Annotated in this window: 71 protein-coding genes (2 of these 71 only partly in view); 17 read left to right on the forward strand and 54 right to left on the reverse strand. The window is 44.1% G+C overall.

The window, feature by feature from the left end; translation table 11 throughout:
- Window positions 1–39: the 5' end (the start) of a DMT family transporter gene (locus MKY93_RS13915; protein ID WP_340759581.1), read on the reverse strand. Its footprint begins 864 nt before the window's first position; the window shows 39 of its 903 coding nt (coding positions 1–39); it begins with the start codon at window positions 37–39; its stop codon lies off the left edge, out of view.
- 125 nt (window positions 40–164) lie between these two features.
- Here MKY93_RS13915 and MKY93_RS13920 point away from each other — a divergent pair, with 125 nt between their 5' ends.
- Window positions 165–887 (forward strand): MgtC/SapB family protein, encoded by a 723-nt coding sequence (locus MKY93_RS13920; RefSeq protein WP_425441349.1) that lies wholly within the window; start codon window positions 165–167, stop codon window positions 885–887.
- 34 nt (window positions 888–921) lie between these two features.
- On the opposite strand, the gene MKY93_RS13925 is transcribed toward MKY93_RS13920, so the two are convergent.
- Window positions 922–2085, reverse strand: a complete 1164-nt coding sequence (locus MKY93_RS13925; RefSeq protein ID WP_340759583.1) for an iron-containing alcohol dehydrogenase — start codon at window positions 2083–2085, stop codon at window positions 922–924.
- Window positions 2086–2188: 103 nt separating this feature from the next.
- Between MKY93_RS13925 and MKY93_RS13930 the strand changes: the two genes are divergently transcribed.
- Window positions 2189–2431, forward strand: a complete 243-nt coding sequence (locus tag MKY93_RS13930; protein WP_009497996.1) for a DUF378 domain-containing protein — start codon at window positions 2189–2191, stop codon at window positions 2429–2431.
- Between the two features lie 45 nt (window positions 2432–2476).
- Here MKY93_RS13930 and MKY93_RS13935 read toward each other — a convergent pair whose 3' ends face one another.
- The 7 genes from MKY93_RS13935 to MKY93_RS13965 form a co-directional block, all read right to left on the reverse strand.
- Window positions 2477–3721, reverse strand: a complete 1245-nt coding sequence (locus tag MKY93_RS13935) for a Glu/Leu/Phe/Val family dehydrogenase (protein WP_009497997.1) — start codon at window positions 3719–3721, stop codon at window positions 2477–2479.
- 141 nt (window positions 3722–3862) lie between these two features.
- Window positions 3863–5056: an ornithine--oxo-acid transaminase gene (locus MKY93_RS13940; protein WP_040759394.1), complete on the reverse strand. Its 1194-nt coding sequence runs from the start codon at window positions 5054–5056 to the stop codon at window positions 3863–3865.
- 24 nt (window positions 5057–5080) lie between these two features.
- A complete protein-coding gene (pruA, locus tag MKY93_RS13945; RefSeq protein WP_340760935.1) occupies window positions 5081–6628 on the reverse strand; it encodes an L-glutamate gamma-semialdehyde dehydrogenase in 1548 nt (515 codons plus the stop codon).
- A 154-nt stretch (window positions 6629–6782) separates the two neighbouring features.
- Entirely contained in the window at window positions 6783–7157 is a 375-nt protein-coding gene (yugI, locus tag MKY93_RS13950; RefSeq protein ID WP_040759395.1) for a S1 domain-containing post-transcriptional regulator GSP13, read from the reverse strand.
- Window positions 7158–7283: 126 nt separating this feature from the next.
- A complete protein-coding gene (locus MKY93_RS13955) occupies window positions 7284–7529 on the reverse strand; it encodes a DUF1871 family protein (protein WP_445683492.1) in 246 nt (81 codons plus the stop codon).
- A 551-nt stretch (window positions 7530–8080) separates the two neighbouring features.
- Entirely contained in the window at window positions 8081–8302 is a 222-nt protein-coding gene (locus tag MKY93_RS13960; protein WP_009498002.1) for a hypothetical protein, read from the reverse strand.
- Window positions 8303–8331: 29 nt separating this feature from the next.
- Window positions 8332–8922 (reverse strand): peptidylprolyl isomerase, encoded by a 591-nt coding sequence (locus MKY93_RS13965; RefSeq protein ID WP_009498003.1) that lies wholly within the window; start codon window positions 8920–8922, stop codon window positions 8332–8334.
- Between the two features lie 225 nt (window positions 8923–9147).
- On the opposite strand from MKY93_RS13965, the gene MKY93_RS13970 reads away from it, so the two are divergent.
- On the forward strand, window positions 9148–10389 hold the full coding sequence (locus MKY93_RS13970; protein WP_078818065.1) for an MFS transporter: 1242 nt from the start codon (window positions 9148–9150) through the stop codon (window positions 10387–10389).
- Between the two features lie 153 nt (window positions 10390–10542).
- Window positions 10543–12396: a transglycosylase domain-containing protein gene (locus tag MKY93_RS13975; protein ID WP_340759592.1), complete on the forward strand. Its 1854-nt coding sequence runs from the start codon at window positions 10543–10545 to the stop codon at window positions 12394–12396.
- Window positions 12397–12499: 103 nt separating this feature from the next.
- On the opposite strand, the gene MKY93_RS13980 is transcribed toward MKY93_RS13975, so the two are convergent.
- Window positions 12500–13072, reverse strand: coding sequence for a YufK family protein (locus MKY93_RS13980; protein ID WP_340759594.1), 573 nt, complete (start codon window positions 13070–13072; stop codon window positions 12500–12502).
- A gap of 181 nt (window positions 13073–13253) precedes the next feature.
- Here MKY93_RS13980 and MKY93_RS13985 point away from each other — a divergent pair, with 181 nt between their 5' ends.
- From MKY93_RS13985 to mnhG, 7 genes are read left to right on the forward strand one after another with little or no spacing between them, the layout of a single operon-like run.
- Window positions 13254–15662, forward strand: coding sequence for a Na+/H+ antiporter subunit A (locus MKY93_RS13985; RefSeq protein WP_078818062.1), 2409 nt, complete (start codon window positions 13254–13256; stop codon window positions 15660–15662).
- The gene (locus MKY93_RS13990) at window positions 15649–16071 is read left to right on the forward strand and encodes a Na(+)/H(+) antiporter subunit B (RefSeq protein ID WP_078818061.1); all 423 of its coding nucleotides are present in this window, start codon (window positions 15649–15651) and stop codon (window positions 16069–16071) included. The genes MKY93_RS13985 and MKY93_RS13990 overlap by 14 nt, the downstream gene beginning before the upstream one ends.
- Window positions 16071–16412: a Na(+)/H(+) antiporter subunit C gene (locus MKY93_RS13995; RefSeq protein WP_009498009.1), complete on the forward strand. Its 342-nt coding sequence runs from the start codon at window positions 16071–16073 to the stop codon at window positions 16410–16412. The genes MKY93_RS13990 and MKY93_RS13995 overlap by 1 nt, the downstream gene beginning before the upstream one ends.
- Window positions 16405–17895, forward strand: a complete 1491-nt coding sequence (locus MKY93_RS14000; RefSeq protein WP_340760936.1) for a Na+/H+ antiporter subunit D — start codon at window positions 16405–16407, stop codon at window positions 17893–17895. The genes MKY93_RS13995 and MKY93_RS14000 overlap by 8 nt, the downstream gene beginning before the upstream one ends.
- 6 nt (window positions 17896–17901) lie before the next feature.
- Window positions 17902–18384 carry a Na+/H+ antiporter subunit E gene (locus MKY93_RS14005; protein ID WP_078818059.1) on the forward strand — a complete coding sequence of 161 codons (483 nt, stop codon included), beginning with the start codon at window positions 17902–17904 and terminating at the stop codon, window positions 18382–18384.
- The gene (locus MKY93_RS14010) at window positions 18381–18662 is read left to right on the forward strand and encodes a Na(+)/H(+) antiporter subunit F1 (protein WP_009498012.1); all 282 of its coding nucleotides are present in this window, start codon (window positions 18381–18383) and stop codon (window positions 18660–18662) included. Before MKY93_RS14005 ends, MKY93_RS14010 begins: the two co-directional genes overlap by 4 nt.
- The gene (gene mnhG, locus MKY93_RS14015; protein WP_078818058.1) at window positions 18646–19026 is read left to right on the forward strand and encodes a monovalent cation/H(+) antiporter subunit G; all 381 of its coding nucleotides are present in this window, start codon (window positions 18646–18648) and stop codon (window positions 19024–19026) included. Before MKY93_RS14010 ends, mnhG begins: the two co-directional genes overlap by 17 nt.
- Before the next feature lie 21 nt (window positions 19027–19047).
- Here mnhG and MKY93_RS14020 read toward each other — a convergent pair whose 3' ends face one another.
- A complete protein-coding gene (locus MKY93_RS14020; RefSeq protein WP_078818057.1) occupies window positions 19048–19287 on the reverse strand; it encodes a hypothetical protein in 240 nt (79 codons plus the stop codon).
- Window positions 19288–19358: 71 nt separating this feature from the next.
- Complete coding sequence (locus tag MKY93_RS14025; RefSeq protein WP_340759605.1) at window positions 19359–20867, reverse strand: leucyl aminopeptidase; 1509 nt, start codon at window positions 20865–20867, stop codon at window positions 19359–19361.
- Between the two features lie 156 nt (window positions 20868–21023).
- Here MKY93_RS14025 and MKY93_RS14030 point away from each other — a divergent pair, with 156 nt between their 5' ends.
- Window positions 21024–21500: a divergent PAP2 family protein gene (locus tag MKY93_RS14030; RefSeq protein ID WP_078818055.1), complete on the forward strand. Its 477-nt coding sequence runs from the start codon at window positions 21024–21026 to the stop codon at window positions 21498–21500.
- A gap of 70 nt (window positions 21501–21570) precedes the next feature.
- Here MKY93_RS14030 and MKY93_RS14035 read toward each other — a convergent pair whose 3' ends face one another.
- From MKY93_RS14035 to MKY93_RS14050, 4 genes are all read right to left on the reverse strand, one after another.
- Window positions 21571–21897, reverse strand: a complete 327-nt coding sequence (locus tag MKY93_RS14035) for a YuiB family protein (protein ID WP_078818054.1) — start codon at window positions 21895–21897, stop codon at window positions 21571–21573.
- A 434-nt stretch (window positions 21898–22331) separates the two neighbouring features.
- Window positions 22332–23549 carry an NAD(P)/FAD-dependent oxidoreductase gene (locus MKY93_RS14040; RefSeq protein WP_078818053.1) on the reverse strand — a complete coding sequence of 406 codons (1218 nt, stop codon included), beginning with the start codon at window positions 23547–23549 and terminating at the stop codon, window positions 22332–22334.
- A gap of 447 nt (window positions 23550–23996) precedes the next feature.
- On the reverse strand, window positions 23997–24932 hold the full coding sequence (locus tag MKY93_RS14045) for a hypothetical protein (RefSeq protein WP_340759610.1): 936 nt from the start codon (window positions 24930–24932) through the stop codon (window positions 23997–23999).
- 583 nt (window positions 24933–25515) lie between these two features.
- A complete protein-coding gene (locus MKY93_RS14050; protein WP_221835097.1) occupies window positions 25516–25881 on the reverse strand; it encodes a HesB/IscA family protein in 366 nt (121 codons plus the stop codon).
- Between the two features lie 119 nt (window positions 25882–26000).
- Here MKY93_RS14050 and MKY93_RS14055 point away from each other — a divergent pair, with 119 nt between their 5' ends.
- Window positions 26001–26702 (forward strand): DUF2225 domain-containing protein, encoded by a 702-nt coding sequence (locus MKY93_RS14055; protein ID WP_340759613.1) that lies wholly within the window; start codon window positions 26001–26003, stop codon window positions 26700–26702.
- Between the two features lie 60 nt (window positions 26703–26762).
- Here the strand turns inward: MKY93_RS14055 and MKY93_RS14060 are convergent, their stop codons facing one another.
- Window positions 26763–27002 carry a NifU family protein gene (locus tag MKY93_RS14060; RefSeq protein ID WP_009498020.1) on the reverse strand — a complete coding sequence of 80 codons (240 nt, stop codon included), beginning with the start codon at window positions 27000–27002 and terminating at the stop codon, window positions 26763–26765.
- Window positions 27003–27088: 86 nt separating this feature from the next.
- On the opposite strand from MKY93_RS14060, the gene MKY93_RS14065 reads away from it, so the two are divergent.
- Window positions 27089–27415, forward strand: coding sequence for a YuzD family protein (locus MKY93_RS14065; protein WP_040759404.1), 327 nt, complete (start codon window positions 27089–27091; stop codon window positions 27413–27415).
- Between the two features lie 587 nt (window positions 27416–28002).
- Here the strand turns inward: MKY93_RS14065 and MKY93_RS14070 are convergent.
- Together MKY93_RS14070 and MKY93_RS14075 are read right to left on the reverse strand one after the other, a co-directional pair.
- Entirely contained in the window at window positions 28003–28290 is a 288-nt protein-coding gene (locus tag MKY93_RS14070; RefSeq protein ID WP_340759619.1) for a hypothetical protein, read from the reverse strand.
- Window positions 28287–29147, reverse strand: a complete 861-nt coding sequence (locus tag MKY93_RS14075) for a ParM/StbA family protein (protein WP_340759621.1) — start codon at window positions 29145–29147, stop codon at window positions 28287–28289. Before MKY93_RS14075 ends, MKY93_RS14070 begins: the two co-directional genes overlap by 4 nt.
- A 345-nt stretch (window positions 29148–29492) precedes the next feature.
- Here MKY93_RS14075 and MKY93_RS14080 point away from each other — a divergent pair, with 345 nt between their 5' ends.
- The 3 genes from MKY93_RS14080 to MKY93_RS14090 all read left to right on the forward strand — a co-directional run bounded on the left by MKY93_RS14080 (window position 29493) and on the right by MKY93_RS14090 (window position 30745).
- Window positions 29493–30107, forward strand: coding sequence for a hypothetical protein (locus MKY93_RS14080; protein WP_340759623.1), 615 nt, complete (start codon window positions 29493–29495; stop codon window positions 30105–30107).
- A gap of 81 nt (window positions 30108–30188) precedes the next feature.
- The gene (locus MKY93_RS14085) at window positions 30189–30410 is read left to right on the forward strand and encodes a transcriptional regulator (RefSeq protein ID WP_340759624.1); all 222 of its coding nucleotides are present in this window, start codon (window positions 30189–30191) and stop codon (window positions 30408–30410) included.
- Entirely contained in the window at window positions 30410–30745 is a 336-nt protein-coding gene (locus tag MKY93_RS14090) for a YolD-like family protein (protein WP_340759626.1), read from the forward strand. The genes MKY93_RS14085 and MKY93_RS14090 overlap by 1 nt, the downstream gene beginning before the upstream one ends.
- 100 nt (window positions 30746–30845) lie before the next feature.
- Here the strand turns inward: MKY93_RS14090 and MKY93_RS14095 are convergent, their stop codons facing one another.
- The 35 genes from MKY93_RS14095 to MKY93_RS14265 form a co-directional block, all read right to left on the reverse strand.
- Complete coding sequence (locus MKY93_RS14095; RefSeq protein WP_340759628.1) at window positions 30846–31664, reverse strand: peptidoglycan DD-metalloendopeptidase family protein; 819 nt, start codon at window positions 31662–31664, stop codon at window positions 30846–30848.
- The gene (locus MKY93_RS14100) at window positions 31664–32020 is read right to left on the reverse strand and encodes a hypothetical protein (RefSeq protein WP_340759630.1); all 357 of its coding nucleotides are present in this window, start codon (window positions 32018–32020) and stop codon (window positions 31664–31666) included. Before MKY93_RS14100 ends, MKY93_RS14095 begins: the two co-directional genes overlap by 1 nt.
- Window positions 32013–32345 carry a hypothetical protein gene (locus MKY93_RS14105; RefSeq protein WP_340759632.1) on the reverse strand — a complete coding sequence of 111 codons (333 nt, stop codon included), beginning with the start codon at window positions 32343–32345 and terminating at the stop codon, window positions 32013–32015. Before MKY93_RS14105 ends, MKY93_RS14100 begins: the two co-directional genes overlap by 8 nt.
- A gap of 13 nt (window positions 32346–32358) precedes the next feature.
- On the reverse strand, window positions 32359–32721 hold the full coding sequence (locus tag MKY93_RS14110) for a hypothetical protein (protein ID WP_340759634.1): 363 nt from the start codon (window positions 32719–32721) through the stop codon (window positions 32359–32361).
- On the reverse strand, window positions 32705–33100 hold the full coding sequence (locus MKY93_RS14115) for a hypothetical protein (protein WP_340759637.1): 396 nt from the start codon (window positions 33098–33100) through the stop codon (window positions 32705–32707). The genes MKY93_RS14110 and MKY93_RS14115 overlap by 17 nt, the downstream gene beginning before the upstream one ends.
- 53 nt (window positions 33101–33153) lie before the next feature.
- Window positions 33154–33345, reverse strand: a complete 192-nt coding sequence (locus MKY93_RS14120; RefSeq protein WP_340759639.1) for a hypothetical protein — start codon at window positions 33343–33345, stop codon at window positions 33154–33156.
- A gap of 5 nt (window positions 33346–33350) precedes the next feature.
- On the reverse strand, window positions 33351–33563 hold the full coding sequence (locus tag MKY93_RS14125; RefSeq protein WP_340759641.1) for an XkdX family protein: 213 nt from the start codon (window positions 33561–33563) through the stop codon (window positions 33351–33353).
- Window positions 33560–33772 (reverse strand): hypothetical protein, encoded by a 213-nt coding sequence (locus tag MKY93_RS14130; RefSeq protein WP_340759643.1) that lies wholly within the window; start codon window positions 33770–33772, stop codon window positions 33560–33562. The genes MKY93_RS14125 and MKY93_RS14130 overlap by 4 nt, the downstream gene beginning before the upstream one ends.
- Before the next feature lie 12 nt (window positions 33773–33784).
- Window positions 33785–36058 carry a glycoside hydrolase family 78 protein gene (locus tag MKY93_RS14135; RefSeq protein WP_340759645.1) on the reverse strand — a complete coding sequence of 758 codons (2274 nt, stop codon included), beginning with the start codon at window positions 36056–36058 and terminating at the stop codon, window positions 33785–33787.
- Complete coding sequence (locus tag MKY93_RS14140) at window positions 36045–37109, reverse strand: reverse transcriptase domain-containing protein (RefSeq protein WP_340759647.1); 1065 nt, start codon at window positions 37107–37109, stop codon at window positions 36045–36047. Before MKY93_RS14140 ends, MKY93_RS14135 begins: the two co-directional genes overlap by 14 nt.
- A gap of 249 nt (window positions 37110–37358) precedes the next feature.
- Complete coding sequence (gene avd, locus MKY93_RS14145; protein WP_340759648.1) at window positions 37359–37706, reverse strand: diversity-generating retroelement protein Avd; 348 nt, start codon at window positions 37704–37706, stop codon at window positions 37359–37361.
- 20 nt (window positions 37707–37726) lie between these two features.
- Complete coding sequence (locus MKY93_RS14150; protein WP_340759650.1) at window positions 37727–38095, reverse strand: hypothetical protein; 369 nt, start codon at window positions 38093–38095, stop codon at window positions 37727–37729.
- Entirely contained in the window at window positions 38088–38441 is a 354-nt protein-coding gene (locus MKY93_RS14155) for a hypothetical protein (protein ID WP_340759652.1), read from the reverse strand. The genes MKY93_RS14150 and MKY93_RS14155 overlap by 8 nt, the downstream gene beginning before the upstream one ends.
- Before the next feature lie 2 nt (window positions 38442–38443).
- On the reverse strand, window positions 38444–39292 hold the full coding sequence (locus tag MKY93_RS14160; protein ID WP_340759654.1) for a putative phage tail protein: 849 nt from the start codon (window positions 39290–39292) through the stop codon (window positions 38444–38446).
- Window positions 39289–40386, reverse strand: a complete 1098-nt coding sequence (locus tag MKY93_RS14165) for a baseplate J/gp47 family protein (protein ID WP_340759655.1) — start codon at window positions 40384–40386, stop codon at window positions 39289–39291. Before MKY93_RS14165 ends, MKY93_RS14160 begins: the two co-directional genes overlap by 4 nt.
- Window positions 40364–40837: a DUF2634 domain-containing protein gene (locus MKY93_RS14170; protein WP_340759657.1), complete on the reverse strand. Its 474-nt coding sequence runs from the start codon at window positions 40835–40837 to the stop codon at window positions 40364–40366. Before MKY93_RS14170 ends, MKY93_RS14165 begins: the two co-directional genes overlap by 23 nt.
- A complete protein-coding gene (locus tag MKY93_RS14175; protein WP_340759662.1) occupies window positions 40834–41094 on the reverse strand; it encodes a hypothetical protein in 261 nt (86 codons plus the stop codon). Before MKY93_RS14175 ends, MKY93_RS14170 begins: the two co-directional genes overlap by 4 nt.
- A gap of 5 nt (window positions 41095–41099) precedes the next feature.
- Window positions 41100–42083 (reverse strand): XkdQ/YqbQ family protein, encoded by a 984-nt coding sequence (locus MKY93_RS14180; RefSeq protein ID WP_340759664.1) that lies wholly within the window; start codon window positions 42081–42083, stop codon window positions 41100–41102.
- Window positions 42080–42733: a LysM peptidoglycan-binding domain-containing protein gene (locus MKY93_RS14185; RefSeq protein ID WP_340759666.1), complete on the reverse strand. Its 654-nt coding sequence runs from the start codon at window positions 42731–42733 to the stop codon at window positions 42080–42082. The genes MKY93_RS14180 and MKY93_RS14185 overlap by 4 nt, the downstream gene beginning before the upstream one ends.
- A 17-nt stretch (window positions 42734–42750) precedes the next feature.
- Window positions 42751–45879 (reverse strand): hypothetical protein, encoded by a 3129-nt coding sequence (locus tag MKY93_RS14190; protein WP_340759668.1) that lies wholly within the window; start codon window positions 45877–45879, stop codon window positions 42751–42753.
- 165 nt (window positions 45880–46044) lie between these two features.
- Entirely contained in the window at window positions 46045–46536 is a 492-nt protein-coding gene (locus MKY93_RS14195) for a phage tail assembly chaperone (protein ID WP_340759670.1), read from the reverse strand.
- A 16-nt stretch (window positions 46537–46552) separates the two neighbouring features.
- On the reverse strand, window positions 46553–46996 hold the full coding sequence (locus MKY93_RS14200) for an endoglucanase (protein ID WP_340759672.1): 444 nt from the start codon (window positions 46994–46996) through the stop codon (window positions 46553–46555).
- 17 nt (window positions 46997–47013) lie between these two features.
- A complete protein-coding gene (locus MKY93_RS14205) occupies window positions 47014–48402 on the reverse strand; it encodes a phage tail sheath N-terminal beta-sandwich domain-containing protein (RefSeq protein ID WP_340759673.1) in 1389 nt (462 codons plus the stop codon).
- A 5-nt stretch (window positions 48403–48407) separates the two neighbouring features.
- Window positions 48408–48629, reverse strand: a complete 222-nt coding sequence (locus MKY93_RS14210; protein ID WP_340759687.1) for an oligoribonuclease — start codon at window positions 48627–48629, stop codon at window positions 48408–48410.
- Window positions 48619–49458, reverse strand: a complete 840-nt coding sequence (locus MKY93_RS14215) for a hypothetical protein (RefSeq protein WP_340759688.1) — start codon at window positions 49456–49458, stop codon at window positions 48619–48621. Before MKY93_RS14215 ends, MKY93_RS14210 begins: the two co-directional genes overlap by 11 nt.
- Window positions 49458–49883 carry a hypothetical protein gene (locus MKY93_RS14220; RefSeq protein ID WP_009498047.1) on the reverse strand — a complete coding sequence of 142 codons (426 nt, stop codon included), beginning with the start codon at window positions 49881–49883 and terminating at the stop codon, window positions 49458–49460. Before MKY93_RS14220 ends, MKY93_RS14215 begins: the two co-directional genes overlap by 1 nt.
- A gap of 1 nt (window position 49884) precedes the next feature.
- Window positions 49885–50268: a hypothetical protein gene (locus MKY93_RS14225; protein ID WP_340759689.1), complete on the reverse strand. Its 384-nt coding sequence runs from the start codon at window positions 50266–50268 to the stop codon at window positions 49885–49887.
- A 1-nt stretch (window position 50269) separates the two neighbouring features.
- Complete coding sequence (locus MKY93_RS14230) at window positions 50270–50614, reverse strand: hypothetical protein (protein WP_340759690.1); 345 nt, start codon at window positions 50612–50614, stop codon at window positions 50270–50272.
- Window positions 50615–50626: 12 nt separating this feature from the next.
- The gene (locus tag MKY93_RS14235) at window positions 50627–51685 is read right to left on the reverse strand and encodes a phage major capsid protein (RefSeq protein ID WP_340759691.1); all 1059 of its coding nucleotides are present in this window, start codon (window positions 51683–51685) and stop codon (window positions 50627–50629) included.
- Between the two features lie 17 nt (window positions 51686–51702).
- Window positions 51703–52098, reverse strand: a complete 396-nt coding sequence (locus MKY93_RS14240) for a DUF2190 family protein (protein WP_340759692.1) — start codon at window positions 52096–52098, stop codon at window positions 51703–51705.
- An 18-nt stretch (window positions 52099–52116) separates the two neighbouring features.
- Window positions 52117–53298 carry a hypothetical protein gene (locus MKY93_RS14245; protein ID WP_340759693.1) on the reverse strand — a complete coding sequence of 394 codons (1182 nt, stop codon included), beginning with the start codon at window positions 53296–53298 and terminating at the stop codon, window positions 52117–52119.
- On the reverse strand, window positions 53295–53552 hold the full coding sequence (locus MKY93_RS14250) for a hypothetical protein (protein WP_040759416.1): 258 nt from the start codon (window positions 53550–53552) through the stop codon (window positions 53295–53297). Before MKY93_RS14250 ends, MKY93_RS14245 begins: the two co-directional genes overlap by 4 nt.
- 12 nt (window positions 53553–53564) lie before the next feature.
- Window positions 53565–54551, reverse strand: coding sequence for a hypothetical protein (locus MKY93_RS14255; protein ID WP_340759697.1), 987 nt, complete (start codon window positions 54549–54551; stop codon window positions 53565–53567).
- The gene (locus MKY93_RS14260) at window positions 54538–56034 is read right to left on the reverse strand and encodes a phage portal protein (RefSeq protein WP_340759699.1); all 1497 of its coding nucleotides are present in this window, start codon (window positions 56032–56034) and stop codon (window positions 54538–54540) included. The genes MKY93_RS14255 and MKY93_RS14260 overlap by 14 nt, the downstream gene beginning before the upstream one ends.
- On the reverse strand, window positions 56027–56177 hold the 3' end of the coding sequence (locus MKY93_RS14265; protein ID WP_340759701.1) for a terminase B. The gene runs 1292 nt beyond the window's last position; only the last 151 of its 1443 coding nucleotides appear in the window; the start codon falls outside the window, past its right edge; its stop codon occupies window positions 56027–56029. The genes MKY93_RS14260 and MKY93_RS14265 overlap by 8 nt, the downstream gene beginning before the upstream one ends.

The following is a 56177-nucleotide window of genomic DNA, read 5'->3' on the forward strand; positions in this document are numbered from 1 at the left end:
TGCAATAGGTATGTATGGATGAATTATCGGTTTATTCAAAATGAATCACTTCTCTTTCTATCTCTTTACCCTTTACAATAGGTGATAAGAGATCTAAAAAACTATTTTGGATTTTAAAGCCTTCCCGGCTATCTCCCCACTTTAGCAGCAAAGGAGGATTTACCTTGCTACCCTTACTTACTGAATCATTAAATATGGAAGCAGTTATGAAAATCGGCATTGCACTTTTCCTTAGTTTGGTAATCGGTGTCGAGCGAGAAATTAAAAAGAAACCGATTGGATTAAAAACGAGTGCAGTTATTGCCACCTTCAGTTGCTTGTTAACCATCATTTCAATTGAGGCTGCCTACTTAGTCCCCGCACGAGACGATATCAACATCACGATGGACCCTTTACGTTTATCTGCACAGATCGTCAGCGGCATCGGATTTTTAGGCGCAGGAGCAATTCTTCGAAGAGACAATGATAACATAACCGGGCTCACTACGGCTGCCATGATTTGGGGGTCTGCAGGAATTGGGATTGCCGTTGGAGCCGGATTTTACATTGAATCTTTCTTTGCGGTCATTAGTGTAATGCTTGTCATCGAGGTGGTCGCTCCATTCTTAAGCAGATTTGGTCCAAGACGCCTTCGGATGAAAGAAGCAACTTGCATCGTCATCATCACTGACAAGGACAAAATCGAAGATCTTGTCCAATACTTGCGAAAAGAAAGCATGGAAATTGACCATATGCGCATTAGACAGTTCGAAACCACTCAGCATCAGTACCAGCATGAGTTGCAATTCAAACTCACTGCACTTCCAAAAAAATCTACGTCTTCTCTCTATGTAGAGTTAACCACCCTTCCTTATGTAGAATCAGTGGAGCTCGTTATTTATCCGTAAAAAGCGTCAAGTCGATGGGACTTGACGCTTTTTCTTATAAGCTTGCTTTCAATAATGTCAAAACTTCATCTTCTGAGAGCTTCGCATATCCGCCAAGCGGCCCTTTAACAGCGGCTTTCTGGGCAATTAACTCTAATTTCGAATCATCAATTTCATAGTCGGCAAGCGAAACCGGCGCACCGATTTGTTTCCAAAAAGCACTCAATCGATCAATACCTTCCATTGCAATCTCCTCGTCCGACTTATCGGTTGGATCCACGCCAAAGACGTTGGTCGCCAAACGTACATAGCGTTTTGGGTTGCGCGGGAATGTCTGCTTCATCCAGTGCGGGAATAATATCGCCAAGCCGCCTGCATGTGGAATATCGTAAACCGCCGAGACCGCATGCTCGATATCATGAGTTCCCCAATCTCCCCTTGTCCCCATCGACAAGAAACCATTCAATCCCCATACTCCTGCCAGCATCATCGATTCTCGAAGTTCTAGATTATTAGGATCCTCTACTAGTCTACCTCCAATATCCATTACGGAACGTAAGGCCGCTTCACACATTTCATCTTGAAAAGGCGTATTGTCTGTTACATGAAAATATTGCTCGAAAATATGTGACATCGTATCCACGATACCGTTGACTGTTTGATCCATCGGGACCGTTAATGTATAAGTTGGATCAAGTATAGAAAATTTAGGGTAATTGAAAGGTCCACCCCAACCATACTTCTCTTGAGTTTCTTCATTCGTGATAACGGAACCCGCATTCATCTCAGAGCTGGTTGCCGTAAGCGTCAATATTGTGCCAAAAGGCAATGCTTCTTTCGGTCTGGCTTTTCCTGTTACGAGGTCCCATGGATCTCCATCATACTTTGCAGCAGAAGCGATCAATTTTGTGCAATCGATTACAGAACCGCCGCCAGCCGCCAGAATAACATCGACATCGTGCTGTTTGCAGAGATCAGCTCCTCTTTTAGCAGTAGATAAACGTGGATTGGGTTCGACTCCCCCCATTTCCACTACTTCAAAATCATTTTCATTTAAAAGTTTAATTAATGAATCATATAAGCCGTTACGTTTAATACTACCGCCACCATACACTAATAGTACTTTTTTTCCGTAACCAGCAAGTTCTTTAGGCAATCTTTGAAGTTGGTCTTTACCAAAAATCAGTTTTGTCGGGTTTTGAAAAACAAATTTATTCATTCTTCTGCCTCCTTTTTCCTCTCTCTATTATGAAAAAGATGTATTTGGGATGCAAGTATAGTGTTCTCGAAACGGGATATACTTTACTAAAGGAGGCGATCGTATGGAAACACTAAAAAAATTAGCACTGGCCATTACGATTATCGGGGCTTTGAATTGGGGAGTCGTTGGCATTTTCCGATTTGATGTCATTGCACAATTGACGGAAGGTGCTTATCAGCCGTTAGCAAGATTTTTATACGTGGTCATCGGATTATCCGGATTGATGACGCTTGGAGTGTTATTTAATTATTGGCAACAGACAGATGAAGAGCCGACACCTGCGCCATCCACAGAAAATGCATAAAAGGCATCTCCTCAACAAGAGGAGATGCCTTTACTGATTTACAACTTATACCCAACCACGGAAGCGGCTGGCTTCTGCTGTTCTACGCACACCGATCATGTAAGCAGCAAGACGCATATCCATGTTACGTGTAGTCGCAACATTATAAACGTTTTCGAATGCTGTAACCATTTTTTCAGTCATCTTTTCACGTACTTCTTCTTCTGTCCAGTAGTAACCCATATTGTTCTGAACCCACTCGAAGTAGGAAACGGTTACACCGCCCGCACTCGCTAATACGTCAGGAACCAATAGAATTCCACGGTCTGTCAGGATTTTAGTCGCTTCAGACGTAGTTGGACCATTCGCTGCTTCCACAACGATACTTGCTTTAATGTTATGAGCGTTCTTTTCAGTAATTTGGTTCTCGATTGCTGCTGGAACTAAGATATCGCAATCCAATTCTAGCAATTCAGCATTAGTCAGCGTGTTATCAAATAACGTAGTGACTGTTCCGAAGCTATCACGACGATCAAGCAGATAGTCGATATCTAAACCATCTGGATCATGCAATGCGCCATACGCATCAGAGATACCGATTACTTTCGCTCCTGCATCATGAAGGAACTTGGATAGGAAACTTCCTGCGTTACCGAAACCTTGCACGATGACACGTGCGCCCTTCATATCGATATTGCGACGTTTTGCCGCTTCGTTAATAATGATTGTTACACCTTCAGCAGTCGCACGGTCACGTCCGTGAGATCCACCAAGAGCAATTGGCTTACCCGTAATGAAGCCTGGTGAGTTGAATTCGTCAATTTTGCTGTACTCATCCATCATCCAAGCCATAATTTGGGAGTTTGTAAAGACGTCTGGCGCTGGAATATCTTTTGCCGGTCCCATTACTTGACTTAGAGCCCGCACATATCCGCGAGACAAGCGTTCTAGTTCGCCCATCGACATTTCACGCGGATCACAGATAATTCCTCCCTTACCGCCGCCATACGGCAAGTCAACGATGCCGGCTTTCAACGTCATCCACATAGAAAGTGCTTTCACTTCATCAGCTGTAACACCCGGGTGGTAACGCACGCCGCCTTTCGTAGGTCCGACCGCGTCATTATGCTGACCGCGGAAACCCGTAAATACTTTTACTTTCCCATCATCCATGCGGACTGGAATTCGTACTTCCACCATACGGAGTGGTTCTTTCAGTAGTTCATACATTCCTTCATCATAGCCTAACTTTTCAAGTGCTTCTTTGATCACGACTTGCGTAGACGTAAATAGATTCAGGTTTTCTGTCATTGTATGGTTCGCCTCTTTGTTTGGTATTGTCTTTCACGGACACATTATAACATGAGGATAATGAAACTTCCACCCATGGAATCCAAACCTTTTTCGAATTATTTCATTCGTCATAAATGGCGATCCAAAGTGAGCTTCTCATCAGCTCTCAAATACTGCACGAATTTTCCCAAGCGCCCAGTCCAGTTCATCCTTTGAAATGGTGAGAGGCGGCGCAAAGCGGATTACCGTGTCATGGGTTTCTTTACACAATAGACCCAGTTCTTTGAATTTCTCACAAAACGGGCGGGCAGCTTCCGTCAATTCCATCCCGATGAATAGGCCGCGTCCGCGTATTTCTTGAATGGACGGATGCGAAATCTTCTTCAGTTCCTCCATAAAATAATCGCCAAGCTCTCTCGCTTGTTTTGCCAACTCTTGCTCTTCCAGCACTTCTAACGCCGCAATCGATACAGCACATGCCATAGGATTCCCACCAAACGTCGATCCATGCGAGCCTGGATTAAAGACACCGAGCACATCATCGTTCGCTACCACGCAGGAAATTGGAAATACGCCACCTCCTAACGCTTTCCCTAAAATATACATATCGGGCGTGACACCTTCCCATTCGCATGCGAACATTTTACCTGTACGGCAAAGTCCTGCTTGAATTTCATCCGCAATGAAGAGGATGTTTTCTTTCTTGCAGAGAGTCGCCGCCTCTTTTAAGAAGCCTTCAGGAGGAATGATGATTCCGGCTTCTCCCTGTATCGGTTCGATTAGGAAAGCAGCGGTATTCGGTGTGATCGCTTCTTTCAACGCTTCCAAATTGCCGTATTCCACCAACTTAATGCCCGGCAGTAAAGGGCCGAATCCCTTTTTGTATTCTTCATCAGACGACAATGAAATCGCGCCCAACGTTCGGCCATGGAAGTTTCCGACACACGCAATAATTTCCGCTTGGTTATCTTCTATACCTTTCACGTCATATGCCCAGCGCCTCGCAGCTTTCAAAGCGGTTTCCACAGCTTCTGCTCCCGTGTTCATTGGAAGAATCATATTTTTTCCGGTAAGAGCAGACATTTTTTCGTACCACGGGCCCAATTGATCGTTATGGAACGCACGTGAAGTAAGGGTGACACGGTCCGCTTGATCCTTCAGTGCCTGAATGATTTTAGGGTGGCGATGGCCTTGATTGACTGCAGAATATGCGGCTAGCATATCCATATATTTATTGCCCTCCGGATCTTTCACCCAGACACCTTCCGCTTCTGCAATGACAATCGGAAGCGGGTGGTAATTATTCGCTCCATATTTTTTCGTTTGTTCTATAATGCGATCTGTTTTAGACATACCCATACCCTCCTCATAACCCACTCATAGCATTTCCGATGTGGTCTTTCCTTGCATATGAAGCTGCAGGTAATCCGGACCGCCTGCTTTTGAATCTGTGCCTGACATATTAAATCCGCCAAATGGCTGGTATCCTACGATGGCACCCGTACAGCCTCGGTTAAAATACAAATTGCCGACATGGAAATCCTCCCGCGCCTGTTCGATATGATGACGGTTCGTCGTGATAACGGCGCCTGTTAATCCGTAGTCTGTATCATTGGCAAATTGAATCGCTTCCGTAAAAGATGAAGCCTTCGATAATGCGACGACCGGTCCGAAGATTTCTTCCTGTGAAATACGTGCGTTTGGAGTAACGTCTGCAAAGACCGTCGGCGCCACAAAATACCCTTTGGAATCGTCACCTGTTCCACCCGCCACAAGACGTCCTTCTTGTTTACCAATTTCAATATACTCCATTATTTTATCGTATGCGGCTTGATCGATGACCGGACCGGCTAAGTTTTTCCCATCGACTGGATCGCCCCAGTTGAACGTTTTCGCTAACGCTTCTACTCGGGTGACCACTTCATCGTAAACCTCTTCATGGATGATCGCGCGTGAACAAGCCGAGCATTTTTGTCCACTAAAGCCAAATGCAGATTTGACGATCGACTGCGCAGCCAGCTCCAAATCTGCTTCATTGTCCACTACAATCGTATCCTTCCCGCCCATTTCTGCAATGACGCGTTTCAGCCAAATCTGACCATCCTGAACTTTCGCCGCGCGTTCAAATATACGCGTTCCCACTTTGCGCGAGCCTGTGAATGAGATAAAGCGAGTAGCAGGATGATCTACTAAAAAGTCTCCAATGTCTGAACCAGACCCTGGAATATAGTTGACGACGCCTTTTGGCATACCCGCTTTCTCTAATACTTCAATGAATTTATAGGCGACTACTGTGGCAGTTGATGCCGGCTTCAATAATACCGTATTGCCGGTAACGAGCGCCGCCACAGTTGTTCCTGCCATGATCGCAAAAGCGAAGTTCCATGGGGATATGACAACACCCACGCCGAGCGGAACATAATCAAAACGATTATATTCGCCAGGTCTGCTCTCAACCGGCATTCCGTCCTTTAACTTCAGCATCTGGCGTCCATAGTATTCCATAAAATCGATACCTTCCGCCACGTCAGCATCCGCTTCATTCCAAGGCTTCCCCGCTTCTTTTGTCAGCAACGCAGAAAACTCAAATTTGCGGCGGCGAATGATTGCTGCTGCCTTGAATAAGACATCCGCACGGAACTCTGGCTTCACTTTTCTCCAATTCTCAAATGTTTCTTTGGCTGTTATCATCGCTTTCTCTGCAAGTTCACGGCCAGCTTGCGATACATTGCCGATGACTTCGTCTTTATTCGAAGGGTTGTTCGATGCTAATTTTTTTTCCGTTATGATCCGTTCGCCGCCAATAATCAAGGGATATTCCTTACCTACATAGCGTTCTACTGTCTTCAGGCCTTCTTCATACGCTTTGCGATTTTCTTCGACCGTAAAATCTGTAAAAGGTTCATGTTTGTATGGAATCATCAGTCTACTCCTCCTTTATAGATAAGACGCAACTACCTGCGCTTGATAACGCTTACATATATAATCATGCAAGAAGTTTCAGAGGATGTCAAAGAGCAATCACTCAATTTTGATAATTTAAAAAATCACGAAAGCAGATCGCTGCTTTCATGATTTTTTAATGACCAGATTGTTCGATCCAGTCCTTTAACTTGTCTTTAAGTGAGTTGAATCCATCTGCGTCTTGCTGATCCACACGTTCTTGTAAGGATTGACGAGTACGGGGATGGTTCTGATAGGAGCTGGGCGGTTCTTGCAGTGCGCGAATCGATAAGCTAATTTTGCTAGCCTCGTCATCCACTTCCAACACCTTCACACGAACTTCTTGACCCACTTCCAAATGTTCATGGATATCCTTGACAAATCCATAGGTGATTTCAGAGATATGCACTAACCCTTGCGTTGAAGCATTTAGCGCGACAAACGCACCGTACGGCTGTATTCCGGTAACTTTACCGGTTAGCTCATCTCCTACTGCAAATTTGTGAGACATGCAAAACAGCTCCCAATCTATAGTAGTATCTAGTCTGCCATTGCGGCCGCTCATAGTATACCATATTCTGAAGAGTTGAACAAAAAACCGCCTTTCAGCAAGGCGGTGATAAAGCTCTGTAAAGTATCAAACAATGCACTTGGCTTCGTATTTGATAGCTAACAGTTTATATGAAATTTCCATGCATTTTTCTAAAGGTATCCAAATTTGATAGGATTGCTCATATACATTACGAATACACTTGGCCAAGTCTGTCGGATGGTCGATATGATGGAGTCCCGCCACGACATCCGCAATTTCTAAATCATACGCATCCTCGCCTGCTGAGAAAGGATCCCATTCTTTCAGGAGTGCGACAGCACGTTTGTTCATTTCCATGGTTTGCACGATTCGTCACCTTATTTATGTTTTCTTCCTATCATAGCATAGCGCCATAAAAGAAAAAAGAGAGACGCCACATTTTCGACAAACTTTAACATTTTGAGTTTAAGAGTAGAACCAAAAAAGCGCTGAACAGAAACATGGACTTGTGGCCCGGGGATTGTTCGCTGTAGTAAATAGTGAGTTCACTGTATAAAGTAAGTGTGTTTGCCTCCTTAAACAAAGAAGTCTCTATTCCTTCTGAGACGCTAGCCCGTGTTCTTGCCCTCCCGCCTGAATCGACCTTCAACTCACTAAAGTTAGGCCATTATGCCAGTTGCTCGTAGTGGAAGGCGGCGAAAGGCAAAGATGTGTTCCCAACGCTTCGCTTATGCTCGCAAAAGTCGTTCTACGTTACGGCGTTTAACGCGAATGGTGAGACCCTGGACAGATCGAATCGGAGGAAGCGGTTCATCCGTGCCCCGCAATCTTCCGCCTGGAACGCAGACCAACGATGCAGCTCCCACTAGCCCATCTATTCTTTATCTATTAAAAACACCCCATCAATCGACGGGGTGTTCTTTGTTTTGATTGAGTTGGCGTTCTTTCAAAATACGCTGCTCGAGTTCTTTCGTTTCTTCTTCCTGCCTTTTGGACTTCCGTAAAATCCAGCGGAATGTCAACAGCATCAAGACCATGAAAATGAAGAATGAAATGGCTGCAGGGATATATTCTGCCTTATCTTCTGGAAAGTAAAGGAACGGCATCAATAAAACGAAATTCATGCTGGTTTCCCCCTATAGGTAAATCAAGATTATTTTTGAACGATTTCAATCGATTCGATTTTGATTTCCTCTTTTGGCTTGTCCTGGCGATCACGTTTCACGCCCGCAATTTTGTCGACAACGTCCATTCCTTCAATCACTTGGCCAAATACTGTGTGGCGTTGATCTAGATGCGGCGTGCCTCCGTTTTCTGCGTAAGCTTCCGCGATTTCATCAGGCCATCCACCTTTTTTCAATTGATCCGCAGATGCGCCGGCTAGTTCTGAAGCTTGGACAATAAAGAATTGGCTGCCATTCGTATTTGGACCTGCGTTTGCCATGGATAACGCTCCACGTAAGTTAAATAGATCCATTGTGAATTCATCTTCAAATGAATCGCCGTAGATGCTTTCTCCACCCATACCTGTGCCGGTTGGGTCTCCGCCTTGGATCATGAAATCAGGGATTACACGGTGGAAGATGATTCCGTCATAGTAGCCATTTTCAGCATGTGTCAAAAAGTTCTCTACTGTTTTAGGTACTTGCTCTTTGAAAAGCTTTATTTTTATTGGTCCCATCGTTGTATTCATGACAACAAGTGCTTCGTTTTCTGCTACTTCATTGGATAATTGTGCGTACATGGAATTCCTCCTCTAATTTGCTTGCCTGGTACTGCTTAGTATATGAAAACAGTCTACCATAGTTAGGTGGAAATTTCGATAATTGAACTTGTGACAGTTAGTTGACAGTACCTGTTATTTGATGCCATCCAGCCTCTTGAGTAGTTTCAAGCTAGATATTTCCTTCGCCTACCGAATTGTTTTATACTGTATATTATAAAGTTTTCCATAAAAGGTGGTCCAATTTTGAGCAGACATAAGAAAAATTTTATAATCATCTGGGTGACCAACTTTCTAGTTGCCGGCACGATGACGATGATCATGCCTTTTCTTTCGTTATACATTGAAACATTTGGAGATTACTCGGAGGAGTATGTGCAGAAATGGGCAGGCTTGATTTTTGGGGCAACATTCATTACTGCGCTGATCATGTCTCCTATTTGGGGTCGTTTTGCCGATCGTTTTGGATTTAAGCCTATATTGCTGATCAATGGATTCGGGATTGCGATTTCCGTCTTTTTGATGGGATTCGTTAATTCCGTGGAAGTCTTTTTCCTATTGCGGTTACTAAATGGTTTAGTGACAGGCTTTCTGCCGACTTCCTTGGCATTCATCTCGTCACAGACACCTCGTGAACAAGCAGGTAAGATGCTCGGGACGCTGCAGATGGGCGGTGTCGCAGGGATGCTGTTCGGCCCGGTATTAGGCGGGATGATGGCCGATAGTTTCGGTTTCAGCTATACATTCATCATTACGTCAGTGTCCGTCGTCATTGCCGCGTTGCTCGTTTTATTCGGAATTAAAGAAGAACACCGTGTGAAAGCCCGTAAAGTAGTTGCGTATTCCCGTAAAGTCATTATTGGCGGACTGTTCAAGCACCGTTTGATGTTTAATGTGATGATTGTGACAACATTGATTCAAGTAGGCAACTTCAGTATTCAACCTTTACTTTCACTGTACGTGGCGGATTTAACACACGCTGCGACCAATGTGGCATTCTTGGCAGGTTTGACATTCAGTGCGACCGGGCTCGGAAATTTACTTTTCGCTAGAATGTGGGGCAAAATCGGAGATGATATCGGATACGAAAAAGTGCTTGGTATCTTACTGCTCCTTTCCTTTTTGTTTATTATCCCGCAAGCGTTCGTCACGTCCCTTTGGCAACTGGTCTTGCTGCGATTTTTATTCGGGATTTCTACAGGCGGTATGATTCCGATTACAACAGCACTTGTCCGAAGGGAAGCCCCTCTTGAAGTGCAGGGCGAGGTGATGGGCTATAACACGAGCTTCCGTTTCCTCGGTAATATTATCGGTCCGATGTTTGGCGGTATCGTCAGTGGCTACATCGGAATTCCAGCTGTATTTATTGTCACAGGAGTGCTATTTGTGATCGGCTATGCCTTTTTGACATTTGCGATTCGGCGGCCAACTCAAGACTTCGAACACTTTTTGGAAGATCGACAAGTTGAAGCGAACGACAAAATATAGTACCAGTCTCGTATATCCTTTGTGATGTACGAGACTTTTTGTGTTTTCACTTAAGTTCGCATTATTCTGTACTCCATCTCTTCCAATTAATTTATGTTATATTTTTCTAAAGAGTGAGTTTCGATTTGCGAACGTGTAGAGGGGCTGAAAGGTTTGAAGCAGTTGGTTGGTTTGGTCATTACGTTGGCTTGTATTCCGTTGTTGCTGTTCATACAAGATCAGATTCAGGCTGAAGCAGTACAGACTGAAGCTTTGCAAGAGTCTATTCAAGAAGCTGTGCAATTGGAAGCGCCAGTAATTGAAACCCCGGTTCAGATGAAGGATCGGAATGGACAAATGTTTGCGGAGGAGTATGTGGAGTGGCGACGACCAGTGGATTTAAAAGATATGACGTATTTTACACGGCAAGTTTTTTTGAAAAGTGAAGACCGCACGTTTTATGAACACCGCGGTTATGACATTGCAGCAATCATTCGTGCGTTCACGATTAATGCCGCTACTGATGATGTGCGTCAAGGGGCTTCTACCATCACACAGCAAGTCGTACGTATGCGCTATTTAACGACCGAGAAGACGTACGAGAGGAAATTCAAGGAACTGTTCCTTGCTGCTGAATTGGAGAAACAATCATCCAAAGATGAAATTTTAGAAATGTACTTAAATGAAATGTATTTCGGTAACCGGGTCTACGGGATCGGTGGTGCCGCTACATTCTATTTCAACAGACCGCTGGATAAATTAAATGAAGCAGAAATTGCATTTTTAGCGGCGATTCCGAATAATCCTTCACTCTATGATCCATTGCGTCATTTCGATCGGACAAAAGAGCGGCAAGAACGATTGCTCGATGTTCTCGTTAAACAGCAAGTGATCACAGCAGAACAATTTGAAGACTATCGCCAATTCCCTATTCAACTGAATATAAAGAAAAAAGAACAGGACTTTCCAATGTACAGCTCCTATGTTCTAGAAGAATTAAAACAGCTGATTGCTCGTTCCGAAGGGCTGGATGCATCATTGCTCAAAGCCAAGACGCCTGAAGAACGACAGCACTGGCAAAATGAAATCAATCGACGTGCCGGAGAGGTCATCCGACAAGGTTTAATGATCGAAACAGCATTGAATCCAACGAAACAACAGCATGATGAAAATAGATTATCTGCCCTCATTGGGAACCGAGGCGTGCAAGCGGGGGCTGCAGTGATAGACAATGAGCAGCGTGAAATCGTCAGTCTCTATGCAGGAGCAGGCTATAAAAAAACGGATTTCAACCGGGCATACCAAGCGGTCCGTCAGCCCGGCTCTGCCATCAAGCCGCTGCTCGTCTATGCTCCGTTTTTCGAGAGCGGTCCGTATCATGCCGACACACCTGTCAACAGTAGCAGTATTTGCATTTATGGCTATTGCCCACGAAATTACGGAGGCTATCAATTTGGGACGACTTCTGTTCGGGAAGCTTTCCGTAACAGTTATAATACGACGGCCGTCCGCCTGCTGCAACGAGTCGGGATTGATAATGCTTTCGCCCATCTGGAACCTTTTCATTTCCAGCATGTCACGGAAGCAGATCATACCTACCCTGCTGCTCTTGGCGGATTCTCCAAAGGCGTAACACCTCTTGAAATGGCCGGGGCGACGACCAGCTTTTTGGACGGCACTTACGAACCCCCCCATGCTATACGGGCTGTAAAGGATATTAAAGGCAATGTACTGTACAAGTGGAAGGAATCTTCGAAAGTCGTATGGTCCCCTTCTACTGTCAAGAGCATCCGTTCTCTTATGCAGGAAGCAGTGTTGAACGGTACAGCGAGAGGTATTTCCTACCCGACCGGTTACACGGGGGCAAAAACAGGAACGACCGATTCATTTAAAGACTTATGGGTAATCGGCATGAATGATCGGTATACATCCGCAGTTTGGATTGGTTATGACACACCAACCCCTATTCCTCGCCTGCGCGATCAAAAACTTCATCTGCGTGCGTTCTCCTCTACTATGCAAGATTAGAGGGCAGGATATGATCATTTAGAGATGATGTATTAGTAGCTGACAATGAAATATAGGCTGTTAGAAAATCATAGTACATTGATTTTCTAACAGCCTTGTTTTTTCATTTAACCGGATTTGATAATGGAATACTTGCCAGCAACCCATTGTACAGACGGATGACGATGTAGATGAGGACTGCCAATAAGACACTCCAAATCACAATCTGGAAGAAAATTAAGCCGACAGTATGAGTCAGCGACATGAATGGACTTAATTTATAGACGACATATATGAAATAAACGAAGGATGTCACGATAAAAACCAACACTAAGGCTTTCCAAGACTGAATGCCAAACGCGGAAACAAGAGCCCCAACAAAATAAATAACAGCTCCGGATTTCGACGCACTGTAAGAACCTTCCGACTCTTCTTTTAAGAAAAACAGTAACGCTGTCTCGTGAATCGTCGTCGCGATCAACTTCAGCGCTGCAAATACCATAAAGAATACTAATGTATACATCGTCAATAAGAAAATACGGAGTTGAAAATCAGACAAGAACTCTCGCATTCCTTGGTAGAGACCGATTTCCTTAAAAAAGATAATTGATTCGCCCACACTGTATACACCGAAAGTTAAACTGAACAGAACAACGGTTACAAATGGTAAGTAACCAAACAAATACGGATTTTTCATTAGACACCTCAAAAATTTTTTTTGCCCTCTTAATAATATAAGAAGGAAGTCGAATAAAGCAATAATTGGTCAGATGTTGTCTATGCAATTTGAAATGTTTTGCGCTATACTTACAATTACGTCCACGTATAGGTTACTGGACTTTTATACTTTAAAAAATATGGATGGAAGGAGGATTCTCTTGGAATTCGTGTTATTGATTTTTTTACCTTTTGTATTCGCAATACTTGTTCCTTTTGCTTACAAATACATTAAAGGTATACATACCGGTTGGTTCGTTTTACTCGTTCCTCTAGTGTTGTTCGGATACTACTTGAGCTTCATCCCTCTGACGATGGATGGCGGTCATGCTATTTCTGAAATAAAATGGATTCCCACGCTTGGAATCGCGTTTACTTCATACATAGATGGTCTCAGCTTATTATTCACATTATTAATTACTGGCATCGGTTCGTTAGTTGTATTGTACTCCATTTTTTATATGGATAAGAAAAAAGAAAACCTGGGCAGCTTTTATGTTTACTTGCTCCTTTTCATGACAGCCATGCTGGGGGTTGTACAGTCAGACAACACGATGACGCTTTATTTATTTTGGGAATTAACGTCCATTTCCTCATTTTTATTAATCGGTTATTGGTATACGCGTGATAAATCTCGGTTTGGTGCATTGAAATCCATGATGATTACAGTTTTTGGTGGATTGATGATGCTTGGGGGCTTTATCCTACTTAGTATAATGGGGGAAACATTCTCTATTCGAGAGTTAATAGCACAAGCACCTGACTTAGTGAGTCATCCGTATTTCACGTTGGCTCTGATACTGATTTTACTTGGCGCTTTTACGAAGTCAGCACAATTTCCTTTTTACATTTGGTTACCCGATGCAATGGAAGCACCTACCCCTGTCAGTGCGTACTTACACTCCGCCACAATGGTTAAAGCAGGAATTTACTTGGTGGCGCGTTTCACACCGATTTTCGGGACTTCCTCCACTTGGATTTGGCTCGTAACCGGAATTGGTTTACTGACGTTGTTCTGGGGCTCGTTTTTCGCTGTAAAGCAGACCGATTTGAAAGCGATTCTAGCCTTTTCGACGGTCAGTCAGCTCGGTTTGATCATGTCGTTGCTCGGTGCAGGAGCCATCTCCTATCATACGACGGAAGCCATGTTCGCTTTTGCTACATACGCAGCAATTTTCCATTTGATTAACCATGCGACGTTTAAAGGCGGTCTCTTCATGATTGCAGGGATTATCGATCATGAAACCGGCACGCGGGATATTCGGAAGCTCGGTGGATTGATGAGTATTATGCCGTTAAGTTTTACCGTTGCCTTGATCGGTTCATTATCGATGGCTGGATTGCCACCGTTTAATGGGTTTCTAAGTAAAGAAATGTTTTTAGAATCAATGGTAGCTCTTCGACATTTTGAATTGTTCCAGTTTGATACGTGGGGTATTTTGTTCCCGATTGTCGCTTGGGTTGCAAGCGTATTCACCTTTACATATAGCCTATACTTCGTCTTGAAGACGTTCTTGGGTCAAGGTAAAGTGGATCAGCTGCCGAAACGTCCGCACGAAGCGCCGATTGGCATGCTCGTTGCACCGATGATTTTAGCAAGCTTGGTGATCATTATTTTCTTCATTCCAAATGTACTTGGAAAATGGGTCATTAAACCTGCTGTAATGGCAGTACAGCCTACTTTGTACGGCAGTCCTGCTGATATTGATATCCACGTTTTGGCATGGCATGGTTTCGGATCGGTTGGGCTATGGTTGACAGTTGCCATTGTCATTGTCGGCTCATTACTTTATTTGACCATTCCAAAATGGCAGCCGCTCTATAAGATTCAGCCTGCCAAGCTGTCTCTGAATGAAGGCTATGACGCCTTGATGCGCGGCAGCGAAAAAGGGATGAACCGCTTGTCCCGTGCCTTTATGACAGGTCTTATACGCACGTATTTACTCTATATGTTTGCGTTTTTATCTGTCACGGTCATTGCTGTACTGTTCATTAAAGATGCATTTGTCGTCGATATGAATAGCTTTGCGGCGATCACGCTATATGGTGCGTTGAATGCGGTCATTCTCTTGTTATCTATCGGGTTTGTTGTGTTCGCGAAGTCACGCTTGGCTGCGATCATCGCACTTGGCGGTGTCGGCTATTCTGTTGCGCTATTCTTCGTCATTTTCAAAGCACCAGACTTGGCATTGACGCAACTGGTGATCGAAACCGTTTCGGTCGCGTTATTCTTGTTGGCATTCAAACATTTACCTGCTTTAAATGAGCATGGTGAAACGAAGAAAACCAAAGTTGTCAATTTGATTATTTCTTTAAGTGTCGGTGTAATGGTGACGTTGGTTGCCCTTTCCAGCCACTCTCAAAAATTGATACCTTCGATTTCTCAGTATTATAAGGATACGGTAGCGACTGAGGCGGGCGGCGGTAATATCGTCAACGTCATTCTCGTGGATTACCGTGGTTTTGATACATTGTTTGAAATCGCAGTACTTGCGATTGCAGGGATTGCGGTTCTTGGCATGATTCGCCTGCGTGTATCGAGAAAGGAGACAACAGATGAAAACAAATGACGTCATTTTGCAGACCACAACCAAAGTAGTGTTTTTCATCATCTTCCTGTTCTCTATTCATATTTTCTTCGCGGGACATTATACGCCCGGCGGAGGATTCGTAGGCGGCCTATTGACAACGGGTGCTATCGTGCTGTTGCTTCTGGCATTTGACTTGAAGACGATTCAGCAAATTTTGCCTTTCAACTTCACTATAGTTACGGGGATCGGTTTATTGCTGGCATTAGGTACTGCTGCCGGATCAATTTTCTTCAATGTTCCGTTTTTCACACATGCATTCGACGACTTCACCTTACCGCTTTTTGGTGAAACGTCACTTCATACAGCGATGTTGTTTGATAGCGGTGTCTATTTAGTAGTAGTCGGGTCTGCCATTACGATTATCCAATCGATTGGAGGCGACGACTGATGGAACTATTGCTTGCAATCCTCATTGGTATCTTGTTTACGGCAGCCGTCTATTTAATACTTTCAAGAAGTTTATTGAAAGTTATTTTAGGTACCAGCCTTCTCAGTCATGGTGCGCACTTGCTCATCTTGACGATGGGAGGACTCGGCGGCTCAGCGCCTCCTGTATTGATTGATGGGGTGACTGATTTTGCAGATCCCTTGCCGCAAGCGCTGATCTTAACAGCGATTGTTATCAGCTTCGGTGTGACCGCCGTCATCCTCGTTATGGCGTACCGGATGTATTCGGTCCATAAAACAGATAATATGAATGAATTGAGAGGGAATGATGAACATGATTAATCTTCTTTTATTTCCGATCATTATTCCTTTCTTTTTCGCGATGATTTTATTGTTTTTCAAAGAGCAGGTAGTCATCCAGAGAGTTTTGACAGTGATCGGATTGGCTCTTAGTCTCGTTGCTTCGATTTGGCTGCTTGTAACAGTAAAAGCAGAAGGAATCCAAACCGTGACACTTGGAAGCTGGCCTGCACCGTTCGGAATTACGATGGTCTCGGATATGTTTTCCGCGTTGCTCGTTACCACTACGATTTTGATAACATTCTTTGTAGTGTTGTATAGTTTCCAATCCATCGGAATCGAGAGAGAACGTTTTTTCTATTACCCTGCGATATTGTTCATGATCACAGGGATTAACGGTGCTTTTACGACAGGTGATATTTTCAATATGTTTGTATTCTTTGAAGTCTTGCTCATCGCTTCTTACTTACTCATCGTATTAGGCGGCGAAAAGAGACAGCTTCGGGAGTCCATTAAATACATTTTGGTTAATGTCATATCTTCAGCGCTATTTGTCATCGCCGTTGCTTATTTATATTCTATTGTCGGTACGTTGAACATGGCGGATATTTCGGTGAAAATAGCAGAGATAAACCAGCCGGGGATCATCTCCGTCCTCGCAATTTTGTTTTTGATTGTATTCGGAATCAAAGGTGCGATCTTTCCCCTTTATTTCTGGTTACCTGGATCGTATGCCGCTCCGCCGATTCCTGTTTTGACATTGTTCGGCGCACTTCTGACAAAAGTCGGTGTGTATGCCATCACGCGTACATATACGTTGTTTTTCGTCCATGATATCGGATTTACGCATCAATTTTTGCTCGTCCTGTCATTGCTGACGATTGTGGCGGGTTGTATCGGGGCTCTTGCCTATTTTGATTTAAAACAAATTATTATTTACAACATCGTTATAGCAGTCGGTGTCATTTTATTCGGTGTAGCGCAAATGAATACATCCGGTTTAGAAGGCGCTGTCTATTATTTGATTCACGATATGTTGATTAAGGCCGCTTTGTTTGTCTTAATCGGGATCATCATTTACATGACCGGCACTTCGAATTTGCGGGAGATGGGCGGGCTGATTAAGTCGCACGCTGCACTAGGATGGTTTTATTTGATTGCAGCGTTTGGTTTAGCGGGTATTCCCCCTCTGAGCGGGTTCATTGGGAAATTATTGATCGTCAAAGGGGGCTTTGAAGCAGACAATGCATTTGGTAGCATCGTTCTCTTGGTTTCCAGTTTAGTTGTTTTGCTGTCTGTCATCCGGATTTTCATATATGCTTTCTGGGGTCCTCAAAATCCCGATTATCCGCTGCCTGTTACGAGTAAGCGAACATACCGCCAATTGATGGCGCCAGCAGTATTGCTCGTGATGGTTACGGTAGCGTATGGTGTCGGTACGGAATGGCTCATGCCCTATATATCGGATGCGTCTGATGTATTACGTGATCCTTCCATTTATATAAATGCGGTGTTAAAGGAGTAGAGGTCAATGGCTTTTCAGATACTTTTAAATTTCTTCATTGCAGTCGTTTGGATGTTCATGACAAGTTCATTGACACCTTCTACATTCGTTATTGGATATATCATTGGTCTGCTTCTCATCATTATGACTCGACGCTTTTTCCCAGGTCGCCTATATATTTGGCGTCTGTGGTCAGCTCTTAAATTGACCGCTATCTTCCTAAGGGAATTAGTGTTGTCTAATATCTCGGTTTTACTGTTGGTCATTAAACCAGACTTGTCATCGATTCAGCCTATGATTTTTGCCTTGCCTACTGAACTGGAGCAAGATTGGGAAATCACACTTTTGTCCAGTCTGATTACGTTAACACCTGGAACGATTGTCATTCATGTTTCGGATGATCAGCGGACGCTATATATTCATGCAATTGATGTGGACGATGTCGATGAAGCGATTGATTCCATTAAAAACACATTTGAGAAAGCGATTATGGAGGTGAGTCGGGGATGATTATTTTTTATACAGTCTGTTTAGTATTGGTCATCTTATCGATGGTCGGGTTGTTATACCGTGTATGGCGGGGCCCTTCTGTTCCTGACCGGCTCATCGCGCTCGATGCGATTGGTGTCATGCTGATCTCTTCAATCGCGCTATTGTCTATCCTATTCGACACGCCATTCTTTATCGACGTGATATTATTAATTGCCATCATGTCGTTTATTGGTACTGTGTCCTTCTCTAAATTTATTGAGAGAGGAGAGATTATCGAACGTGGATCTGATAGCTGATATTATTATTGTGTCACTCGTCGTTGTGGGAATCATCTTTACGATTGTCACGGTCATTGGAGTCTTGCGGCTTCCTGATGCTTATACTCGTGCGCATGCTGCTTCGAAAAGCGCCACGCTCGGTGTCATGAGTCTGTTGCTCGGTGTCTTCTTTCATTTTTGGTGGAATGAAGGACATTTCAGTATCTCGTTATTATTAGGGATTGCGTTTTTGTTCATCACCTCTCCGATCGGCGGTCATTTGATGGCACGCGCTGCCTATATGTCAGGCGTGAAACCTACCGAATTGACAGTTGGAGATGATTTGAAGGACGAGGTTGAAAAGAAAAGAGCTGAAATAGCAAAAAACACGCAGGAGGATTAATCCTCCATGCGTGTTTTTTCTTTAAAAGTATGGATAGAATGGCTGATAATAAGGAGGATAAAAAGGATAAGGCTGTGGATAATAGCCGCCACCATAACCGCCGTAGCCACCGCCATAGCCCCCATATCCATAGCCTGGAGAAATGACATTTCCTAAAAATCCGCCGACCAAGCCGCCGAGAAATGGACCACCGAATCCATAGCCTCCGCCAAATCCACCTCCACCTGATCCATAACCGCCTCTGTAATGACCTCTTGACATAACATGCTCCCCCTTTCCCTGTATCCTATGCCCAAGATAAAAAAGGGTTTGGGTCAAACGCCTAATTAAAGTTATTCCTCTTGTTCTGCCGCAAGACGTTCTATAAAGGTCGCAAGCGTGCGCACCATGACACCTGTTGCTCCTTTAGGTCCTAACGCATGAGGACTTGCTGCGTCAGACGTACCAGCGATATCCAAGTGAATCCACGGCGTTTCTTCTGCAAATTCGCCTACGAACCCGCCTCCGAAAATCATATGGCCGTCGCGACCAGGTGAGTTATTCAAATCTGCAACATCACTTTTGCGAATACGTTTCTTATCATTTTCCGTAAGTGGAAGACGCCAAATGAATTCGTCTGTCTCCTCTGCCGCTTCGGCAAATTGAGTATAAAAGTCTTCGTTATTCGTCAATGTGCCTGTCTTGTCGTTACCTAGCGCCACAATGACACCGCCTGTCAGCGTCGCTACATCAATCAAGTATTTAGCACCGGCTTGCTTGGCATAGGTCACTGCATCCGCAAGCACGAGACGGCCTTCTGCATCTGTATTCAATACTTCAATCGTTTTACCGCTCAATGAAGTAATAACGTCATCCGGTTTAAATGCAGCACCAGAAATCATATTATCAGTCGATGCGATGACCGCGATGACGTTTTTCTTCGGTCGCGACTCCCCAATGATGCACATTGCACCAAGAACAGCCGCAGCGCCGCCCATATCCCCTTTCATACCTACCATGCCTTCACGGGGCTTCAACGAATATCCGCCCGTGTCGTATGTGATGCCTTTACCGACCAATCCAATGACATCCTCCCATTGTTCGGTCGCCTGATATTTTAAGACGATAAGCTGGGGTTCTTCTACGGATCCCTGGTTAACGGCCAGTATTGCACCCATACCAAGCTCCTCCATCTCCGCTTTGCCAAGGACATCAATCTCCAGGTCATAGCTATCTGCCAATTCGCGGGCATAGTCGGCCATTTTAGTCGGTGTCAATAAATTAGGCGGGACATTGACAAGTGTTCGCGCTTCATTCACAGCATGCGCATAAATCATGCCCACTTCGCCCGCTGCTTTAACACTTTGTTCATCCGCTGTCGTGATGAATGTTAAGGCAGAGAGTACCACATCGATTTCGTTGGATGTCGTTTGAAAACCTTCATATTCATATGCACCTAGGCTAATACCTTCAGATGCCAAGTAGGCAACATCTTCACAGGTGATGTCGTCATTACAAAAAGGAGCCGTCCACACTGCTGCTGTTTTTACTCGATCCTTGCGCAACTGCTTTCCTACGGCAGCGAATAATTCACGAAGCGGTTGTTCCGCCAATTCTTGCTGCTTGCCGACTCCCATAAAATATACACGCTTGTATTTCTTCTCAGAAAGAGCAGGCATTTTCGTTAGTTGCTTAAAATCTTGTTGAATATCATGTGATTTTATCCAATCCGGTACAGATGGATGAAACGCTTTCACGAATGCATCCCAGCCTTCTATATTTTCCGGGTGGTCGGGCACTCCAATAATCAGTACATCAACCTCTTGCTGGTCAATTGTTAATGCGGTTTCAACTGTAATCATATGATGATATCCCCTCTCTTTATACAGCTACACTTTATTAGTATAGACTAGTCAGATTCACTGTACCAATGACAAGGTTTATTGTTTTTTGCATCGATTCAGAAAGATTATGGTATACTTGTTCTCAATATACCGACCGAAAGGGAGTGGAATCATTTGGCCATTTTTGAAAACATACCGCTCCTCGCAGCGTTATTCGCCATTCTTTTTGCTCAATTTGTAAAAATTCCCATTCATTTTTTATTAACACGTAAACTCGATATCGGCTTAATGACATCTACAGGAGGGATGCCCAGCTCTCACTCCGCCGCGGTCACTGCCTTGACCACTGCCATTGCGTTTGAAGCTGGTCTCGAATCTCCATTGTTTGCTGTGTCCGCAATTTTCGCAGTCATTGTCATGTTTGATGCGACGGGAATCCGCTATCAAGCGGGGCAGCAGGCCATTATTATCAATCAAATGCGGGCTGATTTTCAAATATTTGTAGAGGATATAAAAGACTGGCCTAAGAAGGACAATGAGACAAAAATGAAAGAGTTGAAGACCTTACTCGGCCATAAACCGAGCGAAGTGTTCTTTGGCGCCTTAACAGGTATCGCGATTTCAATTTTCACGTATACCGTGATTTTATGAGTGTCAATCATCATAAAAACCCCCAAACCATTATAGGTTTGGGGGTTTTAGATATGTAACGATTCATCCATCAAAACATCTGATACCCTTGCTTGCGTAATATTTTAATGACGAATCCCGCAATGATCGCCCCTACCAGTCCGCTTGATAGAATCACGATATCTACCACATGAAGGGACATAATATTACTTCCCAGCTCACCAAACGCAAAGCCAGGTTTCGTGATGTATTGATACATCGGTACATCATCAATAATGAAAATGACCACGATCGGATAAATGATTGCCATAAGCCATGTCATGCGCAACAGCATATTCAACAAAAAGCCGATGCCGAAAAACATAACAATAAATATCAAGATCGATAGCATCACTTGTGCTATAGATATCGTTTGCATTGTCGTTTACCTCCAGTTCATCACTCCACATTTTACAGGATAGGATGAATGCTTTCAATAGAATGAGACAGAGTATGGAGACAATTTTTTCAGTTGTCATTAAATCTTAAAAAACAACAAAATGTTTTGATTGCCAAATCACTCATCAGAGTTGACTTTATATCGTAATTATAAAAAGCACTTTTAAAAGCGTGTGTTTTATAATGCAGGAATGATATACAGGGTTTAGGGTTCCGGAATTTAGAGCTTAGAAATACTCGTAACGCTTCGCTTTTCCAGCGGGATTAGCTCGACAGGTGAGAGGAGCGATAGCGACGAGGAGGCTCATCGCAACGCGTCCGCCTGGAAGGTAGGTCAACGGTATCTTTACCGCTTGATAGTATTTTCATCTACAAGTCAAAAGCACCCGCAGCTGCGAGTGCTTTTCCATTTTTTTATTTCAGGAAGTTGAACTTCCCTTTTTTTATCGTCAAGCCGACTCCGCCGACCATAAAGAGCGCTCGGTTATCAATCATTTTCTTCATGAATGATGCTTTTGTGCCTGTGATTTTCTTATCGAACACAACACCGATTGCATCGGAATCGCCAAGTGAACATACGCTTCCCTTTAGATCCGGTACAAATTCAGCGGTTTGCTTGCCTTGAATCAGAGCAATGATATTATTCGCACACATATCACCTTGCTGCATCGCAATTTGAGCAGTCGGTGGATATGGACGATTGATCGCTTCATTGATCATTAGAGAACAGTCGCCGATTACGAAGACGTCTTCGAAGCCAGGTGCCCGCAAATCTTTGTCTACTTTTACTCGAGCACGCATGTTTTCAATACCCGATTCTTCAATCATACGGTTTCCGCGAACACCTGCAGCCCATACAACTGTACCAGCTTTGATGAACTCAAATTCATCTTCGCCTTTTTTTATCTTAACGCCTTCAGGAGTCGCTTCCACAACCGGAGTTCCGATAGAGAATTCTATCCCTTTAGATTCTAATTGACGTACTGCATATTCAACAAGTTCCGGATCAAAGCCCGGTAAGACCATTGGCGCAGCCTCTACACATAGAATGCGTACCTTCTCAGCAGGCACATCGTATTCTTTACATAATTCAGGGACACGGTTACCTAATTCACCAAGATATTCAATACCTGTGAAGCCAGCCCCGCCCACAACAATCGTTAGACGGCTGTCGTCTTTCTCTTCTTCAAGAGACCAAGTCGCAAATTGGTATTCCATATGATCACGGATTTGGCGAGCTGCTTTTACGTTTGCAATCGATAGAGCATATTTATCAAGCCCTGGAATACCAAACGTTTCACCCTCGAAACCAAGTGCAATCACAAGATAATCATATGTATGTGAACCGATGTTTGTCGTCACATTCTTGTTCTTTACGTCAATTCCCGTCACTTCAGCTTTGACGAATTGCACTTTGTTGCTATTAATGACGCTTGCAATATCGTAACGCACTTGCTCAGGAGCCAACGTTCCTGCAGCCGCTTCATGCAACCAAGTAGACTCGTAGTGATAGTCGTTTTTATTGATGAGGATGACATCAGCTTCATCTGCACCTAATGATTTTTGTAAATTGACAACGGTCATCAAACCACCGTATCCTGCACCCAAAACTAAGATTGTCGGTCTTTTCACGTAAATCGAAACCACCTTTAAATTTATTAAATGCCGAGTACGTGTAAAATAGGCAATACATAGTTTTACGAAGTGCTGGCATTTAGATTTGATATGATTTTGCTTTCCCTATTTATAGTAGCCTTTTTGCGCATGCTTTTCAATAGGATTCTTATTGTGCAAATAATCAATTTCGACTAGTGAGCCACATGCATTTTCAGGCTATTATAAACAATTTATAGGTTTCAATCACAGTCCGGATTGTGTATTCCTTGCCTGTATGATTTGATTCTATTGTAGCCTAACTAATGTGGAAAAGCCATTCTTGAGGATGTTTAGACGCTTCGTTGAAATTTTCAATTCATGTGAGTACAACAGGTCATTTCCATTTTTCTGCAGTTATTTTATTTAATATAACTAAAACAGACAATTTCACATAATTCTACAACATGAGTTAAAAAAGAAAGTTTACACATTTTCAACAAAGGCTATTAGCATTGCCTCCTCATCAAGAAACCATTTTTTCTTTAATTGTAGAGAATGATAAGGATTATCGCTATGAAGATATGGTTGTGAAATAATGCTTTTAGCAACTGGGGCCACATAAATTTGATTGAGGATTTCCAGAGGCGCTGGATATTCAAAGTATAAATTTAATACAGGGTACGGATTTTCATTTCTCCATTTTGCAAATCCTTGAGAAAAGTTCTTGTGTTCAGGCATTTTTATCTGTTGAAATATTTCTGCGGGCAATAAGTTTTGTGCCAAACAATAAAGACCATGTGCAGGCACACATAGTTGTTTCATCGCTTTACTGAAATCTGCACGCATGTATCCTGAACACAAATTTTGTAAATGATTCCCCATTGCCTCGACATTTTCTTTATGTAATGAAAGCAGAAATGCAACTACTGAACGCTCCCATTGTGGTTTCTTTGTGCCAACAAATTTTTCGGCAGCATAGAGCGCTTTTAGCAAAAGTATTTCATCCCTATACCAAATTGCCCTCAAGAGATTGCTCATCACAACATAAAACGGGTAACCATTTTTAGTTAACCCCAGTTCGGATGGAAGAATGCGCTCCATTATTTTGTTATCCCCGCAAGCGAATGCCTCTAAAATATGTAAGGTATTTTGACAATGGTCATACCCTCCGCTACATCCCGGAAGTAATTGATAACGCATTTGCTGGAAAATTAAATTATTCCACTTTTGCCAGTCTTGATGTAAAAAGCACTCATCTAACCATATATCGTAGTTGGTTTTTAACAGACCAAATGACATCGATTTAGTAATTGCTGTTAATACTTCATTATCTTGTGCCGTTCCTTCTTTTGCATTATTTATAATTGATTCATATTTTATAATACATTGATCAATGTATTGACTTTTATCCACATCCATTAAACTTCACAACCCCGTTTTTTATTTTTTCGTTTCAAAGCAAGAATTATATAAATTTTTCTCTATTCATTCTAAGATTTCTCATAAAGGAAAATTACCACATTTTTATAACATTAATATTTCATCTCATCATTTACATTTCGAATAACTTTCCATAACTCGTTTTCTGCATCTTGGAATATAGTTTTTCACCCCTTATTTTAAATCAAAAATGTACTTTCGGTATTTAGGCTTAAAAAAATAAGTTTATATAGTAAAGAGGGTTTTGTAGTCAAAAAGACCAAATTGAATTTATATACATTTTATAGTCCTTCACTGTCCATGGTCTAAGACCCACTGCACTCTTAGCAGATATGACAAGGTTAATCGCTTGCTCAAAGTTAATACTTGGATACCTTTATTCAACGACATAAAAAAGCCTCCTCAATTTGTATTGTTTTAGCAACATACAAATCAAAAAGGCTCGATATTCACAACCCTAAACACATTACTTTAGAGTTGTGTTTACACTTTTCCGGGATTGTGTACACATCAATTCTAACCGCCAATTACAATCCGCACCCAACATTTACAAAACGGTTCATCAATCACATTCAGCAGGAGTTCCTGCTTTCTTAGCTGTTCGGAAAGACGTACCACATCCACAGTTTGCAATGGCGTTCGGGTTATCGATGGTGAAACCGCCGCCCATTAGGGATTCTTTGTAGTCCACTTTAGTTCCTTCTAAAATCGCTGCATCTTCACCTTTTACAAGAACTGGGATTTCGTGCTGTGTATACGACACGTCATCTTCTTCCTTTTCCTGCGCAAAGCCTAGACCGTATGTTAATCCGCTGCACCCTCCGCCATTGACGGAAACGCGCAGATAAGAGCCTTCTTCTTCATTATGAGTCATCATCTTCTTCACGTGAAATGCTGCTGCTTCTGTAATTTCAACTGGATTATTCATTATTCACACTCACTTTCCACGTTTTGTTCTATCATATCAATCTTTTTCATTAGAATGCAAACAAATAGTCCCCGCTATAGGTCTATTTTGCTGTATACTAAGACTTATGAATGAAAGGAATGAGCATATTGGAGGTTAGCCCTTTTTACGAAAAGAAAATGCAATGTTTATTGTGCAAAGAGCATTTTCTAACTACTAGAATCCGTTCGCGTCAAGTTAGGGTAGCAGAGCATGATAGCGATTTTAGACCTATATACGTCAATGAGGAAATTAATCCTCTTTTATATAATGTTGCCGTTTGTCCTCACTGCGGCTTTGCATCTACTGAAGACTTTTCCCCTTATTTTGCTCCAGGCACAAAAGAGATGATTGAAAAAAACATTACGTCAAAATGGCATAGTCGTTCATTCGGCAGTATCCGTACTAAAGAAGAAGCCATCGAGTCGTATAAACTTGCGTATTTAAGTGCGAACTTTAAGAAAGAAAAGTATTTGACAATGGCTGGTATGATGTTGAGAATTGCCTGGATCTATCGAGAAGCAGAAGGGGATGCCAACGAAAAACGCTATTTAAGAATTTCACGTGACCTCTATATACAAGCATTTTCAGAAGGCGATCATGTTGGTACACAAATGTCGGAGACACGCGTACAGTATATGATAGCCGAATTATCTTGGCGTATACGCGATCGGGAAGAAGCAATTCGCAATTTCTCACGTGTAATCGAGAGTCAGAAAAGATCGACCGAGCCCCATCTTATCGAGCTCGCGAAGGATCGGTGGCAGGAAATTCGCGGGGAAGAATCTGAAAGCAATGATTGATTAGCTAAAAAAAGCCGTGCAGAGAAGTATTGACTTCCCTGCACGGCTTTCATAATTAATTTAAAAGACCTGTTCGACTTCCACGACGCCTGGCACTTCTTCAAGCAAAGCGCGCTCGATGCCTGCTTTAAGTGTGATTGTAGAACTTGGGCACGTACCACATGCACCTAGTAAGCGCAGCTTGACGATTCCTTCATCGATATCTACAAGTTCACAGTCTCCTCCATCTCTCAAGAGGAATGGGCGTAATTTATCTAAAACTTCTTTAACCGGTTCGTATAGTTGAGTATCTGTTGTCATTGTAATCACTCTCTCCTTTCCTTATAATACTTATTATAAACTGCCGAGCAGAAAAAATCCAATAATGATTCGGAGGATTGATGAATATGTCACAAACACCCGTTACAATTGAAGTGTTTGGTGCAGATATAATCTGTGCCAGCTGTGTGAACGCTCCTTCTTCAAAAGACACGTACGAATGGCTTGAAGCCGCAATTGCAAGGAAGTATCCTGACCAACCTTTCACCATCACGTACATTGATATCGACAATGAACTATCTGATGACCGGCAGAGAGAAATTGCAGAAAAAGTCCGAGATGACGAGTATTTTTATCCACTCGTCCTAATTGAAGACGAGGTGATCGGCGAAGGATATATCCAGTTAAAACCAGTTTTTAAAGCAATGGAAACGCACGGTTATCATGCAGGATAAATTGATAATGGCACTGAATAATTGAGAACCATTACGAGAATGTTTCGATCTGCTACACGATCTATACAATGTAGACTGACTTTAAAAACGCGCCAAATCAAATAGCAAAAGGGAGCTGTCTGAGCAGCTCCTTCATACTTTATGCCACTCTGACATAGATAGTCCAGCCATATTTCTCTCGCAACATTTCAGCAGCTTGTCCTGTAGCTTCCTCTGTTATGAAACGTTCTTTCCCACAAACGATATAGATAATTATCTACCAAAGACGGCCCTGTCATTACTTCTCCACTCTTTTTCTTCAAGCAAAAAAACAACGCCATTTCCTCCGCGTTTCAAGATAATAAAAAAGCCACCGACAGAGTTTTACGCTCCATGAGTGACCTTTTTAGTATTATCCATTGTGCCACTTGTAAGCGAGTAAGAAAGCGAGAGTTTTTGTGGTTGTGTGAAACCGTTGTAATTGAATGCTTATATAATAGTAGGAGTTCGTATTGTTAGTGAGTATGTTTGAGTCTTTTTGAACCTTTCGTGATAATTCGTGTGATATTTTAGAGTGTGAAGCGTTGCTTCACCTCTCTTTTTTTATTTCACAAAAACCCACTCATTATATCCGAATCCTCAGTTTGCATCTCTGGTTCGGTATGAACCTGAGTCGCAGCAGTTTGTTGAACTGTAAAATTCTCCTGGCGATCACCTTCGCGCATATCTCTATCGATTAACCGTTTAATGTATTTACTAAAATCGCCATGCTTTGGATCTTCGGCGTAATTTAGTAGGCCTACCTCATAGATACTCGTCAAATTAAAACTTACACTTTTCGGCTGTCTTGTCTTTTTTGCTTTTTTATTTACAACCACCCATAAAACGCGTGTCATCCAAATGCATTCCTAGCCAATTTATAAAAACCAATTGCATTTGCAAATACAGGATCAGCAACAACTATTCGGCTGCCTTCTTGTAATGTCGGCCGGATCAACGCTGCGTTACCATAATGTTGCTCAATAAAAGGTAGTATATCCTTCGCGATCCCTCCACACAATCTTACGTTATCTGCACGATCCCATTTAAGTATGGTCGTATTTCGGATGATACCACGTGCCACCCCTGCCAAATCCTCTTTATTATTAACTGTCTCCATGCCGAAATTAAATGTGGAAGATGCATTATTGATGTATCGTTTACTCACGATGCTGGCTGCGTTGATTGTGCCGCTACCGATGTCAATTATCCGTAACGCTCCATCTTCTACGTCACTCCAAAAGGCACCTGACCCCTCTGCTCCGACTCCGACTTCTACTATATTAAATGATATATTCTCGTCGTTGACGGTAAAGCTGTGATGTCCTGTGAGCATGTCTTGGATGCGTTTCTTATCTGCATCCTTATGGGAGACAATCGGCTGTCCAGTAACCAAGCTGACGTCTGTTATATCTATTCCATACTTTTTACCGTAGCGATAGATGGCAAGTAGCACACGGATTTTTGTATCCTCGTGCGCTTTGGTATCTCCAAACATGCTACCCCCACCAAACTCATCTTCGTAAACTGCTATACTTCCGGCAAAACCTTTCCGCTCATTTATTTCAAATTCCATATCGTCGGCGCCGTGACTCTCGACTATATCACGTTCGAACCAATCACAGATGGCCGTGCGGTAGCAATCCGTGCCATATGGACCTGCCACCTTTGCCATATGATTGCCTGCATCGATACCTAAAATTAGTTTACTCACTATCGATAACCCCCTCTTGTATTACGCATGTAATAAATTCGGAGAAATCCGAGAGCTTTGTATTGCGCTTGTAATAAATCATACGTCTGCCAGGTATAAAATATTCCTAAACTGACCACACTCTTTTTAAGGAGTGATCAAGATGACTAAAAAAAGCAATGAAGAACTGTCAAAAGACATTATCAATAATGCAAAAAAATACAATTTCCCGATTCGCAAAAAACCAAAACCGAAAAAGTAGTCATACCTCTCCCCTACCCTATCGTATACTGCAATATGTCTACCACAGATTAACGATGTGGTAAGGCTAATTGTCAAAATAAGCTATAGGGGAGCGATAGGAGAATGGCTAGGAAGGTTAGGACTGATAAGAAAAAAAGTATCAACCCCACCGTCAGTTGTGAGTTGCGTGACTGTGTTTATCAGCTAGCTTTTATTGTGGATGAGCCGATTAAAAATGTAATTGAAACTCTATTAATTAATGGATCGCAACGCAAGAATCCAATGGATCGACTATCCGTATACTTTATACGTGACGTCCGAATAGGAAACACTCTTTATATGGGAGATAGCGAACGTGTAAATTTTAATCGTGCCCATATAGGCAGCACTATACGCATATCTACTAGAGTGTCACAGGAGTTTTACAGGGACTTGGAGGGTATCGCCTATGCCATGGGCTGTAGCGTGTCCAAAGCTTGTGCGTTGCTGTTAGACACAACATTAAAAGACGCCGAATTTTTAAATGATTTTGTTGGCGAGTATATTAAAAACAATATAACTCCTGATAGATTAGAAGCATTAAAGTGGATAATGAAGGATTTAAACGCTAGCAATCCGCACGGTGAAAAGGTGTCTTGGACTGCCCTGCTCTCTTATTTAGTCGATGAAGTAAAAGTCGGTGCGGAAAAATTACAAGACACGGTAACAGAATTCGTAGTTAATAGATGGGATAAATGACGACTGCTCACGCGGTCGTTTTTTCATCCTTTACAAACGAACATACATTCCGTATACTTGAAAATAAGGAGGGGAACAAACGTGCGTAAAACATTGGAGAAGTCGGTAAGATTTGGAGAGGTATTGGAAGTTATGTATTTAGCGAAAGATGGATCAATCAGCAAACGAAAGGTGAAAGTATTACAGGTGGGAGATAATTCATTCAGGGCATATTGTTTTCTTAGAAAATCCAAGCGAACTTTCTTGATCGATAATGTTTTAGCAGCTGTTCCTTTAATGATGAAAGAAAGAGTGGTTATATAATGGAAGGTAACCGTGATCGTGGCAGTATTAAGTGGACGTCCCTTTTTATACCCGAACATCTAGAGAGGATCCGCGATTGGTATGCAGAGGATGACTATGTGGAGCGACCTGAGTTGGACCAGTTTGATTGGGATAACATTCAGGAGACGCTTGATGCTGCTTATAAAAGAAAGTGTGAAGCTGAAATTCAGACGTGGAAAGACGGTAAAATCATTCACTTTCAGGGAAAGATACGAGAAATTAACGTTCAATCGAGAATAATCGTATTAGAAGATCCGTTTGGAATTGAACGTATTCATGTGAAAGACATTATTAATGTCCGATTTATAAATTAAAAAGCGACTCCGTCCGATAGTGGATAGAGTCGCTTTAACTTGCATATGGCCATTTTACAAACCGTTTTGTATCAACGTTTTAACTATGGCCAGATGCTTCTTATTTATTTTGTTTAATTGTAGCGCCTAATCCAAGCATGGCTTTATCGCCAGGCATCGCACCTTTATTGGTTAACCATGATTTCATATAACCCTGATCTACCCCCGCTTGCACCGCAATTTCCTGCTGCGCTTTGCTTCCCAAAAATGTTTCGAATTCTCGCTTTAATGTCGGACTGCTAAACTCTACCCACACTTTATTCGCCTCCTCTTTCTTATCGACTGCAGCAACCATATTGGCTGTATCCGCTTTTAGCGCAGCGTGAGTGCCGCGACCCGCATAACCATCGACTAACATTTTTTTGCTTTTTTGATATTGAGCAATGGCTGTAACGGTGGCGTTGCCGTAAATTCCATCTGCAGTAATTTCATAGCCTAGCTTAATTAGCATTGTCTGAATCTCTTTAGTTACAGGATCGACAAAATGCAAAAGCGGGTCCAGTTTATTGCTATAACTGTTTGTCCATCTACCTTTACTGATTTCAAAATGTAGATGAATTCCTGTGCTGTTGCCAGTGCTGCCCTTTACGCCGATCTTCTGGCCCTGCTTTACTTGCTGTCCATTACGTACACTAATTTGCGATAAATGGCTGTAATTAGTCTCCTGTCCATTTGGATGGGTAATGATGATGTAATTACCTGCAGTTGCAGTGTTACCAGTTACACGTACTTTCCCGGACGCCGCGGCAACAATAGTATTGTCATCAGCGCTGGATATATCAATACCCTGATGCGGACGAATGATACCTAACACTGGATTTTTGCGCGAGTTACTGAAGAAAGATGTAATATATCCGTCGCAAGGCTTTCTGTAGTACATCAGACATCGCCTCCTGGATCAACCAAATTCATAACCGCCGGATTATTTTTTAACATCTCTCGCATCTCGTCCAACGCTTGGTCTACCAATGTTGCAAACAAATCAAAGCTAATAATGCGAGCGAGCCAAGTAAATCTAGTAATAAATAAATCATAAACATACCGCAACTTTAACTCCCCAGTGCCACTTCCTAGCTCCGCCTCCGCTTGTGTTACAGCTAGCAAAAGCCAAGCTTTTATTTTTTTAAGTTGAGATTCAGTTGGTTGGGCGAAAAATACGGCCGCTGCTACACCTACAAACACAATTAAAGCAATTACTCCAAAAATTACATACCAATTATCAATTAAATTATTCATTGTAATCCTCCCCTTGCGGATACTCTTCTGTGATATTTAAGCGCTTCTCACGAGCCACGTTTTCCGCCTTTGCTTTCCAATAATAAAAACCTGTACCTGTTGCGATTTCGGCGCCAAGTACAGTCAATATAGTGATAACAATATTCGTGTCGCCCTGATAATCCTTTACGATAATCAGATACTGTATCCACATGGCATAACAAAGGATGATCAACGCAATTAAAAAAGTAACCATTAGTATCTTTTTGGAAAACTCCATAGGGTACTTGGTTACTTTTTTGACTTTCGGCTTGCGTTTTTTTCTTTTCAATTCGAAACCGAACACATTCTTGACCCCCTCACATCTTTCCGGTAGCCCAGAAAGTAATCAGCGCAATGATGATACCGGAAGCTACTTGTAGTACAGACACCACGAATTGCCGCCTGCTATTCAATCGCTTGTCGCTGTTTACGAAGTCATCTATTTTATCATTTTGTTGATTGACTACATTAATAAAGTTGGACATCATATCCTCCATTTTGTCGACAGCTGACTTTACGTATTTGACGGAGTAATTCACTTCATCCGCAATACGTCTAGTATTATCGACTTTCTCTTCCATTTCTTTCAACTCATCTTTTGTTGCATTTCGAAATTCATGAAAATCCTTTCTGAGCTGCCGCACTTGTTCCGCGAGTACAGCGTTAGTCGGTTCTGCCACCAGTCATCACCTCTTTAGACGTCCACAGGCTCATGACTGCAACGCCAGAATACACGACAAATCCAGTATTAAACTCAATATAGTCGCTTGAAAACAAAAAACTCGCAGACATCAACACCCAAAATATTGACGATAACATCAGACCGAACCATCTAATTCTCCGATTGTGTAAGGTCATACCGATAATCTTAACAGCAGCTAATAGAAGACAAATACATCCAACAATCCACTCGGATTGGGCAATCGCTTCTATACGGCTAAAATTGGGAGATTGATTAAATATATCTGGATTAGTTAATAAAACAAAAGCCCACCCCAGACTAATGTACGTCACAATTACTTCTACCACGGTTACGGGTCTCATAGATTCTTCCTCCATTCTTCCCTCCCCCTTTTCCTTATAAAGAATAAAAGAGCAGTCCGAAGACCACTCTATGCATTGCCGCGCAACAACTCATTGATCATGTTTTCCTGCTCTACATTTTCATGTAGCAGACGCATTACCGCCTCTTGTTGTGCATATATCAAATCGTCTTGTGCTTTGTAGACGTCCAATAACGATGTTTTCAAGTCATCGGACATTCTTTCTCTCTCTAGGTGTTCGGTTAAATCCAATTCTGACACTCCAATTACTTTTTCTTTGGTGCAGGTTCTTCCGTTTCCGGTTCTGGCTCTTCCGGTGTATCTGGTTCTGTAGGCGTTAGATCATATGGCTGGCCTGTGATATCCTCGTATTCTTGTTTCGTAATTTCACCAAATGCGAAAGTGTCTGTAATTACCATAAGTCGCAGCTGATCGGCCGTGACCCATCCCCACCCAAAAGCATCTCTCCAAAAACTCATTTTCCAACAGCTCCCTTCATAAGCGCTACGTCAATTTTTAATAGGGCCAATTGTTGGCCGAGGCTACTGATCATTGCGTCCTTTTGTGCATTCTTTATTTTTTCTTGAGCGAGGGATAGACCCAAACTTTGTAGTTGGGCATCCTTCGCTTGCGCCTGTTCTTCTTCAGCTCGCAATTCAGCAAGCGGTCTTTGTGTGATTACACGCATAACTACCCCTCCTCAGTCAAATGTAAGTCCAATGGCCTCGATGCCGATTGGCGCCATTGAGTCATTAGCTTTAATCGTCATACGGACGCCGATTGCAAACGCGCCAGCGGTCTTGGCGTCATTAGCAAAGTCATGATAATCCATACTTAAAAACGCATCCGTCGCATCCTCCCATGTCGGGCTGACGTCCAGTGCGTTGTTGGCGAATTCTACTTTGAGCGTTGCTTTCGTTGTGCCGTCTGTCGGCAATTGATAGTCTGCCGCAAACAAGATGCGGCGGGCAGCTGTATTTGCCGTATTGACCGGATTCTTAATTTCGAAAATCAATTCATTACCCGCGCGAACACGACGAACGCTAGACCATACACCGCGTGCTCCTGTGCCTGCATCCACGGAAGCCATACGCCAGTAATACGTTTTACCGTAGTCTAAATCCACTTGCATCGTATATGCTACGCTCTGCCCTTGCTGGTCGTTTTTCACACCAACTTCCGGGATGTCGTAACCGTTCACTTGCCACCCTGCACGATCTTTTTCACTCGACTTTTCAAATGCATACTGCACAAATGTCGGATCAGTAGAAATCTGAATGCGGAAGTGCATGCCGTCATCCTCTGGATCTGTTCCGACAATACCGATCAGTGTAGGCTTTAACGTCGTGCGATAGTTGTCTACCGGACCTGTTAGGATCGGTGCAGACGGCGTTGCGTTTGTCCGGAAATAAGACGGCTCACTGTCCGTTTTTAGTCCGTTCGGGTCCCACACCGTTACAACTGTGTAGTAAGCGACACCTTGCGACAGACGACCCGCAGGCACTTGATGCTTATGCACGTTTTGACCGATGCGCGAAGAGTCATAAACAAGTGCGTCATCTTCTGATTTATAAATTTTGACCTGATAAGCTGCCTGAGCTTCCAAATCAAGATCTTCGAAATCCCACGCAACTTCCGGATTTAATCCAGCTCCTGCAGGGTTTTCTTTATCGTTGCTCCCAGGCAAAACATTGCTGACATTCGGCGGACGGTTCGGCATGATGAATTCCGGAAAACTGTCTTCTGACGGAATGTCGAAGCGATCCCACACTTTCACTTTCCATTTGTATCGAGTGCCCCACGCAAGCTTGTTAGCTTCCGGCAATTGATAGAAAGATTGAGTAGATGTCTTTTTACCCGAATCATGGATCAGATTGTTGTTTGTGTCCTCGATAATGAATTGATAAGCAGATTGTCTGTCGCCTGCATCAGGATCATTAAAGGACCAAACAAAAATCGGTGTCTGCGTGTCAACGATACCAATATTGGATAAATCACCGCGCGGCTCGACCGCTGTAGCTGTCGGCGCCGCGTTCGTTTTCGTAAACGTAAAGACTCGCGTCGATTTCGCTCCCTTTGCATCGGTCGCTTCAATCGTGATCGTGGACTCCTGATTGAGAGGAATAGCAACCCATTGCTCGTTCGTCAGCGTAATTTTTCGGTTCACGCCTTGCGTGATATTCGTTTCGGTTTTGATGACGGTCCCGTTTAATTTTTCGACAATCGAAACTGCATCGCCTTCCGGGTCAGAGACCTGGTATTGCACGGAAAATGGTGCTGTTTTGTTGCCTTGGTTCTGAGTATCGCCCGAGATCAAAGGGGCAGAATTCAGAACTTCAAGGACGGGGCGGAAGCCAAAATACGTACCGCGATAAGACGACGTAGAGTAGTCCCAGAAGCGCGCCGAATAGTAGCCACGAAAAGCGCGGTCCGAGCTGTTACCCGTGTATGTCTCTTGTGCCCAAGAATACATGTTGTACCAGTTCCAGAACTGGTTGTGAGCGCCATTAAGATTCGCGCTATTATTTGTTAGGTCGGTTGCTGTAGGCTTTGGCAATCCTGAAATGTTCGCTTCATTTACAATCCAACGATCCCATTCATTATTTGAAGGTGATCCGCCGGAATAGGCATCTGTTCCACTTCTATAAGTTGAACCACCTGTCAACGACCGGATTTTATATTGCTGTCCGTCAATCGTAATCTCTTTCCCAAAAATAAGAGACTGAGCGTTTAAATCATCCCAACTAATCGAGCGGATAAGTGCGCGATCAGCTACAAGATACTTTTTGCCACCGTCGTTAATTTCTCGCCAGTGCAGCTTGTCCGCCTCTGACGATTCAGTATTGCGAATCTCTATTGTTTGCCCTGCAGAAAACGCATGAACGTCTCCGCCGCTTACAGGATTCGTCGGACGACTCCTCTTGGTGCCGCCGAGGTAGAGTGTCCCTAATTTAATCAAATCACCTGTTGCCAAATCTCTCATCTCCTTCAATTGTTATATATGGATAAGGCGCATAGATTTTCTTCACAAGATTGTAAGAATCGGAGTGCCTGGCGTGACCTAGCCAACTGTTAACCGATTGAGTAATCTCGGATTGCTGGATAAGCCCTGCCTGCAGCTTACGGTCCATCGCCTTAATTCGCCGTTTCGCTCTGCACTTGGAATCATCACGGACGAGTTTATGAGTCGTCCATATTTTGTAGCCATAAGCATTCACACCTTGGTCTAGTGGGAATATCTGCGATTTCTTAGGGTTGGCAACCATGTTTAATCGGTCCTCTAAAAAATTGCACATTTCCTCTTTCAGAGACTGTGCCGCAAACTTCCCATCTACAAAGGCGATCATGTCATCCATATATCTTGTGTAATATCTAACGCCTAAAAATCTCTTTACGTATTGATCCATTTCATTCAAATAAATATTTGCGAAATCTTGACTTGTCACGTTGCCTAGCGGAATTCCTGTCGCACCTTCAGGGCTACTGTCAATAATGCGATCAAGCAACCATAGTGTTTTCGCGCACTTTATTTTCTTTCGTAGAATCTGCTTTAAAATCTCCCGGTCTATCGAATAGAAAAATTTAGACACGTCTACAGAAACAATCCAAGGATCAAGAAACTCCCTTTCCGCTATCCTCATATCGCGTTGAACCGAATTGACAGCTGCATGAGTTCCGCGTCCATCCAAACAGGCGTATGAGTCCGAAATAAAAACATTTTCATATATACGCTTGATAATGTGGTGCGTTGCGAACTGTACGATTTTGTCACGCACTCTGGGAGCGCTCACCCATCGCTCTTTCGGCTCGTATACTTTAAATCGAATATATTCACCGACGCGATAGTTGCCCCGTTTTAAGTCGTGCCACAAGTCCACTAGATTCTTATCTAATGCCATAGAAAAAAGGATCGCATCCTTCCGGAATTTGCGATCCCCTTTAGTCACTTGTGTAAAGGCATATTCAAGGTTTCTGAATGAAATTATTTGTTCGTATAAGTTGTCATATTGATAAACTTTCGCCATAACGGCTCCTTTCCAGGTCGGCGCTACGACTATTCATGTGTTTACGTTCGATGACGAAGGATTACGGCTCCCTTGAAGTGTTCAAAGCCACGTCGGCACATCCTTGAACATGCTGATCGTAAAGTCTAACAAGGCGGGGCGGAAGCCAATATTCGTATTGCGATTAGACGACGTATTGTTGTTCCAGTTGCGCGCCGAATTGTTGCCACGAATAGCGCGGTTCGAGCCAAACAGCCATAACCCTATGTTTCATTTATTCGATTTCATCCAACCTCCGAGAATCTTTCCGATCTCAGACAACTGCCGCTGGATTTGCAAATTCTTTTTCTGTGTAATGTACTTCTGTTTCTTGGCCACATTGAACAGGACGAGCAGGAGCTTTAAATAAGCGTCCACCTCTTCCTGATACAATCGCCGCTTATGACGAATGTTATTGGCCAACATAATATTTCGGAGCAACGCATAAAAAGCTTGCTTGATTTCTTGCGATAGTGCGAACTTTTCCGCGTTTGGAAAGTTAATCAATATCGGATAGACGTAATCAAGTAAGCCTTCTGTTTTCTTGTAAATAATCAAGTCCGCAGACGGTAAAGACAATTAATAGATGCCTCTTTTCTTTATGGTAAATAAATTCTCTGCAATTCCGAATCATGTACGCCGGCGATCAAGTTGATACCTGCAAGCGTTTCGAAGTTATCGACCAAGATGTTGGATGTCAAGCCGCTTGTTACAGACGCTTTCAGAAGCAGAAATTCAAAACGCAGGTTTTTTTGCGTGCGGTCTGCATCCTCTAGATAAACCACCTGGTCATTCAATCGCTCGTGCGCATAAGCAGTACTGTCTTCCAAGTTGTTCATCCGCTTTGCAGTCACTTTAGTACCGCGTTGCGTCCGGTCGCCTTCCGGATCCAGCATCTTATCTTTCCAAAACGACTTAGCGTGGTGATAGATTTTTCCAATCAAAGTCCCTAGCGTCACATCAGCCATTCGCAATACCTCCTTCTACTTCCGTTTCATCCAAGATGACAAACAACTTGATGGCTATACTCCATCCGTCGTCATCCTTTTCGATGACACCACCCACCGTCTCGCCAAGCAAACCACCGTTAACATCGTACAGTTCCAACCTCTCGATATTTCCGATTGGCTCATCTTCCACATCAAAATAATGCTTAAAAAAACCATCTCTGATCACAGTCGATGCAATCGGATAACGGTATTCTGCCCCGGCGATAGTGATCATTGCGTAATTCGCAATACTCGCAAACAGATGCCTACCGGTGTCGATATAAAATTCATTCGGCACAAACCGAATTGTTTCGCGCTCGTCCAAAATCAATCCTCTCCTTCCAGTTCGTATTCGCCGCATTCGGGATACACAACAGCAAATTCATATGCCACAGGTTCAACTGCTGCTTGATCCTCAAACAGCGTCACGGTCTTATCTAGCAATTCCGCTTCTCCTGTTTCCGGGTAGTCCGTCATATAATTGTACGTATCGTCTGACAAATCTGCGGTTCCTGCATCCGCTTGACTGATGCCGCGCTCCGCTTCTGGATACTCAATTTCGAATCTGTATGAATCATCTTGTATGTCGATAGGCGGGCTATCTATTTGCGAAAAATCTTTTTCGGGTGTGAATTCTCCGGTTTCCGGATAGTAAATAGGGAAATGGTAGGTGTCATCACGAATAACAACAGCCCCGGCAGAGACGACTTGCTCATAGATCGCCAGCAGATGAGCGGGCTTCGTTTCTTCAACTGCATCCCGCAAACCGTCAACTATTCGATTTCCGGCAGGTATGATGACGATGAATGCATACTCGCCTTCAACGTCCTCCACTTCTGCATTTTGATGTTCAATAAAAGCATTCACAATCATCTCCATTCGTTTTCGAGTGATCGTGAAATACTTATTCAACTCAAAAAGAACCTTCTGCACTCTCTGCGAGTCCGGAAGATTCTTATTGGTTTTAATACCAAGCATCTGCTCCCAGTACCCAAGTGTCCAAGTAGCGTTTTGCGGATACATTTCAGTTTTCAAACCTTCAATAACCACCGCTACTTTGTCCATAACCTTTCCATTCGCTTCGAAAACAGCTAGTGCCAGATCATCGTTGTTATAAATAGGGGTAACAGAACGCAACATCTCTCTACCGGTTTCTGTCGTGATTTGCACCGTCATACGGTCATCACCTCACCCACTGAAGCACGTTCACCTTCCGCCAATGTGATGTTAGTCATAGCGTCATTCAACGTCAATCCGCTATGATCTGCCACGCCGTCTGTATCTGTAATAACACCGAATACATCTGTGTATTTCACAATGTTCTTGTCGGCTAAGTAGCTATCGATATTCCTTTTAATATTTTGCAATACATCAGCCAATAGGTAATCTTTTTCCAAGTCTAGCGAAAGCTTTATAGAGATTCTGATGAGCGTTAACGTATCTACAGTAACTACAGCGCCAATAGGGGCCGTACCCTCTCCCATTCCATCAATCGGATCAATATGCTCTTTCACAGCGGCGATCAATTCAGCGGAGGCGAGCTGCCGGTCGCTGTCTGTAATCAATACCTTGACCGTTTTCGGACCATCCCATAAAGGCAATACAATGACGTCACCAACGCCAGGCACTTCTTTCGCCCATCGCTCATAGTCTCGTTTTGCGCCGCTCAATGGTTTATTTCGATGACGGTCTAATATCCTCTCTCGATAGGAATCGTCATCTTCTCGTTCAGCCCCTCCTAAAGTAGGAGCCGCATTAGTTATAGTGGTCAACCCTTTAATAGGCTCTACTATACCGATAATTGTATTTGCTGGGACCGCACCGATGAGACCCGGATTGACAGCGCTGATCCTTAAAGTTAAGTTGCCGACCTCTCCGATCACTCCGCCTTCGACCACATTAAACATCACAGCCGCCTCGTTATCATCTCCAATCGTGGTGACTATAGATCCAGCGGGGATACGGGTGCCGGGTTCTCCCGAAAACGTTACTTCGCCTACAGCCGAGATAGCCGGTCGGCGGTATACTCCAATCGGGTCACCATGCCAATCCAAGAAATAATCAACTGCAAATTGCGGGAATTTCATCATCAACGCAAGGGTTAGTTCATAGCTGACTAGTCTGTCTTTAACCCTTGCGGTCGGCCGGGTATGATCCCAATATAAAACCCCTTCCGCTGTATCAAGATTCGGAGGGGCCATTTCAACCATATTTTTATGTGTTTCATCTTCAGTTTCTTGCAAAAAATCAGGCAGCACGAATTCTTCCACTCAATTCACCGCCTCTCTGTATTTCAACGTTATCAATGCCATATACACTTTCTAACTTAAAATTAATCCAACACGAGTCACCTGACCACTCGAAAGAAAATGTCGTTACGGAAATAGTGCGTTCATCCACCATTAAAGCCTCTTTTATCGTCCGTTTGATTTCGCTTTCGGCGATGGGTCGCGGGTAGTCTGCTTCCATAATTGCTTGAAACTCAACCCCGAAGTCTGAACTATAAGCTGCGTATTGATAACGCTCGGTTAAACAGCACTTAACAGCCCAAAAACGATAGGCGTCTATTGGGTCGCCCTTAACCGCCTTACCTGTTCCAGTGACGACCAACCGCTCATTGTCATAGTCGTATTTATAAGCATAGACATCTTGCAATGTTTCAACTTCTTCATCTGCCATTAAATCAGGAGCGTCAAATGAAGGGTACAGCTGAGTGCTCATTCTACCTCCCCCGTAACTATAAAGGTGTGTCCATCTTCAATCGGAACAGCCAACACACGGTTCCCTGGCGCCACAGAAACACCTTTTATTTTATGATAGTCTTCCGCCGGTATCGGTTTTCCGAATCCGTCAATCATTAAATCGAGGTTTCCTTGTACCGTAGCGACAGCCGGAAGAGATAAAGCTTCGCCAACAACTTTTTCAGATTGCCCCGTTAAAATCATTGCCATATCGTTTACTATGCTTTTATCAATCAAAGCCCTCACTCCTTTAACTGCAGCATCATCTTTTTGCTATGCATATCACGAGACACGCTTTTGACAATGCACATAGTATTAATGGTTCCCGAGTTAACTCTCACTTTGTCGCCTTTTCGGATCCATGGAATATCCGGATGAATTAACGGTCTGTTAATTTCTGGATTACCGTCTTCTTTTAAAATTTCAGCAGCCGCTTCATTAGCCGCTTTCATATTATCGAAATCGGATTTGTAGAGGATTTCTTGCGTTGTGCCGAATTCGGTTTTCCCGGTTTTAACAGCCTCAACTTTCGGACGGGCATCCCCTTTGGAATTCCCGTAAATCTTCACTTTAGTGATCAACTTTTCAATTGATCGTTCGTCTGAGCTACTTTCGGTTGTCCAGTCATCCAGCTCATAGATTACGGAGTTGTTTCCTTCTTTCAAACAACTTAACTTCCCTTTTGTCGAGCGTATAATATACTTCCCGCTGCCTTTGCGCTCAGATTCTTTCAGTCTCTCCATCATGGTATTAGCGATCGAGTTTTTATAAAGTTTTTTCGTCAAAGGCTTATTAGGACCGTCAACGATGCCGATCGGAATACCTTGCTCAGAAGCGATTTCTTTGATAGACGCTGCAGCCGTTTTTCCATCCTTGAAATAATAATGTTCCTTCGAAATGGTAATGTTAAAGTTCGGATCGTAAGCAACCACGTGCACTGTGTGGTTTTCAGAATTGGTCTTCCACACCTTGACGGATCCTCGGAAGATTTCCCTCCATCCGTTTCCGTCTGTCGCTTCCAGTACGAGACGCTTATCCAAAAAGACATGCTGGTGCATCCAGCCGTCTTCTCGTTTAACGTTTTTCAACGATAGGGTGACCTTAGCTGATATCTGATCTTCCATTTCCTCATGCGTCCAAGCGTCGATTAAATCCGTGATGTTAATTTTCCCGCCCGACGGTGGCAGCAGGATGACTTGATAATCGACTTTCGCCAAATCAATCATTTCAACCACCCCGCTGGAATAACGACTTTTTCGCCAGGGTATATCTTGTTTGGATTGCCGCTTTTGAGGTTTTTCTTATTGGCCGCCCACAATTCAGTCCAACTTGCACCTTTTTTGTTATATTTCTTCGCGATAGCCCATAACGTATCACCTTTTTTCACGATATGAGTTTTAGGCTTTGGTTTGGGTTTCCGTACTTCTTTTTTCCCTGATGATTCCGGCTTTACTTCTTTAACGGCAAAAGGACGTTGTTCTGTCAACGTCAATGTGTACATGACATTTCCGTATCCGCCAGAATAGTCCGGTTCGAAATTCCGCAAAAACACCGGTTCGTTCCAGTCGGTTTCCGTCACAATAAAACGTAGTTCTTTTCCGCCCGGCCGCTTGGAATCTTCCCACTCCCGGAACTGAGCAACCACCTCATCCGGCGTCAGTTCGGAGTCTCTGTCATCGATCGGCGTATCCTCGCCTGGCAGCATGCCTTCCAGCGTGAACTGATTGGACAGACGGCCGCGCGGCAATTCAATTTCACCCAAAACGGTCGGTTCAAAAGTTAGTACCTTCGTTCCGGTGATCACCGTCATAAGTTTCGGAGGGATCGGAAGTATAAGCGCTTTTTTTGTTGCTAAATCAAGTAAAGTAAATTGCACAGTGATTCCCTCCTTTCTTATGGTCGGTTATTCAGTGCTTCTTTTAAATTGTCCACAAATTCCCTCATGTAACGTACAACGATACCGCGGATTTGACTTTCGTCGCCCATGCCGCCATTGTTGATTTCTAATTTAAGAGGAGCAGAAACATGCACTGAGCTTGGACTTCCTGATTTGATAGTGCCGCCCATCGTTCCAGCAAGCGCTAGGTTTGGAGATGACTCACCGTAACCCGGTACAATCGGTTCTGCGCCGACCAAGCCGCCGTCCGCGTAAGGTCTTACCCCTAACATAGAAGCTGTTCGATTAAATAGATCCATCGCTCTTCCGCGCCTGCCGCTGGATAGAGGAATAATCATTTCAGGACCCGCTTCACCTACCAAGCCTAAGTGCGGCCGATTAATGAATCCGCCGTTTGCATAAGCTTGCGGTCCGCCTCTTCGTTTCCCAACCGATGGAGCGGAAGCCCCTGAACCACTCACTGACGGAGCGGGCACGCTATTAATACGTGCTGCCAGGCTGTTCAGTGCTCCTTTTACAACCGCCGCACCTGCCTGTACACCGTTAATGGATGCCACCCAACCAGACGCCATGCCTAGCACCATAGCTAAGGCAGATGTATTTTGATGTAGCATCGGACCGGATGCTGCCAACGGGAAGTATGCACCGACAACAATGCCGGATGACTCACCTAACACCAAGCTCAAAGCCCCTGTGTTTTGATTCAACGCTGCGCCGGATGAGGATAGCGGCAGGAACGAATTCGCTACTGTAACTGTCGATTCGGCCAGGGTTATCGCCATAGCATCTACGTTATGAGATAGGTTGCCACCCGAAGTGGATAACGGATAAAATGCACCAGCAATCCAACCAGATGATTCGCCTATTACCATGGTTAAGGCATCAACATTGTGGGATAGTCCAGCTGTTGAGCCTTGCAGTGGATAAAACGCTCCTGCTACCCATCCTGCCGCTTCCCCGAACGTCATGGTCAACGCGTCCACGTTATGCGAGGCTGATTGCGCCTTAGATGCCATGTCAGATAAAGCAGTAGTCAATGTTTGGGCATGTTGATTCATAGCTGTGAAATCAGGGATCTGAGCGGGCGACCCGCCGCTTGCTGCCGGCGCACCCCCGGGTTGTTCCGCTGCGGAAGCTTGATTCGGCGCGAAGTGATTCATTACTCCGTTAATTGCTTTTTCTCCAAAAATGGAGCCTAGAATCCCCCCTCCGAACGCTCCTATTGTCGTCCCGACTACAGGTACTACAGAACCGACCGCACCACCTATCATCGCTCCGGTGATGCCGCCCCCAGCAGCTCCAATCGCTCCGGGTAATTCATCTTTTGACGAGCCGGCCAAGGACATCGCGGCAATGAGCGAACCGATTACTGGTATTCGTTTTCCGATGTTCCCTAATTTCTCAAGACCCTTCCAATTTGAAGGTTTCAATTTATCCCAAAACTTAGTTGTTTGTTTTGGAGGAGTTTTAGAACTTGGTTTCTTATCTGGTTTAGATGATGGTTTAGGTCCCGACGGTTTCGGCTCAGACTTTACTGTTGATGCCGGCTTGGATGGTTGGGACGAGATTGGTTTGCCGTTGTGGTCTAAAATGACAGGACCGGGCGGTTTCTTATTGGATGATTTTGTATCCTGCTGTTTACCGTCGCTAGGCTTTTTGCCCTCTGTTACAACAGTTGTTCCGCCGCCTTTGCCACTTTTACCTCCAGGCATTTTATCTTTTGCCCATTTTGTAAGATCAAATGGCATTTTGAGCACTTTAAGCAAAGGACTTAAAACCATAGCTCCTATTGCGCCGGCACCTAATGTTGCCGCCCCTGCCCCACCGAAAGACTTCATTGATGGCTCCTCGAAAGCGTTACCCCAAATATCCCCTAGAGTATCTAAGCCCTTCAAAATACCAGACTTAATCCCTTCAAATATCGATTCGCCAATCGACAAGCCGATCTCAGAGGCCCACGGCTTGCCTGTGCCTTCCCACCATCCGTCGAGAGCTTTCTTGCCTTTGCCATTCCACCATTGATTGACGTCCCCCATAATAAAGTCGACTTTCCCCTTGAAGGATAAATCCATAAATTCTTTATTATTCAGGTATCGTGACTGTACATAATTGAAGCCTTTTTCTAAATTAGAAAAAACAAACTCTGACGCTTGCTTGCCATGCTTTTTCACGGTGCCCTTCCAGCTACTCCACTTATCTTGATTGTCCGCCAACCATTGATTAATCGAATCCAGACGCGGTTTCATCGGCTTCAGTATTCCCTCTCCAAGTGAACGTAGAAGGGAAGATCTATAACCTTTTAACGTATTAAGCACGCCCAATGCGGTTTTTGAAAGCTTTTCCGCACCACCGTCGAACTTTTGAGTTAACTGATCCACAACGCCGGCAAAACCTATTTTGTCGAACTCTTTTTTGGTGAACGTCATATTAAAAGCTTTTAGCCGTTCCATTTCGCCCATTTGGGCATCAGCTAAACTTTCCATAGCGTCCGATACAGACGTACCAGGAGTTAATGCAGCCATGTCAGCAGATAACTTCAATAAGCCTTGTGCCTGCTTCACGTCGCCGCCGGTCACGCCGATACCACGGGTGAGAGCTGGGAACAAATCCACCGAGCTGAAAGGCGTTGTATCCGCAAACTGCCCCATCCACTTGACCAAGTTCTTGGCTTTCTTTTGATTACCATCCAACCAGTGTGTCATGGAGACCTCGTATTGCTCAAAACTCATGGCAGCCCCCACAGTGGCATCTTTCAACTTACCTGCACCAATCACTCCTAAGGTGACTGTGACAAGTGCGGGGATGCTTGTGAGTGCTCTGCGAACCCCGCCGATTGTGCGAGACGCCATATCAAAAGCTCTAAGTGTGAAGCGATAGCTACGATTCGCGACGCGGTGAATGTAAGATGATACACGATTCGCGACGCGAGAAGCTTTATCCACCGCATTGATTGTCATCGACCATCGCCCATTTGTGAGGTCGTTAAGACGCTTATTTACTCGCGACGCTGTACGTTCCATTCTTTTTTCAAACTGTGTTGTGTGACGTTCCGCTTGCCTTAGGGTACTACTGTAATTGTCTTTCGCTTCAATCGGAATTTCGACGCGATAAATCTCTTTCGCCATTCAATCACCTCCGATTCGCAACACGAGCTGCCTCTTTCTTTTCTTCATATTCTTGCTCCAGTTGATATTGCATAGAGGAAAAGGCGAAATCCTGTATATTCAATGGCTTTTCGCCAATCTCATCAGGGAGCTTTCCGGTACGCTGAAAAATCTCATGCAGAAGGGTTAGTCTTCCTCCTGCTCCGATGAGTTTTTTATTAAGTCACTGCTTTCTGTACCATAACCGGAGATTTCGTCAATCTTGTCGATAACCGCCGACTTCTCGCCTGCCTTCAGAACCTTGTCGATCAAGTCTGGACCATTTAAAACGTTCAGGGCTTTCCAAGCTTCTTTGTTATTCCAGATCTTTTTGCGATCCTCTTCAACTGTCGCATGATAGATAAGGAGACTACGGAATTTCGTGACGTTGGTTTCTTCAGCAACTTTCACGCCACCTAGATTCTTCGCGTTTTTAAACTTAGTCGCCATATCTTGCAGGTCGTTGTATCGTTTTTCTGACAATCCGCGAATATTAAACGAGATGTATTTCTGGCCGTTTCGGACAATTTCGATTTCAGTTACATCTTCCTGGATATCTTCATACATACTTAAAAGACCGCGGAGGACATCGCCCTCCACCGCCAATAGTTCATCTTGATTCTTTTTTTCTTCTGTCATTTATAAACCCCTCCGATTACTCTTGATCCGTGCGTAATACGCCGGTAAAGCTTAGATTTGCGCCTCGTGAGCGTTTTTTTAGTCCTGTCAATGCTTTTTGCAACAAAATTGCATCTCTGATAATAGTCTCCGTAAAAGTCAATGTAACTGTGTAGGAGTCCGGAATTGCCCAGACAATCTTGTCTCCCGCTGGGTTATAGTCGATGTTAGTAAAACCTACAGCCATTTGCCATGTGTTGACTTCAGCAAGGAAGTTACCATCCTCATCATATAATTCACCGTCTTTACCGGTCGAAATGTTCCGCGGATCAAACTCACCTGCATCAATTGCCTCTTGTACTTCCGGTGGCAAGTTCGCCCGAAACGTCCATTCTCGGTTTAACACGTCACCAGGAGCGACGTTTGCAAGTACAACGTCGCCGTCTGGTACGCATGCTCTAAATACATAACGTCCATCCATTCTCTATTACCTCCCTCTTAATATTGGAATCCGAATGCAAGATAAGCTTTTTCAAGCCCGTCCAGGTCGACCAGATCATCAAATTTAAACCATGCGGAATCGCCCTCTGGCGCCGTATCCGGATCCACAATCATTTCGCCGGATTCTAAGCCACCTTCACGAATCATTTGTCCGATTTCACCATTGGCGAGCGTGCAAACAAATTGACGATCATCATGATTATTGTCGATGTTATTTGACATGGCTTTGTCTATTTTTACGGTAATGCGATCAATCAACTCGTAACGAGTACGGACACGGCGGAGCTTCTTCCAACCTTCATCCTCATCCTCGCCAAGTGACACGAGCGTATTAATGCCATAGTCGATCTTTGGAATACCATCTGAATTTAGAGCAAAAACAAGCATGCCGTTTGTAGCCGCCTCGTTGTATTCGTTCGCTGTCATTTCGCCTTCGATTCCTATACCGCCCGTAATGGTATTGCCGGTTAAACTGGACTTGTACGAACCAGAAATAAACATACCAAGCACACGAGCCGCTGCTGTTGCGCCGGATAATACGCCTGTGGTTGTTTGTACGCCATTACCTACATAAGCGACCGCGAAGTCGTTAAATGCTTTTGCATGTGATTTCCGTGTCTCAAAGTCAACCGAAGGTTTTTCACCAACAAACATTGTCATTCGATACCCTTCGCGAATCTTGCGACGGACAAAAGCGTGCAAAGCGGCATGGATGATCGGATCTTCCGAATCCACTGTGATCGAGTCGAAAAACTTCGTTTCTGTGTGTTTGTAAGCATCCGTGTAGTCTTCTGCCACCGTTTCAGGGTCTGTTCCGCCTGTCAGTGACTGATTAACTACAGCCGCCACTACGCCTGTCCCTGTTGCAGTTGCCGTGACATATTTACTTTGAGCAAGTACCGATGCAACCAAAGCGACAGCTTCATCTTCTCCCGCTTCGAATGTAATGGATTCGACTTGTCGGTTGCCTTCGAAGACCAACAACTCTTTTTGCGATGGATCAAGCGCCTCACGTACTGTTACCGAAAACTCTCTTGATGTCGGGTACAACGTCCGCAATTCTACCGATTTATCTTCACCTGCCATCAACGTCAATGAAGACGGAGAACCACCTGTGCCAATCCGAACGGTCTGCACAAAATAAGCGCCGCCCTCGAAGATTTCTCTTACCAGGTCAGCGCCTCTGCCAGTTCCAACTTTCTCTTTTACTTCATCGCCACTCTCAACAGTGAAGACTTTTCCGACGGGTCCCCAATTGGACTTGATGACCGCCGCGCCCACTCCTAAAGGGCGAGAGTAACGAGCGTAACCGCCGGCATTGTACCAACGTACATAAACGCCAGGACGCGCTTTTTGCTCACCCAGCTTAAACATTGCTCCAATCATCTAATTCACACCTTTCTATTTTTAAATGCCGTGATTGCTTCTGTAACTTGACTGCGGGACAGTTTATCCCCTCCGACCATCGCCAGTGCTCCGGCTAATACCTCCGGCATGACACCGAAGGCGGATGGTGTAGCTTTTATCTCTTCTCGTGTATAAAGCGTTTCAACTGTTAACGGCTTAACCGCTTCCGGCTTAACGTTTTTCGTTTTTTCCTTTTCAGTCGACATGTACTTCTCCCCCTCTCTCCGAATCAAAATAAACGTGTTTCAAGAACGGATGTACTTCCGCTTCTCGCAACACGCCGAATTGCACTTCTATTTTTATTTGCCCTTGTCGGAATGGATCGTAGCCGTCATCTGCAGATACAGATAAAAAACGCATCTTTGATTTGTCCGTCATGCGAGTGTTTTGATCAATTGCAAGTTTTCTTGTCACTCTGTCAACAAATTGACGCCTAACAGAGACGTCTGGCGCAATCACATGGCCGTTCAGCTGCATTGTTATCCAAGCGCCCCAGTTCATCGGTTCAACTTTCTTTGTCGCTTCCACACGCCAATATAGCGCGGGTTGCGAATCTGAAGGTGACCAGAGTGTTGGGTCTAGCTGCAATGTTGGGAATCGCTTTGTTGACCATACTTGCAAAGCGGATACCGGATCTGGTTCAACCGGCGTATGCATAAGCCAAGCAAGAGAATATACCTGGAAGCGCAGGCCTCGTGTTAATGCGTCCCACTCTTCATCCACAATATCTTCTGAGGCCGTTCCAACGTATTCAACGTAATGGGGCACGCCGCCTACATCAAATCGTTTTTGGTGTAGCGCCACAATCACTTCTTTGGAAACTGCGTCCACTTGTTTAAACGTTGTTCGCTTAACATACGGCCATACTTCATATAGCGAAGTAAAAGCGGCATATGGTTCACTTGTTTCTTGGGGTCCTTCGCGCAGAATCAAAGAAGGTTTTGGCATCTTAGGACCTGCAGCAGACGGCTCCCAAACTTCACCTTTTACGAGCGGCACAGAGGCAACTAATATGTTCCTGATTTCTTCACGCATCATGTCGACCCCCAATACCTGTAGACTTGCTCTTCGATCATAGGCAAGCTTTCTTTTGCTGTCGGTTCAATGATTGGTTGTTTCGGCATTCCTTTGACTTCTTTAGCAAAGATTTGACTGCCGCCCACCGTAAACCGCAACGCTTTAGAACGAACCGGAACAATCGGAGTGCCGCGTGGACCATAAATGCCCGTACCTTCTTCAAGATAAGTTCCGACCATTGAGCCGTGCGCCAAATAAATGATTGCTCCATTTGCGGTCGGGTCAGCACCTCCATGAATGGCTCTCCTGGTGTTACCGGTCCGATCCCTCCAAGGGGCTTTCATTTTCGCTGTTCGTTCCATCCCTTTGCCGATGTTTCGACCTAGCAGATACATGCCGGCTTCTTTTCTATCTAAGTATTCATCTGCGTGAAAATTCGCCATGTCATGTCACCCTTTCCAGTTCGCCTTGATAGCCTACAATTTCACCGGCAATGGTTTGCGGATAGATAGCCTTAACTTGGAACTTCATGCCCATCGCTTCGAATTCATCTGTTACAAGCGTCCCGGCTTGGATGTCCGCTTGATAGTCTGCGAGCAAACCGAAATGACGATCTACTTGTTTTTGACCGGCAAGCGTCGTGATTTCCTGCGGCGATCCACCAGAAGAAAAAATCCGCACAACAAAAGGGCCGGTAACGGATTCAACTTCATCCATATACCCGCCCATATTCACTTTCTCACGGCGATTTATCATGATTTCAATTGGATTCTGTCCGATGTTCCATTGCGTGTTTTTCCTGCGCAAATCGATCAAACTTTTCATCATGTTATATCACGTCCGGAGCCTTAAACCTTAGCACCATACTACTTGCGTCGGCATTTAAGGTTTGTGCATCAAGCACATCGTATTGGCGAGCCATGGACAGAGCTGCATTGATTGCAGTCGATAGATTTGTGAACTTATACTTTTCATCTCCAGTGGAGTATTCATCCATCGTCCCCAACTCGCGTTGGATCATCCCAGCCTTTATAGTCCATCCAACAGATACCGCCTTGTTGAACGTCGGGTAATCTATCAATAGTTCAACAAGGTCTTCGTCTGTAAATCGATCTGCATCAGGTTCATTCAAGTGTCGTCTCATCTTCCTGATAGTATCGACTTCAATGATCATTCAGATCACCCCTCACTGCCCGGGAAATGTAATTTCCTGAACGTTTTCATCAACCGCAGCGAAAACTCCGCGCCAGAAATCGCCAACAATTTGCGCTTCAACAAGACGAGAAAGATCACCGATAGTTGACTGCACTTGCAAACCCTGCTTCACAAGTTCCTTGAATCCGCGTTTCGGGCGAACTAGGAACGCTTTACCTTCAGGTACTCCTGGATAAGCATAGGATTTACGAGCAACGTCCGTTTCCCAGCCATCGTAGTAAATGATGTCCGTGATACCGCTTGTCGCCCCATAAGGGGTTGCCGCATACGTCATGCTGCCAAGCGCTTCTTGGATGTCTTCTTTATCCGCAGAGTTAGCAAGGAGGACTGTTCCTGGACGCTTGGCTGTGCGCGTGTCTTTTAAAGCCTTGCGTAATGTCGCACGCAAAGAAAGCGCGTAGTGTGCCCCAGTTTTATTTTCAAGAACCTTGCCTGTTTCACTTACAAATTGAGCTGCGGTTTTGTTTCCTGCTTTGTATGAGTGTCCAATGATTGGACCGAGATGTAAGTGGTTGAGTAAAGCGTTATGAGCTTCACCAAAAGCTCTGTTCATGATCTCGAAGTTGAACATCTGATTAAAGATTTCCATTTCCTTCGTATATTCAAAACCGGCTGCATAACCCTTCAAGCGAGCAATTGGTCCGCTTTCCGCTTGAAGCGAACCGAATTTGACCTCTTCACCTTCCAAGTGTTCGAAGAAAATAACTGTTCCAGATTGAGCCCACTTTGCTTCAAATTCTTTTGGAAAGTTCGGGTCCGTCAACAATTCATAGATTGGATTGTAAAGCACCGGAACTTCTTCACGGCCCAGCTCCACATCGAGCACAACTTTTTGTACAAGTTCTTTCCGTGAAGTTTCAGATGTCATCATTTCGCCGATCGGCTTGTCAATATCAATGACTTCCATCTCACCGTTGACAATCTTTTTCGGCACAACTTCCTGTTTTCCGTTAAACAAAAAAGGAACCTCAGTTTCAATGGTCCCCTTGCGACGTTTCTCTTTAAGCTCTTCAATTGAGTGTGTTCTCATTTTCTAATTCCTCCCCCTTAAACCTGTGGTCCTAGAATGAACCAGATGACGTTATTTTGATCTTTGCCTTGTGTAACACGGCCGACTAGGCGGTTTGCGCCTTCGACCCCGGCCTCCGGAGTAAATTTTCCTGCAGTGAAATATATTGGATCGCCAACCTTGAACGCTTTTGTCGTCTGGATCTGATTTGTTTCGTATTCCGCTTGCTCGATATTCAAGATGACTTCCGACGTCTCGCCCGCCTCCGTTACAACCGATTGCATTGCAGGACCGAAAAATCCATCAATTTCATAAAACTGTTGATCTTCAATCGCTGTGTTTTCCGGTACGGTCACTCGAACGCTTTTACCATCGGAAACCTTAGCGCGATAGGATTGGTAGGTAGTTGTTGGAATTGCTCTTGCTTCTGGCATATATGTTCTTCCTCCTTATTAAAGCGAAACACGCTTTGTTTTGATTTTTTGTGTCTGGCTATTACTTCCGTCTGTGGCGGCGCGGTAAGGCTTTTCTTTGTGGTAATCACTAATGATAGATTTCACGCTTTCATCGGCAAGGAAGGCGTCCATTTCCCCGGCAATCTTATCGTTCGCCATATCAGGAGTGATCCTTGCGGCATGATAGGACCACAGTTTTCCGATGACGGTCTTTTCGTCTTTAATGTCCTTTTTAATTGAATCGGACTCAATTTTCTTGTCCATCATTTCACCGATCGTCTTTTCAAATCCTGCCGCTTCTTGTGCCTTGATTGCATCTTGGGCTTTCTTGGCGAAGTCGATCATACTCATTTCGCCCGACAGTCCAACGGCTTCTTTCGCCTTTTTAAGTTCCTCTGCTGATTCCACTACATTTTTAACCCACTTCGAGTCGATGTCCGCCGCAACTTCATCTGGCTTCCATCCCATTTCACCCGCAATCATCGGAACTGTAATCTGTTTGTTTCCTAGCATTGTTTTCAATGCTGCCAATACTTCTTCTGGATTCATTGTTTTGCCTCCCTCATTTCCATTCATTTCACCTGTCGGACCTTCGCCTTCCAGGTCCCACATTTCGCCGCTCATAGCGACGATGCGAGTATTCATCCCTGCTCTATCTAACGGCGTCCAATCAATGGACATTGGCTCGTAACCGACAACATTCGTCTCACGTCCAGATCGTTGCAGTTTAGGTCGCCCAAAGATAGACACCTGCTTGATACGACCGGACCGAATCCACCGTTTTAAGTCCGTGGCAGATGAGTCAACAACGCCACGAAAGTACGCAATCTCTCCGACCATCTTAGCGCCTACCCAATGGGTCACTGGAGGCAAGAACTGATTGCTGACGTCTTCAGGTTTTTGATGACCTAGAAAACCATTGAGCGTGCTACTGTTTACCGCTGTAACGATATCTTGCAAGGACTGACCTTTGTAGTTCCAACCCCGTTTAGATTTACTGGCAGGGATCTCTACCACCACCTCTAATGGATCTGAATCCCCTTTTTTCAGTTCGTCAATGTTAACGGACGGAGCAGTTGGAATGTCATCGATTCTCATTTCACCGGCGAGGTTGCCGAACAGTTGAAAGATTTTCTTTTGACTTTGCGACATTTCGCCGCAGATGATTGGTTGAGTCAATTTTTCTCACCTCCTTTAAACGATACCTTTCCCTTAAAGTAGCGTTTAAGTCTAGCGATCAGTATGAAACGTTCCTGTTTATAGAGATACTGAATGTTCACTGGTCTCATTCGTTCAACTGCATCTATAAATCTAATTCTGTTTCTCTCTTTTCCGACAACGTTGAGAAGCACTGTCCTTGAAAGCGAATGTTCTTCGAAATCAACTCGGACCGCATTATTAAAAGCCAGTACGTGAATATCACTTTTCGTCACTACGTCCACCTCCTATAACTCTCCTGTTTTATAAACCGTCTGATACCAATGTTCAATATCCTGGTGCGCCAACGGGTTAGCATTCCACTCAATCAATCGATTAACTAGATCGTCAATCTCTTCAGTCACTTCTGACAGATTACACAAACAATTTGGATGGGCAGGGTATTCGGGCAGATCCTCCACTTTGTAAACACCTTCACCCATACCACTGTCATGTCCAGCTATGTCTTTACACTTATCACAAGCGACACCAGCGTTAGACAAACTCCACCGAATGCCCTTGTTCGCTGGATTGAGTTCGGCGCCTTGTATCGATGCCTCGCCAAACGCCGCAGCCATTTCAGTGCGAGCGAGCCGCAACGATTCGTAGCTTAGATTCATAGGAATATTACCTTCTAGCCGCTCCACCATATTTGGATATTCAGCGACCAACGAATTGGCGCCATTGCGTACATACTGTTCAAGCATTTCAGCGACCTTGTAAGGATGTTCGCCCGCCGCAATAGCTTCATGAACGATAGAGCCGATGGCGTTGCTAGTCTTTCGGCTGTTACCCCAGATGCGATCGGACAGATTCAAGCCTTTTATTGTCCGCGTCTGCATGGCTTCAACTGCTTGAGTGTGTTGTCTAAAATACGTACGTTCAATCGGCTTCCAATCCATTTTGGCTTTTTTTAGTATTTTCAACGTAATCTGTTTAGATTGATGCATACCGGCTTCGACGCTTAATTGCAAACCTTCCATGAGCAGAGCATTCAAACTTTCTTCAAGCGCTTCCGTATTCTGTTGCAGGAGCACATCGAGCACTTCACTCAGCTGATATGAATGCCCCTCTACTTCCAAACGCCTAATTTCGGCAGCAAGATCGTCGGCGTTTTTAATAAAGATGCGTTGTATCTCTTTGTCTTGATGTAATAACAACTCAATTAATTGTTTACGAGCTTGCAAGGAGTAAGTGCTGTTTCCTGTCAGTTCGTATGTTCTACGTTTCGCCATCTGCACCACGTCCGCTCAATTGCTTTTTAATCGTAGTTAGTTGCCCTTCTAGATCATCGCTATCCGGCATACGCAAACGATTGATCCGCGTTGCATTGATGCGGTCCTTTTCGTTTTCGCCATTCTCTTCTACGTAATTGTTCATCGTGTCAACAAGTTTAGCCAGATAGTTAACAGCCGCCTCTTCGCTGATAATGTTATTGCCCAACGCCGCGACTAGGGCATTGACTACATTTAATATTTCTTTACTGATTTCCTCACCAGTTCGAGCTTCAATATTGACCCATTTCAACTCAGTGCTATACGTTTCAAATGACATATTTTCCGATTGAGCCGTCATTGCTAAGACGATACGCGCCATCCGCTGCCAACTTTCAGCAAAGTGTTCACGCTTACGTTCAATCGACCTGATAAGTATAGGCATCTGTTCTTTGACCGAGGATAAACTGGAAGGCGTATGCACACCGAATACAAATTCAGGAGTTTCAGAGGCGTCAACAATGCAATAGAATAGCAATTTCAATAAAACTTGCGCATCTCCTGTTGCTGATTTCACCTCAATGAAACTTGCGTCATCCTCGCCTTCCATTAATAACAGTTCTTGACCATCCAAATCCAACGTACCGCCATTCTTTGCGAATTCAGCAGCATCCTTAACACCAAAGTTATTCTTCAAGAAGTTCGAAAGGCTTTTGATTTTAAGTTTTAACCGTGGGGTGCTATGCATTTTAGAACCCTTGATCGCGTGCAATAAGATATCGTGATAGGCTTTCAAATACGGTTCGACCGCCTCAAGCTCCGATTGACCGTATACGCCTTCGTCGCCTTCATTTTTGAAGTGAATGATCGGAATGAAATCCCAAGGAGTCGGATGAACGCCCACCTCAATCCCTTCGGGAATGTCATCCTTCACTTCGACGACCCTTTCTCCTCGTCGTATCCGCTGGGTGACGGTGCCTTTCTTTTTCTCACCCTTTTCATCAAGCCACTGATGAAAGGACACTAATACATATTCGAGTACAGAACCTGTCAACGGATCGCGTTTTATTTCGGTCACCTGTCCAGGCGGGATGATGCTATAAACCAATCGTGTAGGTTGTTCAGGATAAAGCGAGGCGTCTTCTTGGTCTTCTAACGTTATCCAAACGTAACAATCCCCATCGCGAAGGGTATCTCGTTTAGTACGTTGCATGTTGGATGAGTTTGCTTCGAAAAATGAATCCAACACCAGTTGCGCCTCTGGATCTTGGGATTTAAACGCCGGAATCCCCATAAAGCTGACTTTATTGTTTATGATTGGTTTTGCAAATCCGGCGCCTAGCTTGTAACTATCATTTGTGTTGTAATACAACTGTTTAGTCATTTCGTAATCTACTTTACTGCTATCTAATGAGTAGCCGCCTATCGACCCGGCAGTCACGCCAAGTAACCCGCCTCTCAGTTTCGATATTTCCCCGGCCACCTTACCCCACCAACTAGCCATGTACTTTCACCCCCCTCATTAGCGAAGCGAGATCTTCATCAAATGCTTGATGTCCCGTGTTAGCGAATGCCAATACCAAAGCATCTGCCCTGTCCGGCGATCTCAAGCCTCGCTTTTTCATATCATCTTTTGACTCAAGTCGA

Origin of the sequence: Sporosarcina sp. FSL W7-1283, from assembly GCF_038003105.1 — a bacterium.
In the GTDB taxonomy this organism is placed as follows: domain Bacteria; phylum Bacillota; class Bacilli; order Bacillales_A; family Planococcaceae; genus Sporosarcina; species Sporosarcina newyorkensis.

Coding starts and splice junctions, on each gene's coding strand:
- MKY93_RS13990 (WP_078818061.1), top strand. CDS start 15,649: ATGAAAACAAATGACGTCATTTTGCAGACCACAACCAAAGTAGTGTTT.
- MKY93_RS14070 (WP_340759619.1), bottom strand. CDS start 28,290: ATGACACGCGTTTTATGGGTGGTTGTAAATAAAAAAGCAAAAAAGACA.
- MKY93_RS14215 (WP_340759688.1), bottom strand. CDS start 49,458: ATGCGTGAAGAAATCAGGAACATATTAGTTGCCTCTGTGCCGCTCGTA.
- MKY93_RS14125 (WP_340759641.1), bottom strand. CDS start 33,563: ATGAGTTTTTGGAGAGATGCTTTTGGGTGGGGATGGGTCACGGCCGAT.
- MKY93_RS14055 (WP_340759613.1), top strand. CDS start 26,001: ATGAGCATATTGGAGGTTAGCCCTTTTTACGAAAAGAAAATGCAATGT.
- MKY93_RS13980 (WP_340759594.1), bottom strand. CDS start 13,072: ATGAAAAATCCGTATTTGTTTGGTTACTTACCATTTGTAACCGTTGTT.
- MKY93_RS14045 (WP_340759610.1), bottom strand. CDS start 24,932: ATGGATGTGGATAAAAGTCAATACATTGATCAATGTATTATAAAATAT.
- MKY93_RS13960 (WP_009498002.1), bottom strand. CDS start 8,302: ATGAATTTCGTTTTATTGATGCCGTTCCTTTACTTTCCAGAAGATAAG.
- MKY93_RS13940 (WP_040759394.1), bottom strand. CDS start 5,056: ATGTCTAAAACAGATCGCATTATAGAACAAACGAAAAAATATGGAGCG.
- MKY93_RS14190 (WP_340759668.1), bottom strand. CDS start 45,879: ATGGCGAAAGAGATTTATCGCGTCGAAATTCCGATTGAAGCGAAAGAC.
- MKY93_RS14210 (WP_340759687.1), bottom strand. CDS start 48,629: ATGTCGACTGAAAAGGAAAAAACGAAAAACGTTAAGCCGGAAGCGGTT.
- MKY93_RS14020 (WP_078818057.1), bottom strand. CDS start 19,287: ATGTCAAGAGGTCATTACAGAGGCGGTTATGGATCAGGTGGAGGTGGA.
- MKY93_RS14260 (WP_340759699.1), bottom strand. CDS start 56,034: ATGGCTAGTTGGTGGGGTAAGGTGGCCGGGGAAATATCGAAACTGAGA.
- MKY93_RS14220 (WP_009498047.1), bottom strand. CDS start 49,883: ATGGCGAATTTTCACGCAGATGAATACTTAGATAGAAAAGAAGCCGGC.
- MKY93_RS14025 (WP_340759605.1), bottom strand. CDS start 20,867: ATGATTACAGTTGAAACCGCATTAACAATTGACCAGCAAGAGGTTGAT.
- yugI (WP_040759395.1), bottom strand. CDS start 7,157: ATGTCTCACAAATTTGCAGTAGGAGATGAGCTAACCGGTAAAGTTACC.
- MKY93_RS14090 (WP_340759626.1), top strand. CDS start 30,410: ATGGAAGGTAACCGTGATCGTGGCAGTATTAAGTGGACGTCCCTTTTT.
- MKY93_RS14195 (WP_340759670.1), bottom strand. CDS start 46,536: ATGACAGAAGAAAAAAAGAATCAAGATGAACTATTGGCGGTGGAGGGC.
- MKY93_RS13935 (WP_009497997.1), bottom strand. CDS start 3,721: ATGACAGAAAACCTGAATCTATTTACGTCTACGCAAGTCGTGATCAAA.
- MKY93_RS14225 (WP_340759689.1), bottom strand. CDS start 50,268: ATGATGAAAAGTTTGATCGATTTGCGCAGGAAAAACACGCAATGGAAC.
- MKY93_RS14080 (WP_340759623.1), top strand. CDS start 29,493: ATGGCTAGGAAGGTTAGGACTGATAAGAAAAAAAGTATCAACCCCACC.
- MKY93_RS14150 (WP_340759650.1), bottom strand. CDS start 38,095: ATGGCTGATGTGACGCTAGGGACTTTGATTGGAAAAATCTATCACCAC.
- MKY93_RS14240 (WP_340759692.1), bottom strand. CDS start 52,098: ATGCCAGAAGCAAGAGCAATTCCAACAACTACCTACCAATCCTATCGC.
- MKY93_RS14035 (WP_078818054.1), bottom strand. CDS start 21,897: ATGCAAACGATATCTATAGCACAAGTGATGCTATCGATCTTGATATTT.
- MKY93_RS14255 (WP_340759697.1), bottom strand. CDS start 54,551: ATGGCGAAACGTAGAACATACGAACTGACAGGAAACAGCACTTACTCC.
- MKY93_RS14130 (WP_340759643.1), bottom strand. CDS start 33,772: ATGCGTGTAATCACACAAAGACCGCTTGCTGAATTGCGAGCTGAAGAA.
- MKY93_RS14180 (WP_340759664.1), bottom strand. CDS start 42,083: ATGATTGATTTGGCGAAAGTCGATTATCAAGTCATCCTGCTGCCACCG.
- MKY93_RS14060 (WP_009498020.1), bottom strand. CDS start 27,002: ATGACAACAGATACTCAACTATACGAACCGGTTAAAGAAGTTTTAGAT.
- MKY93_RS14095 (WP_340759628.1), bottom strand. CDS start 31,664: ATGTACTACAGAAAGCCTTGCGACGGATATATTACATCTTTCTTCAGT.
- MKY93_RS14205 (WP_340759673.1), bottom strand. CDS start 48,402: ATGATTGGAGCAATGTTTAAGCTGGGTGAGCAAAAAGCGCGTCCTGGC.
- MKY93_RS13995 (WP_009498009.1), top strand. CDS start 16,071: ATGGAACTATTGCTTGCAATCCTCATTGGTATCTTGTTTACGGCAGCC.
- MKY93_RS14170 (WP_340759657.1), bottom strand. CDS start 40,837: ATGAGCACTCAGCTGTACCCTTCATTTGACGCTCCTGATTTAATGGCA.
- MKY93_RS14050 (WP_221835097.1), bottom strand. CDS start 25,881: ATGAATAATCCAGTTGAAATTACAGAAGCAGCAGCATTTCACGTGAAG.
- MKY93_RS13965 (WP_009498003.1), bottom strand. CDS start 8,922: ATGTACGCACAATTATCCAATGAAGTAGCAGAAAACGAAGCACTTGTT.
- MKY93_RS14140 (WP_340759647.1), bottom strand. CDS start 37,109: ATGGCGAAAGTTTATCAATATGACAACTTATACGAACAAATAATTTCA.
- MKY93_RS14100 (WP_340759630.1), bottom strand. CDS start 32,020: ATGAATAATTTAATTGATAATTGGTATGTAATTTTTGGAGTAATTGCT.
- MKY93_RS13955 (WP_445683492.1), bottom strand. CDS start 7,529: ATGAACAAACGTGCTGTCGCACTCCTGAAAGAATGGGATCCTTTCTCA.
- MKY93_RS14230 (WP_340759690.1), bottom strand. CDS start 50,614: ATGATCATTGAAGTCGATACTATCAGGAAGATGAGACGACACTTGAAT.
- MKY93_RS14010 (WP_009498012.1), top strand. CDS start 18,381: ATGATTATTTTTTATACAGTCTGTTTAGTATTGGTCATCTTATCGATG.
- MKY93_RS13930 (WP_009497996.1), top strand. CDS start 2,189: ATGGAAACACTAAAAAAATTAGCACTGGCCATTACGATTATCGGGGCT.
- MKY93_RS13925 (WP_340759583.1), bottom strand. CDS start 2,085: ATGAATAAATTTGTTTTTCAAAACCCGACAAAACTGATTTTTGGTAAA.
- MKY93_RS14065 (WP_040759404.1), top strand. CDS start 27,089: ATGTCACAAACACCCGTTACAATTGAAGTGTTTGGTGCAGATATAATC.
- MKY93_RS14115 (WP_340759637.1), bottom strand. CDS start 33,100: ATGGAGGAAGAATCTATGAGACCCGTAACCGTGGTAGAAGTAATTGTG.
- MKY93_RS14000 (WP_340760936.1), top strand. CDS start 16,405: ATGATTAATCTTCTTTTATTTCCGATCATTATTCCTTTCTTTTTCGCG.
- MKY93_RS14200 (WP_340759672.1), bottom strand. CDS start 46,996: ATGGATGGACGTTATGTATTTAGAGCATGCGTACCAGACGGCGACGTT.
- MKY93_RS14235 (WP_340759691.1), bottom strand. CDS start 51,685: ATGAGAACACACTCAATTGAAGAGCTTAAAGAGAAACGTCGCAAGGGG.
- MKY93_RS14005 (WP_078818059.1), top strand. CDS start 17,902: ATGGCTTTTCAGATACTTTTAAATTTCTTCATTGCAGTCGTTTGGATG.
- MKY93_RS14160 (WP_340759654.1), bottom strand. CDS start 39,292: ATGACGGTGCAAATCACGACAGAAACCGGTAGAGAGATGTTGCGTTCT.